General features: G+C 48.9%; 50 protein-coding genes, 1 tRNA gene, 1 rRNA gene and 3 pseudogenes (1 of these 55 running past the window's edge). 36 read left to right on the forward strand and 19 right to left on the reverse strand.

The genetic code is table 11. From position 1 onward, the window contains the following. From XI25_RS07060 to gyrA, 3 genes are all read right to left on the reverse strand, one after another. Window positions 1-199: ribosomal RNA gene (locus tag XI25_RS07060) — 16S ribosomal RNA — on the reverse strand; the annotation flags it as partial. Window positions 200-544: 345 nt separating this feature from the next. Beyond that, window positions 545-1,657 carry an HD-GYP domain-containing protein gene (locus XI25_RS07065; protein WP_046677983.1) on the reverse strand — a complete coding sequence of 371 codons (1,113 nt, stop codon included), beginning with the start codon at window positions 1,655-1,657 and terminating at the stop codon, window positions 545-547. 311 nt (window positions 1,658-1,968) lie between these two features. Next, window positions 1,969-4,449, reverse strand: coding sequence for a DNA gyrase subunit A (gene gyrA / locus XI25_RS07070; protein ID WP_046677984.1), 2,481 nt, complete (start codon window positions 4,447-4,449; stop codon window positions 1,969-1,971). 396 nt (window positions 4,450-4,845) lie between these two features. Here gyrA and XI25_RS07075 point away from each other — a divergent pair, with 396 nt between their 5' ends. Next, complete coding sequence (locus tag XI25_RS07075) at window positions 4,846-5,643, forward strand: YheC/YheD family protein (protein ID WP_046677985.1); 798 nt, start codon at window positions 4,846-4,848, stop codon at window positions 5,641-5,643. A gap of 119 nt (window positions 5,644-5,762) precedes the next feature. On the opposite strand, the gene gyrB is transcribed toward XI25_RS07075, so the two are convergent. From gyrB to gnd, 10 genes are all read right to left on the reverse strand, one after another. Beyond that, window positions 5,763-7,673 (reverse strand): DNA topoisomerase (ATP-hydrolyzing) subunit B, encoded by a 1,911-nt coding sequence (gene gyrB / locus XI25_RS07080; RefSeq protein ID WP_046677986.1) that lies wholly within the window; start codon window positions 7,671-7,673, stop codon window positions 5,763-5,765. A 27-nt stretch (window positions 7,674-7,700) separates the two neighbouring features. Continuing rightward, window positions 7,701-7,952: an extracellular matrix regulator RemB gene (remB, locus tag XI25_RS07085; protein WP_046678045.1), complete on the reverse strand. Its 252-nt coding sequence runs from the start codon at window positions 7,950-7,952 to the stop codon at window positions 7,701-7,703. Window positions 7,953-7,965: 13 nt separating this feature from the next. Further along, a complete protein-coding gene (gene recF / locus XI25_RS07090) occupies window positions 7,966-9,078 on the reverse strand; it encodes a DNA replication/repair protein RecF (protein WP_046677987.1) in 1,113 nt (370 codons plus the stop codon). Between the two features lie 57 nt (window positions 9,079-9,135). After that, window positions 9,136-9,351 (reverse strand): S4 domain-containing protein YaaA, encoded by a 216-nt coding sequence (gene yaaA / locus XI25_RS07095; protein ID WP_046678046.1) that lies wholly within the window; start codon window positions 9,349-9,351, stop codon window positions 9,136-9,138. Window positions 9,352-9,386: 35 nt separating this feature from the next. After that, window positions 9,387-10,526, reverse strand: a complete 1,140-nt coding sequence (gene dnaN, locus XI25_RS07100) for a DNA polymerase III subunit beta (protein WP_046677988.1) — start codon at window positions 10,524-10,526, stop codon at window positions 9,387-9,389. Between the two features lie 203 nt (window positions 10,527-10,729). Next, window positions 10,730-12,076: a chromosomal replication initiator protein DnaA gene (dnaA, locus tag XI25_RS07105; protein WP_046677989.1), complete on the reverse strand. Its 1,347-nt coding sequence runs from the start codon at window positions 12,074-12,076 to the stop codon at window positions 10,730-10,732. A 567-nt stretch (window positions 12,077-12,643) separates the two neighbouring features. Beyond that, window positions 12,644-14,173: a gluconokinase gene (gene gntK / locus XI25_RS07110; RefSeq protein ID WP_046678047.1), complete on the reverse strand. Its 1,530-nt coding sequence runs from the start codon at window positions 14,171-14,173 to the stop codon at window positions 12,644-12,646. Window positions 14,174-14,257: 84 nt separating this feature from the next. Beyond that, complete coding sequence (locus XI25_RS07115) at window positions 14,258-15,619, reverse strand: GntT/GntP/DsdX family permease (RefSeq protein WP_046677990.1); 1,362 nt, start codon at window positions 15,617-15,619, stop codon at window positions 14,258-14,260. Window positions 15,620-15,847: 228 nt separating this feature from the next. Next, on the reverse strand, window positions 15,848-16,525 hold the full coding sequence (locus tag XI25_RS07120; RefSeq protein WP_046677991.1) for a GntR family transcriptional regulator: 678 nt from the start codon (window positions 16,523-16,525) through the stop codon (window positions 15,848-15,850). A 140-nt stretch (window positions 16,526-16,665) separates the two neighbouring features. Continuing rightward, on the reverse strand, window positions 16,666-17,565 hold the full coding sequence (gnd, locus tag XI25_RS07125) for a phosphogluconate dehydrogenase (NAD(+)-dependent, decarboxylating) (protein WP_046677992.1): 900 nt from the start codon (window positions 17,563-17,565) through the stop codon (window positions 16,666-16,668). A gap of 408 nt (window positions 17,566-17,973) precedes the next feature. Between gnd and rpmH the strand changes: the two genes are divergently transcribed. From rpmH to XI25_RS07185, 12 genes and pseudogenes are all read left to right on the forward strand, one after another. Then, on the forward strand, window positions 17,974-18,108 hold the full coding sequence (gene rpmH, locus XI25_RS07130; RefSeq protein ID WP_046677993.1) for a 50S ribosomal protein L34: 135 nt from the start codon (window positions 17,974-17,976) through the stop codon (window positions 18,106-18,108). A gap of 218 nt (window positions 18,109-18,326) precedes the next feature. Continuing rightward, window positions 18,327-18,676: pseudogene (rnpA, locus tag XI25_RS07135) on the forward strand (ribonuclease P protein component). Between the two features lie 74 nt (window positions 18,677-18,750). Next, window positions 18,751-19,617, forward strand: coding sequence for a YidC/Oxa1 family membrane protein insertase (locus XI25_RS07140; protein ID WP_046677994.1), 867 nt, complete (start codon window positions 18,751-18,753; stop codon window positions 19,615-19,617). Further along, on the forward strand, window positions 19,614-20,393 hold the full coding sequence (gene jag, locus XI25_RS07145; protein ID WP_046677995.1) for an RNA-binding cell elongation regulator Jag/EloR: 780 nt from the start codon (window positions 19,614-19,616) through the stop codon (window positions 20,391-20,393). Before XI25_RS07140 ends, jag begins: the two co-directional genes overlap by 4 nt. Window positions 20,394-20,531: 138 nt before the next feature. After that, window positions 20,532-21,908 carry a tRNA uridine-5-carboxymethylaminomethyl(34) synthesis GTPase MnmE gene (gene mnmE / locus XI25_RS07150; protein ID WP_046677996.1) on the forward strand — a complete coding sequence of 459 codons (1,377 nt, stop codon included), beginning with the start codon at window positions 20,532-20,534 and terminating at the stop codon, window positions 21,906-21,908. Window positions 21,909-22,014: 106 nt separating this feature from the next. After that, window positions 22,015-23,905 (forward strand): annotated as a pseudogene (gene mnmG / locus XI25_RS07155) (tRNA uridine-5-carboxymethylaminomethyl(34) synthesis enzyme MnmG). Between the two features lie 3 nt (window positions 23,906-23,908). Next, window positions 23,909-24,631: a 16S rRNA (guanine(527)-N(7))-methyltransferase RsmG gene (gene rsmG / locus XI25_RS07160; RefSeq protein WP_046677997.1), complete on the forward strand. Its 723-nt coding sequence runs from the start codon at window positions 23,909-23,911 to the stop codon at window positions 24,629-24,631. Between the two features lie 1,026 nt (window positions 24,632-25,657). Further along, window positions 25,658-26,479, forward strand: coding sequence for a nucleoid occlusion protein (gene noc, locus XI25_RS07165; protein ID WP_046677998.1), 822 nt, complete (start codon window positions 25,658-25,660; stop codon window positions 26,477-26,479). A 350-nt stretch (window positions 26,480-26,829) separates the two neighbouring features. After that, window positions 26,830-27,591: a ParA family protein gene (locus tag XI25_RS07170; protein ID WP_046678048.1), complete on the forward strand. Its 762-nt coding sequence runs from the start codon at window positions 26,830-26,832 to the stop codon at window positions 27,589-27,591. Then, window positions 27,584-28,423 (forward strand): ParB/RepB/Spo0J family partition protein, encoded by an 840-nt coding sequence (locus tag XI25_RS07175; protein WP_046677999.1) that lies wholly within the window; start codon window positions 27,584-27,586, stop codon window positions 28,421-28,423. Before XI25_RS07170 ends, XI25_RS07175 begins: the two co-directional genes overlap by 8 nt. Before the next feature lie 283 nt (window positions 28,424-28,706). After that, window positions 28,707-29,855, forward strand: coding sequence for an aminotransferase class V-fold PLP-dependent enzyme (locus XI25_RS07180; protein WP_046678000.1), 1,149 nt, complete (start codon window positions 28,707-28,709; stop codon window positions 29,853-29,855). 37 nt (window positions 29,856-29,892) lie between these two features. After that, window positions 29,893-30,393, forward strand: a complete 501-nt coding sequence (locus XI25_RS07185) for a DUF4446 family protein (protein WP_046678001.1) — start codon at window positions 29,893-29,895, stop codon at window positions 30,391-30,393. On the opposite strand, the gene yyaC is transcribed toward XI25_RS07185, so the two are convergent. After that, the gene (gene yyaC / locus XI25_RS31945) at window positions 30,365-30,970 is read right to left on the reverse strand and encodes a spore protease YyaC (RefSeq protein WP_082112249.1); all 606 of its coding nucleotides are present in this window, start codon (window positions 30,968-30,970) and stop codon (window positions 30,365-30,367) included. The two genes, XI25_RS07185 and yyaC, sit on opposite strands and share 29 nt — an antisense overlap. Window positions 30,971-31,301: 331 nt before the next feature. Between yyaC and XI25_RS07195 the strand changes: the two genes are divergently transcribed. From XI25_RS07195 to XI25_RS07210, 4 genes are all read left to right on the forward strand, one after another. Further along, window positions 31,302-31,559 carry a DUF3343 domain-containing protein gene (locus XI25_RS07195; RefSeq protein ID WP_200901399.1) on the forward strand — a complete coding sequence of 86 codons (258 nt, stop codon included), beginning with the start codon at window positions 31,302-31,304 and terminating at the stop codon, window positions 31,557-31,559. Next, complete coding sequence (locus tag XI25_RS07200) at window positions 31,559-32,308, forward strand: mechanosensitive ion channel family protein (protein WP_327204740.1); 750 nt, start codon at window positions 31,559-31,561, stop codon at window positions 32,306-32,308. The genes XI25_RS07195 and XI25_RS07200 overlap by 1 nt, the downstream gene beginning before the upstream one ends. 245 nt (window positions 32,309-32,553) lie before the next feature. Continuing rightward, on the forward strand, window positions 32,554-32,772 hold the full coding sequence (locus tag XI25_RS07205) for a DUF951 domain-containing protein (protein ID WP_046678003.1): 219 nt from the start codon (window positions 32,554-32,556) through the stop codon (window positions 32,770-32,772). A 137-nt stretch (window positions 32,773-32,909) separates the two neighbouring features. After that, window positions 32,910-33,000, forward strand: a tRNA-Ser gene (locus XI25_RS07210). 422 nt (window positions 33,001-33,422) lie between these two features. Here XI25_RS07210 and XI25_RS07215 read toward each other — a convergent pair. Next, window positions 33,423-33,617, reverse strand: coding sequence for a YjzC family protein (locus tag XI25_RS07215; RefSeq protein ID WP_046678004.1), 195 nt, complete (start codon window positions 33,615-33,617; stop codon window positions 33,423-33,425). 262 nt (window positions 33,618-33,879) lie between these two features. Here XI25_RS07215 and rpsF point away from each other — a divergent pair, with 262 nt between their 5' ends. From rpsF to XI25_RS07305, 18 genes and pseudogenes are all read left to right on the forward strand, one after another. Then, entirely contained in the window at window positions 33,880-34,164 is a 285-nt protein-coding gene (rpsF, locus tag XI25_RS07220) for a 30S ribosomal protein S6 (RefSeq protein ID WP_046678005.1), read from the forward strand. A 45-nt stretch (window positions 34,165-34,209) separates the two neighbouring features. Then, window positions 34,210-34,695 carry a single-stranded DNA-binding protein gene (gene ssb / locus XI25_RS07225; RefSeq protein WP_046678006.1) on the forward strand — a complete coding sequence of 162 codons (486 nt, stop codon included), beginning with the start codon at window positions 34,210-34,212 and terminating at the stop codon, window positions 34,693-34,695. 20 nt (window positions 34,696-34,715) lie between these two features. Continuing rightward, window positions 34,716-34,988, forward strand: a complete 273-nt coding sequence (gene rpsR / locus XI25_RS07230; RefSeq protein WP_006207333.1) for a 30S ribosomal protein S18 — start codon at window positions 34,716-34,718, stop codon at window positions 34,986-34,988. A gap of 619 nt (window positions 34,989-35,607) precedes the next feature. Continuing rightward, on the forward strand, window positions 35,608-36,282 hold the full coding sequence (locus XI25_RS07235; protein WP_046678007.1) for an SOS response-associated peptidase: 675 nt from the start codon (window positions 35,608-35,610) through the stop codon (window positions 36,280-36,282). A gap of 721 nt (window positions 36,283-37,003) precedes the next feature. Next, window positions 37,004-38,767, forward strand: a complete 1,764-nt coding sequence (locus XI25_RS07240; RefSeq protein ID WP_046678008.1) for an ABC transporter substrate-binding protein — start codon at window positions 37,004-37,006, stop codon at window positions 38,765-38,767. 66 nt (window positions 38,768-38,833) lie between these two features. Then, window positions 38,834-39,796, forward strand: a complete 963-nt coding sequence (locus tag XI25_RS07245) for an ABC transporter permease (protein ID WP_046678009.1) — start codon at window positions 38,834-38,836, stop codon at window positions 39,794-39,796. A gap of 12 nt (window positions 39,797-39,808) precedes the next feature. Next, window positions 39,809-40,732: an oligopeptide ABC transporter permease gene (gene opp4C / locus XI25_RS07250; protein ID WP_046678010.1), complete on the forward strand. Its 924-nt coding sequence runs from the start codon at window positions 39,809-39,811 to the stop codon at window positions 40,730-40,732. Between the two features lie 10 nt (window positions 40,733-40,742). Continuing rightward, a pseudogene (locus tag XI25_RS07255) lies at window positions 40,743-41,719 on the forward strand (ABC transporter ATP-binding protein). Next, complete coding sequence (locus tag XI25_RS07260) at window positions 41,716-42,681, forward strand: ABC transporter ATP-binding protein (protein ID WP_046678011.1); 966 nt, start codon at window positions 41,716-41,718, stop codon at window positions 42,679-42,681. The pseudogene XI25_RS07255 and the gene XI25_RS07260 overlap by 4 nt, the downstream one beginning before the upstream one ends. 306 nt (window positions 42,682-42,987) lie before the next feature. Beyond that, window positions 42,988-43,947 (forward strand): D-alanyl-D-alanine carboxypeptidase family protein, encoded by a 960-nt coding sequence (locus XI25_RS07265; RefSeq protein WP_046678012.1) that lies wholly within the window; start codon window positions 42,988-42,990, stop codon window positions 43,945-43,947. 272 nt (window positions 43,948-44,219) lie between these two features. Beyond that, the gene (locus XI25_RS07270) at window positions 44,220-45,203 is read left to right on the forward strand and encodes an LCP family protein (RefSeq protein ID WP_046678013.1); all 984 of its coding nucleotides are present in this window, start codon (window positions 44,220-44,222) and stop codon (window positions 45,201-45,203) included. Window positions 45,204-45,472: 269 nt separating this feature from the next. After that, a complete protein-coding gene (locus tag XI25_RS07275; RefSeq protein ID WP_046678014.1) occupies window positions 45,473-45,910 on the forward strand; it encodes a CBS domain-containing protein in 438 nt (145 codons plus the stop codon). 228 nt (window positions 45,911-46,138) lie between these two features. Further along, the gene (locus XI25_RS07280) at window positions 46,139-46,441 is read left to right on the forward strand and encodes a MazG-like family protein (protein WP_200901400.1); all 303 of its coding nucleotides are present in this window, start codon (window positions 46,139-46,141) and stop codon (window positions 46,439-46,441) included. A gap of 6 nt (window positions 46,442-46,447) precedes the next feature. Continuing rightward, complete coding sequence (locus XI25_RS07285) at window positions 46,448-47,365, forward strand: DUF2232 domain-containing protein (RefSeq protein ID WP_046678016.1); 918 nt, start codon at window positions 46,448-46,450, stop codon at window positions 47,363-47,365. A gap of 11 nt (window positions 47,366-47,376) precedes the next feature. After that, window positions 47,377-49,368, forward strand: coding sequence for a DHH family phosphoesterase (locus XI25_RS07290; protein WP_046678017.1), 1,992 nt, complete (start codon window positions 47,377-47,379; stop codon window positions 49,366-49,368). Next, a complete protein-coding gene (gene rplI, locus XI25_RS07295) occupies window positions 49,365-49,808 on the forward strand; it encodes a 50S ribosomal protein L9 (RefSeq protein WP_046678018.1) in 444 nt (147 codons plus the stop codon). The genes XI25_RS07290 and rplI overlap by 4 nt, the downstream gene beginning before the upstream one ends. Window positions 49,809-49,810: 2 nt before the next feature. Continuing rightward, the gene (gene dnaB, locus XI25_RS07300; RefSeq protein WP_046678019.1) at window positions 49,811-51,175 is read left to right on the forward strand and encodes a replicative DNA helicase; all 1,365 of its coding nucleotides are present in this window, start codon (window positions 49,811-49,813) and stop codon (window positions 51,173-51,175) included. A 366-nt stretch (window positions 51,176-51,541) separates the two neighbouring features. Continuing rightward, the gene (locus XI25_RS07305; protein ID WP_046678020.1) at window positions 51,542-52,828 is read left to right on the forward strand and encodes an adenylosuccinate synthase; all 1,287 of its coding nucleotides are present in this window, start codon (window positions 51,542-51,544) and stop codon (window positions 52,826-52,828) included. A gap of 403 nt (window positions 52,829-53,231) precedes the next feature. On the opposite strand, the gene XI25_RS07310 is transcribed toward XI25_RS07305, so the two are convergent. The 4 genes from XI25_RS07310 to XI25_RS07325 form a co-directional block, all read right to left on the reverse strand. Continuing rightward, window positions 53,232-53,921, reverse strand: coding sequence for an ABC transporter ATP-binding protein (locus XI25_RS07310; RefSeq protein ID WP_046678021.1), 690 nt, complete (start codon window positions 53,919-53,921; stop codon window positions 53,232-53,234). Further along, window positions 53,921-55,021 (reverse strand): ABC transporter permease, encoded by a 1,101-nt coding sequence (locus tag XI25_RS07315; protein ID WP_046678022.1) that lies wholly within the window; start codon window positions 55,019-55,021, stop codon window positions 53,921-53,923. The genes XI25_RS07310 and XI25_RS07315 overlap by 1 nt, the downstream gene beginning before the upstream one ends. 117 nt (window positions 55,022-55,138) lie before the next feature. Beyond that, window positions 55,139-56,518: a HAMP domain-containing sensor histidine kinase gene (locus tag XI25_RS07320; protein WP_046678023.1), complete on the reverse strand. Its 1,380-nt coding sequence runs from the start codon at window positions 56,516-56,518 to the stop codon at window positions 55,139-55,141. After that, window positions 56,515-57,222: a response regulator transcription factor gene (locus XI25_RS07325; RefSeq protein ID WP_235439725.1), complete on the reverse strand. Its 708-nt coding sequence runs from the start codon at window positions 57,220-57,222 to the stop codon at window positions 56,515-56,517. Before XI25_RS07325 ends, XI25_RS07320 begins: the two co-directional genes overlap by 4 nt. A gap of 230 nt (window positions 57,223-57,452) precedes the next feature. On the opposite strand from XI25_RS07325, the gene XI25_RS07330 reads away from it, so the two are divergent. Continuing rightward, window positions 57,453-57,671: the 5' portion of a hypothetical protein gene (locus XI25_RS07330; protein ID WP_046678024.1), read on the forward strand. Its footprint extends 540 nt past the window's final position; the window shows 219 of its 759 coding nt (coding positions 1-219); its start codon is at window positions 57,453-57,455; its stop codon lies off the right edge, out of view.

Raw genomic sequence — 57,671 nt, forward strand, 5'->3', positions numbered from 1 at the left:
GGCGAAATAAATTATCCGGTATTAGCTACCGTTTCCGGTAGTTATCCCAGTCAGTCTTGGAGGGCAGGTTGCCTACGTGTTACTCACCCGTCCGCCGCTAAGCATCTGAGGTGCAAGCACCTCATCAGCTCCGCTCGACTTGCATGTATTAGGCACGCCGCCAGCGTTCGTCCTGAGCCAGGATCAAACTCTCCAATAAGGATCGGAAGGAGGGCTCATACCCGAAGGTGATGAGGTGTTCCATCCGAAGTTTGACTTGCTCATTTAGAAAAACTGACGAGAATTAAAAATTCTCATTTATGATCTTGCTTAACGCAAGATCGGTTTAACTCACTCGTTGTTCAGTTTTCAAAGATCAACTTCTTCATCGTCGCCAGCGAAACTCGTTCGCATCAGCAACTTTTTATAATATATCACATTCTCTCGAAGTTAGCAAGCATTTTTTTAAATAAGTTTTAAATAAATGCTGTGATATAAATATCCGCCTCGTGAAGCGGCAAAAAATAATATACCACAGCATTGCCAATCAGGTCAATATATTATTCTAGGAAATTACTTCCTCGATAAATAGCTGGCGCTGCAACTTCAAATTTATAATTTGACCATTCACAGAAACCATAGGGCGTGTGGGATGCGAACTATCCGTGAAGACAATTTCGCCAACTTCATTATTGCTAAGCCTTACTTTTATGCCGTTGTGAAGGGCCGTTACCTTATTGATAAACGTCTGTACAATCACCGGGTCCAGCTTCCCGAATGCTTCGAGTTGGATCTGTTCCATGACCGCATAAGGCGATTGGGCACTGCCGTAATATTTGTCCAAAGTCATCGCATGAAAAATATCGGTTACCGCAACGATCTTGGCGTAGATGTGTATTTTGGTTCCGTCCAGTTTTAAAGGATAACCGGAGCCGTCCACTTTTTCATGATGTTGAAGGGCTGCAAGCCGGACTCCCTCATTAATGGCAGCCACATTTTTAAGAATCTGATAACCATACGTCGTGTGACGTCGCATTTCTTCGCTTTCTTCCGGAGTCAGCTTGGACGGTTTATTTAACAGTATTGGATCAATCTTAGCGTTCCCAATATCATGAAGAAGTCCGGCAAAGGCCACCTGAAGCCAGTCCTTCTGGGGGAGTCCGATCCACTTGGCCAGCTTGAAGGAAGATAGGGCGCACAGTACGGCATTATGGTATCTGTAATCATGCCGGCTTGTCATGCGCGGCACAAACTTTAGGATGTGGTAATCCTTTTGATGTTCAAGCAAACTTTCCATCTGCCTGCGCACTTCATACATTCGCAGTTCTCCAGTGATTGCTGACTGGTAGCAGCTTTTGACCAGGGTGAGCATTTTATCGTATTCCTCATGCAGCGGCTGGTCTTTCCTTGTCACCGTCTCTTCTGAACCGTCGTTCAAGGAAGCATCTGAAAAAATAATGGACGGCTTCTGCCCCGTTGTTTTAATAGTCGGGATCTTGGTTAGGTCTCCTTCCGCTCCTTCAATATCCACCTGCTGTACCAAAAAAGCTTTAAGCACATCCAAATCCCTTGGAAGAAGCACCTTTCCTTTCTGAAGCAAAAGGCCGCCAAGAGGGGTATGTACATCTTGGGTCAATTTGACACCGGCTTTTAAATCACTAACGGATCTGATCGTCATGATCAACCTCTCCATCTATTCTGTCAGCTGGGATTAGCCTAGCGGCAGCCAATAATTTACTTATTTAATGATTATTATAGTACTGATTCCTTAGGCTATACAAGACTAAATGCCTGAAAACAAACATTTAATCTTTCGTTTTTGCTTTATTATGCATAGTTCTTTGTTATCATTTCCATGCATGTTTTTCCTCAAGACGTTTATAACCAATCCCTAAAACAACTTCCATGCTTTCCTATAACTAAAAAGAAAGCATGGATACTGACGCATCCATGCTCCGTCCTCACACGATTTCGGGCGACGACGGCGAATTACTCTTCGCCGCCACCCTCGCCTTCTTCGTCGTTTTCTTCAGCGTTCTCCGGTTCCTCGCTCTTATCGGCTCGGCATACGGTTGCAACCGCATCATCCTCGCGGATGTTAATCAGCTTCACCCCTTGTGCATAGCGTCCCATCGTAGAGATGCCCTCCATGCTGGTACGGATGATTGTGCCGCTGGCCGTTATGATCATCAAATCCTCCTCGGATTTAACGACCTTCAAGCTTACAACCGGCCCATTCTTTTCTGTTACATTGATCGTTTTAATCCCTTTACCGCCACGGGTTTGGGAACGGTAGTCGGCTGCAGGGGTCCGTTTGCCATAACCCTTGGATGTCACAATCAGGACATCAAGCTCAGGATCGACAACATCCATCCCGATAACGGTATCCTCTTCATCCAGCGTAATGCCTTTAACTCCGGTAGCACTCCGACCCATGGAACGCACGTCGCTTTCCGAGAAACGAATGGACATTCCGTCAGCCGTACCCATGATAATCTCTCGCTGCCCGTCCGTCAGCTTTACGTCGATCAGAGAATCGTCTTCCCGCAGATTAATGGCGATCAAGCCACCTTTGCGGATATTTACGTAATCCTCCAACGGAGTCTTCTTCACGATGCCTTGACGGGTCGCGAAGAACAGATAATTATCGCCCTCGAACTCCTCTACCGGAATGACCGCATTGACCGTTTCTCCCTGCTCGATCTGAATCAGGTTGATAATCGGGGTGCCGCGCGCGGTCCGGCTAAGCTCTGGAATTTCATAAGCTTTTAAGCGGTAGGCTTTACCTTTATCCGTGAAGAACATGAGGTAATGGTGGGAATTGGTCACGAAGAGATGCTCGACAAAGTCTTCGCTCTTCGTATCCATCCCCACTACGCCGCGTCCGCCCCGCTTCTGGCTGCGGTACGTATTGGCAGGCAGGCGCTTGACATAACCGGTATGGGTAATGGTGATAATAACTTCCTCGCGGGGAATCAAATCCTCGTCCAGGATGCTGTCTTCGCCCACGGTAATTTCCGTGCGGCGCTCATCGTTAAAGCGCTCCTTGATCTCCTGAAGCTCATCACTGATAATTTGCAGGACAAGCTGCTCATTGGCAAGAATTTCACGAAGCTCCGCGATCTTTTTCAAAAGCTCCTGGTATTCGTTCTCGATCTTCTCGCGTTCCAGGCCTGTCAAACGCTGCAGGCGCATATCAAGGATGGCTTGGGCCTGCTCATGGCTAAGGCCGAAACGTTCCATCAAACCGTCACGAGCCGCTTCTGTCGTCTGGGAAGCACGGATCAGGGCAATAACCTCATCCAGATGATCAAGCGCGACACGCAGGCCTTCGAGGATATGGGCACGAGCCTCCGCCTTTTTAAGCTCAAACTCCGTCCGTCGGCGAATAACCGTTACCTGATGATCCAAATAGTGATGCAGGACATCGCGCAAATTCAGGATCTTTGGCTCGTTATTGACGATGGCCAGCATATTGATACCAAAGTTCGACTGCATGGCCGTATGCTTGTACAAGTTATTCAGCACAACATTAGGATTCACGTCACGCCGAAGCTCAATGACAATCCGCATACCGTTACGGTCGGATTCATCGCGAAGGTCGGTAATGCCGTCGATCCGTTTATCGCGGACAAGCTCGGCAATTTTCTCAACCAGTCTCGCTTTGTTCACTTGATACGGGATTTCATGAACGACGATTCTTGCTTTATTGTTGTTCTCCTCAATCGTTGCCTTAGCCCGCATGGTTACTGAGCCGCGTCCCGTTTGATATGCCTGGCGTATTCCCGCCCGTCCGATAATATAACCAGCCGTCGGGAAATCAGGTCCCTGAATATAATCCATTAGCTCCAATGACGTTATTTCCGGATTCCGGATTAACGCTTGGACGCCGTCGATCACTTCGCCGAGATTGTGAGGCGGAATGTTGGTCGCCATACCTACCGCAATCCCGGAAACCCCGTTTACGAGCAGGTTCGGATAACGGGCCGGAAGGACAACCGGTTCCTGCTCCTCACCGTCATAGTTGGGAGCAAAATCTATGGTCTCTTTATTGATGTCACGAAGCATTTCCATCGCAAGTTTCGATAAACGGGCTTCTGTATACCGCATGGCCGCCGCCATATCGCCGTCGATGGAACCGAAGTTGCCGTGTCCGTCGACAAGCATATATCTCATGGAGAAGTCCTGCGCCATCCGTACCATGGACTCGTAAACAGCCGAATCACCGTGAGGATGGTATTTACCGATGACTTCGCCGACGATCCTTGCCGATTTCTTATACGGTTTATCCGGGGCCATTCCGAGCTCGGACATCGCAAACAAAATACGACGGTGAACCGGCTTCAATCCGTCCCGCACATCCGGCAGAGCCCGGCTGACAATGATACTCATCGCATAATCCATAAAGGATTCGCGCATCTCGGTACCAATGTCCCGATCTTTGATTTGGGAGAAATTTTCTTCCGCCATGCTGGACCTCCTTCTTTTTCCTATCAACCATGCTTCGATCTATGTGAAAAAAGCAGAATAGTAACAACGATGCAAATCCGATAATCTCAATTATATTCCTTTCACAAAAAGAGCACAATTAAACGTCGTCGAAAGACGCGCTATTAAAATGTACTTTTTGCCCGGAATTAGGGATACGCCCTGCCTTCCGCGCTCATTTTCACATACAATGCAGAGCAAAGGATTCTCGGAAATCATGATAAAGAATTTCAAATCTTCGCATCTATATATTATACCATTGTTTACGTTCCTTGTCCTATGTTTTCGGGGCACGGCGGCTTCTAACCATGATTTCAAAATTTTGGCGATCCGCTTTTTCACATTCAAACAAAATGGAACCGGAAAGGATGGAACTGGTTGACTGTACAACGCGTTTCAAGCAAATGGACGAAAACAAAGATCATTCTGAAAAACAAAGGCCTTGCCTCCTACGTGCCGGCTACGAGCCTCTATTCGTTTGATGAGCTTGAACATATGCTCGAGGCGCATACGCTCGTCTACATCAAACCGGACCGGGGTACTTACGGCAATGGCGTGATGTGTGCCGAACAGATCCATGACAAGGACGCTGACGGCAACGTCGAAAAAACCTATGTTCTCCGCTATGAAACAAAAACCGAGGATTTCACGGAGCTGGAACAGCTCCATAAAACCATAAGGAATCTTTGCCAAGGCAAAGAGTATCTGATTCAGCAGGGCATCCGAATGCTCCAGCACAACGACTGCCCCTTCGATCTGCGTGTGTTAACTCAAAGATCTCCCGCCGGCCAATGGGAGAGCACCGGTATCATCGGGCGAGTCGCCGCCAAACAAAAAATCATTACCAATCATCACAGCGGAGGAACAGTAATGCATTACAAACCGCTGATGAGTGGGCATATGACCAGCACGGAGGCGGAAAATATCCGGCAGGAATTGAAAGATCTCGGTGTCAACGTAGCAGCCCAATTGCAAAAGTATTATCCCAAGCTGAAAGAAATAGGATTAGATGTGGCCATTGACGACAGATGGAATATTTGGATCCTGGAAGTCAACACAAAGCCCGCGCTTTTTCCGTTCAAAAAATTTTTCAAGGATCCTAGCATTTACCGTAAAGTCAAAAAGTATGCCCATGCTTACGGCCGTTACCTGTCCGACAGAAATAAAGCGAACTAGCGGTTAGCGGATGCCCCTTCTTCAACAAAAAAAGCGTGCAGGTCATTTGCACGCTTTTTTTAAAATCAATCGAACAAGAAAGCCCTAGCTTCCCGATCGCTTGAAATCTTCGCCAAAAGTTACACATCCAGATTCCGTACGGTCTTGGCATGCTCTTGGATAAAGTCACGCCGCGGCTCCACGTTGTCGCCCATCAACGTATCGAAAATGCTGTCCGCAAGAATCGCATCCTCGATGGTCACCTGCAGCATCGTACGGCTTTCCGGATCCATGGTGGTTTCCCAGAGCTGCTCGGCGTTCATCTCGCCCAGGCCTTTATAGCGCTGAACGTTGATTTTTGCATTCTCGCCGAATTCTTTAATAATTTCATCGCGTTCTTTTTCGGAACCGGCGTACCGGACTACCTTGTTGCGCTCGATTTTGAAAAGCGGCGGCTGTGCGATGTAAATATATCCCGCTTCGACAATCTTGCGCATATACCGGTAGAAGAACGTAAGCAGCAGCGTCCGGATATGGGCACCGTCAACGTCGGCATCGGTCATGATGATAACCTTGTGATACCGTGCCTTGCCGAGGTCGAAATCCTCGCCAATCCCCGTACCGAGCGCGGTGATGATCGCCCGGATTTCCGCGTTGGACAGGATGCGGTCGAGCCGAGCCTTTTCCACGTTCAGGATTTTACCGCGCAGCGGCAAAATGGCTTGGAAATGGCGGTCGCGGCCTTGCTTCGCTGAACCGCCGGCAGAGTCGCCTTCGACGATGTACAGCTCGCTGATCGAAGCATCCTTGGAGGAGCAGTCTGCCAGCTTGCCCGGCAGTGCGCTGACCTCAAGCGCGCTCTTGCGGCGGGTCATTTCCCGCGCCTTGCGAGCGGCCTCGCGGGCACGCGAAGCCTGGAGCGCTTTTTCCAAAATGCGCCGGGAAACGGAAGGATTCTCTTGCAGGAACTCCTGCAGCTTCTCGGCAAACAGGGATTCCACGATTCCCCGGGCTTCGCTGTTGCCCAGCTTGGTCTTCGTTTGGCCCTCGAACTGCGGCTCCGGAATTTTGACCGAAATGATGGCAGTCAAGCCTTCGCGGACGTCATCGCCCGTCAGATTGGAGCTGTTGTCCTTGATCATCCCGGTCTTGCGGGCATAGTCATTAATAATGCGGGTCAGCGCGCTCTTGAAGCCGGACTCGTGCGTCCCGCCCTCGTGGGTGTTGATGTTGTTGGCAAAGGAATAGATGTTCTCCGTATAGCTGTCGTTATACTGGAGCGAAACTTCTACCTGGATATTTTCTCGGGAGCCTTCCACGTAAATCGGCTGCTCGTGGAGCACTTCTTTCTTTTCGTTCAAATACTTGACGTATTCAATGATGCCGCCTTCGTATTTGAAATAGTTGGTGGCTCCCGTGCGCTCATCCGTCAGCGTAAGCGCGATTCCTTTATTCAGGAAGGCGAGCTCCCGGATCCGGGTAAGCAGCGTATTGTAGTCATATTCCGTCGTTTCCGTGAAAATCTCCGGATCCGGCAGAAAGGTCACCGTCGTTCCATGCTCATCGGTATCACCGATCACTTTAATATCGTACTGGGGTACGCCCCGATGGTATTCCTGCTGGTAGATATGGCCGTCCCGTTTTACCTGAACGACAACTTTGGTAGACAAGGCGTTAACGACAGACACACCCACACCGTGAAGGCCGCCGGACACCTTGTATCCGCCGCCGCCAAACTTACCGCCTGCATGGAGGACGGTCATAACCACTTCCAGCGTCGATTTTTTCAGCTTCGCGTTTTCACCGACCGGGATCCCCCGGCCGTTGTCAACAACGGTGATGCTGTTATCCTTATGGACAATGACTTCGATATGGTCGCATATTCCCGCCATCGCTTCGTCAATACTATTGTCCACCACTTCCCATACCAAATGATGCAAGCCTTTGGCACTGGTGGATCCGATGTACATCCCGGGACGTTTCCGGACCGCTTCCAATCCTTCCAGTACCTGAATCTGGTTCTCATCATAAGCTGGTTGATTCATAGACATGCCTTCACCTACTTCTACAGATTCTGTTTATGCGTAAGCAACAAATATGTTGGCCCGTTTTTTGAGAGTAGCGGAAGAAATCGGAGAATAATAAACGATCCCTTTGGTCACAACGATCGATTTGGGATCCTCTTCGCCAATATATTCAACCACCTTATGCTGCTGAGCATGCGTGATGAACTGCTTGGAGATTTTTGAGGATTTCTCAATGGAAACATCAAAGATCCCAACCAGTTCCGATGAACGGATAATCTTTTCGCCACCCAAATGAATATATATGGAAATCCACTCCTTAAGAGTCCACCTGCCCGCTATGGACATGAAAAATGCTGGCACCCTTCAATTTATCGGTATTTAAGCTTTCAATGCCGGTGGCCGTGATGAAAGTCTGCACCTTGCTCTGAAATGTTTCAATCAGCTGCGTCTGGCGATAGGGGTCGAGTTCCGAAAGCACGTCGTCGAGGAGCAAGACGGGATATTCTCCGATCTCCTCCTGGATCAGCTCGATTTCAGCCAGTTTGAGAGACAGCGCCGTGGTCCGCTGCTGGCCTTGAGATCCGTAAGTTTGGACTTCCTTGCCGTTAATATAAAAAGCGAGATCGTCACGATGAGGACCTGCCAGAGTCATGCCACGCCGTATTTCCTGCTCTTTTATTTGTGATAATTTTATCATAAATGACTCAAATAAGACAGCTTCATCTTCTTCCTCCCCGTCTGCAAACGACGGAAGATACTCCAAACGAAGGTCTTCAATCCCGTTCGTAATCCCCTGATGAATCGTTTCAGCCCATTTTTGCAGTTTTTTTATAAATTGTTTCCTCTTCTTGACGATTTTAACACCATGCTCGACCAGCTGTACATTCCACACATCCAGCATCGCCTGCTGCGATGCCTCTTTTCCCCATAGCGTTTTCAGAAGATTGTTCCGCTGCAGAAGCACCTTCTGATATTGCTGGAGGTGAAACAGATAGCTCGGCGTTACCTGACCGATTTCCATGTCAAGAAACCGGCGGCGAACCCCCGGCGTTCCTTTGACGATTTCCAGATCCTCGGGCGCAAACATGACGACATTGAGCGATCCAACAAAGTCACTGAGCTTGCGCTGCTCGAGCCCGTTGATTTTGGCCTTCTTCCCCTGCGGCGAAAGCGACAGCTCCAGCTTCAGGGTTCCGTATTTTTTCTCCACCTCTGCGGATATATGCGCGCCGGCTGCTTCGAAAGCAATGAGTTCCTTGTCTTTGGACGTGCGGTGGCTTTTCGTCAGCGCAAGAACGAACAGGGCCTCCACCAAATTGGTTTTGCCCTGCGCGTTTTGTCCGATGATGAGATTCACGTCCCCGAAGGAGTCAAGCTGCAGCGTTTCGTAGTTGCGGTAGTGATGCAGACTGATGTTATTTACGAACAATGCTAATCCTCTCCCTCGTCTTCCGCTTATTTAAGCCAAGCGGCTGCGGGAGGCCTCTTACTCTGCGGCCACCTGAAAGGTTCCAGAGCCCTCCACCTGGATGGTATCGCCCGGGTACAATTTGCGACCGCGCCGTTCTTCCTTTTCGCCGTTGACCTGTACCGCACCTTCCTGCAGCAGCGCCTTTGCCATGCCGCCTGTGGATACGCAATCCGCCAGCTTCAAAAAGGTATCCAGCTTAATGTATTCACTGTGGATAAATATTTGTTTCATCGCCGATCCTTTCATCCCCTTGCCTGGGGATAACTTTAGTTGGTCGTCCGGTAAGGCAAAATGATGTACATGCTGCGGCTGTCATCCAGCGGCTTCAGGATGATCGGGCTCATGACGCCGGTAAAAGCAATCATCAGCTGTTCGCTTTCAATGACCTTGAGCACGTCGAGCATGTATTTGGAGTTAAACGAGATGCGCAGCGATTCCCCCTTGAAATCGATAAGCTCGAGTTCCTCGCGCACTTTACCGAGCTCGGATGAGCTGGAGGAAATTTCAATGCCCCCGCTTTCCATCGTTTGCATCCGCACAATATTTGTTTTTTCCTCTTTGGACAGCAAATAAGCACGGTCGATCGATTCGCTTAATTTTTTTGTGTCCAAAATCAGTTCTGTTTTATGCGAGGTCGGAATAATTCTAGAAGTATCGGGATAAATGCCGTCCAAAATCCGGGAATAGAACAATACCCGGTCTATTTTGAACAGGACCTGATTGTCGGCCACAACGATATCTACAAGCGTATTTTGATCCGGAATGATCTTGCTGAGTTCGTTTAGCGTTTTGCCGGCAATAACGATATTACTGAATTTAACATCCGTCCCTTCCAAGGCGGCGGAGCGGGTGGCCAAACGATGGCGGTCCGTTGCCGTAAACTTCAATTCGTTGTCCGCCAAATTCCAGAGCACGCCTGTCAAAATCGGTGTGGTCTCATGGGTTGAAATGGAGAATACCGTTTGCTTGATCATGTTTTTGAGCAGGTCTCCGGGAACGGAGATCGTTTGGCTGTCATCAATGCTCGGGAGCACCGGGAACTCTTCCGGATCCAGTCCGACCATTTGAATTTCGGTGGCGCCGGCGGAAATAAAGGTATGAAAGTTTTCTTTAACCTCCATCTGTATTTCCTGGGAAGGCAGCTTTTTGATGATTTCCACAAAAAACTTGGCGGGAAGCACAACGCTTCCGGGCTGATCCACCTGAACGATCGTTTGCTTCTCATCTTCCGCCGGAATAAAGGATTGAATCGAAATATCGGTATCGCTGGCGGTTAATGTTACCCCCTGATGATTTACGTCCAGCTTGATGCCGCTCAAAATCGGAATCGTCGTACGGCTGGAGATCGCTTTGGAGACATGCTGGATGGATTCGTTTAAAACGTTTTTTAATATGCTGATTTTCATCAATTTCACTCCTTGCGGATAAATGCGAGGGGTTTGAACATGCCGGCAATGCCGGATATTCTCCGCCTTCTTTATGGATAATTATTTATTAATTATTAATAGTATCAGTAGTAGGGACACTGAATATGTGGATAAGCCATGGAAAGGGCATAAAATTAAGCCTATCCACATGTGTATAGATTGTGCATAGGCTTTGAACTTGTTCAGGTTGGATTTTTGATTTTCTCCGTGAGATTGTTGATGACTTTATAGAGTTCCTGGTCGTTTTTCAGCGACTGGGTAATTTTCTCGTGGGCATGAATGACCGTTGTATGGTCGCGGCCGCCAAATGCCTCGCCGATTTTGGGCAGGGAGTAGTCCGTTAGCTCGCGGGACAAATACATGGCGATCTGCCTTGGGAACGCGACGGCTTTCGTTCTTTTTCGAGCTTTAAAATCCTCGAGGCGGAGATTATAGTACTCTCCGACTTTTTGTTGGATGTCCTGGATCGTGATCATTCGCGGCCGGCTGGACGGAATAATGTCCTTGAGCGCCTCGGCGGCAAGATGGGTGGTCACGTCCTGGTTCGTCAAAGAGGAATAGGCAACGACGCGAATAAGCGCGCCTTCCAGCTCGCGGATGTTCGTATCGATTTGATTGGCGATGTACATCATCGCTTCATTCGGGATGTCGAGGTTCTCGGCTTTCGCTTTTTTGCGCAAAATGGCGATTCTCGTCTCCAGGTCCGGCGGTTGAATATCGGTGATCAGGCCCCACTCGAACCGGGAACGAAGCCGTTCTTCCAGCGTCGGAATTTCCTTGGGCGGACGGTCGCTGGAGATAATGATCTGCTTCCGTTCCTCATGCAGCGCATTGAATGTATGGAAAAATTCCTCCTGCGTCGATTCCTTGCCGGCCAAAAACTGAATATCGTCAATGAGCAGAATATCCACGTTCCGGTACTTGTTGCGGAAGCTTTCCGCACGGTTGTCGCGGATGGAGTTAATGAATTCGTTGGTGAACTTCTCGGAAGAGATGTAAACCACTTTGCTGCTCGGATTGTGCTCCAGAATATAGTGTCCGATCGCATGCATCAGGTGTGTTTTGCCAAGTCCTACGCCTCCATAGAGAAACAAGGGGTTATAGGCTTTAGCGGGGGCTTCGGCCACGGCCAATGAGGCAGCATGGGCAAACCGGTTGCCCGAGCCGATGACAAAGGTGTCGAACGTGTACTTCGGGTTAAGCATATGAGACTGAATTTCGTCACTCGACACATGAAGAGGCGGTGCCGGCTGCTGCGGCGCGGGTTCTGCCGATTTTGTCTCCTCGATGACAAAACGGACGTCAACCTGCTTTCCCAGCACTTCGTACACCGTCGAGCTGACCAGCTTGGTATATCTGCTTTCCAGCCACTCCACGGCAAACGTGGTCGGCGCGGAAATGACAACGGAGTGATCGTTCAGCGTCAATGCTTTGGTGGCTTTAAACCAAGTGTCAAAGCTAGGTTTGCTCAGCTTGGTTTGTATGATCGATAATATTTGCTGCCATAATTCGGAAGTATGGCTTTCCAAAACTGTCACTCCTTTAAATCTTCCAAATGTGGCTACAGCCATGAGTGGAAATGTCGAAAGAAAATGAATGATGTAGATTTATCCCCAAAGCTAGACTCTTGTAAAAACAAAAAAATATGGATAAATTGAAATTGTTCACAACTTTATCCACAGCCTGTTGATAATATAGAGGGTTCATTCACATATTCACATCCAAAAGTAATATCATCATAGCAAAAGAAGGCCTTATTTTCAATGCGTGAGCGTATTTTATCCACAAATTCAAGACGTTGTGCATAATTTTTATTCACACCACTATATATTGTTTATAAGCTGTTTGGGTTTCGACATCCTTATCAGCAACGCGAAAAAAATTATGCACAGGTTGTCCGCTATGGGAAACGGCTGCTCTTCCTCTTGCGATCTTGTGGATTTGAAACGGAGGAAAGCGAGGCTGTGGGTAACCGTTTGGAAGCATGAACCGGGTCTAATCAAGTCAGGGGTTAGACTAATTCCATGACGCCTAAAATTCCAAAAAAAGGACCGCTCCTTCCGGAGCGGTCCTTTGACTTTAAAAGAAAGAAACGGTTATTCCGTCTCCATTTTACGCTGGAACTCGGCGATGGCCTTGTAGTCCTCCTCGAGTTTGCGGGAGATTCGGATGTAAATCGGCAGCAGTTGTTTGTATATGGCCGCGTTCTCCCCGACCGGACGATGGTCATGCGTATGCCCGACCATGTCTTTGACGATATCGAGGGATTTCGCCCTCCCGGTAGCATAAAGGCCGAGAACAACCGCCCCGAGGCAGGAACTCTCATAGCTTTCCGGCACAATGACCTGTTGGTCAAAAATATCAGCCATCATCTGGCGCCAGATCGGAGAGCGGGCAAAACCGCCCGTCGCGTGAATTTTGGACGGCCGCCCGATTTGTTCTTCCATGGCCAGGAGAACGGTGTACATATTAAAGAGGACGCCCTCCAGCACGGAACGGATCATATGCTCCTTTTGGTGGTTCAGCGTGAGGCCAAAGAAGGAGCCGCGAGCGTTCGGATCCCAGAGCGGAGCCCGTTCGCCGGTCAAGTAAGGGTGGAAGAGCAGGCCGCCCGATCCCGGACGGACCCGATCCGCTATTTTGGTCAAGACATCATACGGATTGATGCCGAGCCGTTTTGCGGTTTCTACCTCCGATGCCGCAAGCTGGTCGCGGACCCAGCGGAAAATCATGCCGCCGTTGTTGACCGGTCCGCCGATGACCCATTTGTCCTCCGTTAGGGCGTAACAGAAGATGCGCCCCTTCGGATCGGTCATCGGTTTATCCACAACCGTGCGGATTGCACCGCTTGTGCCGATCGTTGCCGCGACGACGCCCGGTTTAATGGCATTGACCCCCAGGTTGGAAAGTACCCCGTCGCTGGCTCCCAGCACAAACGGAGTGGAGGGGGACAGGCCCATCGCCTCAGCATAGCCTGGATGCAAACCGGTCATGATGTGGGTGGTCGGCACAAGCTTAGACAAGCGGTCTTCGGTAATGCCGGCAACGACAAGCGCTTCTTTGTCCCAGGCGAGCGTATTCAGGTTCATAAGCCCGGTGCTTGATGCGATGGAATGATCCACGATATATTTCCCAAACAATTTAAAATATACATATTCTTTGATCGAAATGAATTTGGCTGCTTGATAGAACAAGGATTCCTGCTCATGGCGGAGCCACATCAGCTTCGTAAGCGGAGACATCGGATGAATCGGCGTTCCGGTTCTGAGATAAAGCTCATGCCCTCCCATATCTTTCTTGAGCCTGGCAGACCATTCGGCGCTGCGATTGTCGGCCCAGGTGATGCAGCGCGTCAGCGGGGTACCGTCCTTATCTACCGCAATAACACTATGCATGGCTGAACTGAAGGAAACAAACAGCACCTGACCGGGATGAATCCCGCTCTCGGACATGACCCCTTGAACCGAGGAAAGCACGGTTTGAAAAATTTGCTCCGGATCCTGTTCCGCCACGGATGGGGAAGGGGTATGGAGCGGGTATTCACCGCCCGCTTTCGCTGCGATTTCTCCGTTTTCCTTGAACAGCACGGCTTTTGTGCTGGTTGTTCCGATATCCACACCGATCATGTAGTTCAGCGTATCCAAAAGACATACCCTCTTTCACAATAAGGTCTTCCTATCCAAATAAAAATCTTATCTGTTTTATTCCCATTATATAATTACGTTCAATGTAAGAGCCAATACCAGCCCGATCACCGACAGAATCGTTTCCATAACCGTCCAGGATTTCAGCGTTTGCGGAACGGTCATGTTGAAAAACTCCTTGACCATCCAAAAGCCGGCGTCGTTTACGTGCGAAAGGACAATCGACCCGGCACCTGTTGCCAGAACGACCAGTTCCACGTTTGCTCCAGGCGTCATAGCCAATACCGGAGCGACTATGCCGGCGGCCGTCGTCATCGCTACGGTAGCGGAACCTGTTGCAATACGGATCAATGCCGCCACGAGCCAGGCAAAAAGAATGACGTTTAGGTTTGCGCCGGTGGCAATTTCGGCGATGGCCGTACCGACACCGCTGTTGATCAGCACTTGCTTGAAAGCACCGCCGGCACCGATAATCAGAACGATGGTGGCTATGGGAGCAAGACATTCGCTCGTAAAGCGTGAGATTTCGTGCTTGTTGAATCCCCGTGCAAATCCGAGGGAGAAGAAGGAGAAAACGGCTGCAATCAACAGCGCGATCACTTCATGACCGATAAATTCACAGAAAAGGGTAAAGCTGCTCGTTGCTTCCGGGTCGATAATATCGGCAATGGAGCCGATAAGCATCAGAATAACCGGAAGAAGGATCGTAAACAAGGTAATCCCGAAGCCCGGAAGCTTACGGTCCGCTTTATTGGAGAACTGCTCGGCAAGTTCTGCAGGCGGTTCGGTTTGAATGCGTTTACCGATGAATTTGCCAAAGACGGGACCGGCGATAATCGCTGCCGGAATGCCTATAATGAAGGAATACAAGATCGTGCGGCCAAGGTCGGCCTGATAAGCATCGATCGCAATCATGGGCGCGGGATGCGGCGGAACCAGTCCGTGCACGGTAGACAGACCGGCCAAAATCGGTATGCCGATTTGCAGCAGCGGCATTTTGGTTTTACGTGCTACCGTGAAAACGATCGGAATCAACAAAATCACGCCGACTTCGAAGAAAACGGGAATGCCGACGATGAAACCGACAATCATCATGGCCCAGTGTACCCGTTTTTCCCCGAAGCGGTCCACAAGGGTGTTGGCGATTTGCTCCGCGCCGCCCGATTCGGCCATCATTTTACCGAGCATGGTGCCAAGAGCGATAACGATCGCGATCGTTCCAAGCGTCCCGCCAAGGCCGCCGGTGATGGATGTGATGACATCCGCAGGCTTCATGCCGGTGAGAAGGCCGAGCAGAAGGGCGGAAATAAGCAGGGTCACAAACGGATTCCATTTATATTTTGAAATCAGCACGATGAGGAAAACGATCGTTAGCAAAGTCCAGAACATTAACGTTGCATTATGGCTTAAACCGAAAAGTGAACTCATGTTGTACTTCCTCCTAATATATTACCCAAATTTCCAGGGTGCATTTTATTGAAGGGTTATCAGCGAAGCGGACCCACCCATTCTTGAATCGCAAGAAAAAAGAACTTCCTGCTCTGTCTGCTTCGATGAATGCACCTCCGTTTAGTTAGATTCTAGGTAGTATGCCCAAGTTCATCATGTATACTTGTCGACAAGTTAAAGCGGCAGAGGGCGACTTGGAAGTGTCCCTCATCCCTTGGGGAAGCTATGATGCAGCGTCGTGCGGGAGTCTTCAAAATAATGATCTACCGCAGCCTGGATCCGTGCCGGTTCCAAGGATCCCATCTCTTGCAGAAGTTTAATATGCTTATCGAGCACGTATTTGATTTTGTTGTCTCCGCCGCTGAATACCTGTTCTGTCGTGATAAGCATGACGGTGATCACAATCGGGCGGATGCTCTTCCACAAATGGAGAATGCGCTTATGTCTGGCTTCCATGATGATTCTTTCGTGGAAGGCTAAATCCTGAAAGGAAAATTCAACAGGATCGTGATGTTTTGCCGCAAGCTCCATCCGGTCGATGATCTGCTGCAAATTCCGGAGCAAATCGGGATGCGGCTCGGCAAACACATGGCTTTGCACAAAGCTTTCAATCAGATATCGGACGTCATAAAGCTCCTCCACGTCTTTTAAAGACAATCCGAGAACGACGGCACCCATCCGCTCCAGTCGGATCAACCCTTCATTAGACAGCGTTTTCATGGCTTCCCTGACGGGAGAGCGGCTTGTCCCGAAATCGCTTGCAATCCGGTTTTCGGACAGGATCTCACCCGGTTTGATGGTACCGTTTATAATTTGCAGACGCAGCTCGCTGGAAATGCTCTCCCCGAGGGAGACTCCCTGAAGCCAAGATGTCGGATATTGCATATCAATAATCTCCATTCCGAGTTTATTCTCTAAATCTTCATGACACTGATTGTACCATACCCGGAGCTGCCCGTTCCATGACCGAAAGGGCAGAAGATCATATTGAACCTCAGGGAAGAGAGGGTAAAACGAGAAGACGGTTACTCCGACTTTTCAACGGCATGTCCGCCGAATTCATTGCGCAGTGCCGCAACCACTTTACCGTGAAAAGTATCGTTTTCGAGGGAGCGGTAGCGCATGAACAGGGACATGGCGATGACGGGGGCACTTGCCTGAAGGTCGAGCGCCGTTTCGACGGTCCATTTGCCTTCGCCGGACGATTTCATCACGCCTTTGATGCCGTCCAGTTTCGGATCCTTTGAAAAAGCGTTCTGGGTGAGCTCCATGAGCCAGCTGCGGATAACCGAGCCATTGGACCAGACGCGGGCCACATCTTCGTAATTGTAATCGAACTCGCTTTTTTCCAAAATTTCAAACCCTTCGGCAATGGCCTGCATCATCCCGTATTCGATGCCGTTATGAACCATCTTCAAAAAGTGGCCGCTGCCATGGTTTCCGGCATACAGATAACCGTTTTCGACGGCCATATCCTTAAACAAAGGCTCAATAACCGGAAAAATCTCGCGATTGCCGCCGATCATGAAGCAGCCTCCGTTATGGGCGCCCTCCATGCCGCCGGACGTGCCGGCATCAAAGAAATGAATGCCATGCTCCGCCAGTTCCATGGCATGGGAGATGGATTCCTTGTAATGTGAATTGCCGCCGTCGATCAGAATATCGCCGGGCGCAAGCAGCGGGGCGATGGAATGGATGACGGATTGCGTGATGGAGCCGGCCGGAACCATTAACCACACGATTCTAGGGGCTGGCAACTTGGCGATAAGCTCTTCCATGGACGCAGCCGGCACTGCGCCGTGATCCGCCGACTTTTGAACAAGCTCGTTGTTTACATCATAAGCAACGACCTCATGATGATGCCCGACTAGGTTCAACGTGAGATTAAACCCCATTTTTCCTAAGCCGATCAAGCCGATTCTCATATATTATGCAGCTCCTTCCTTTAAATGTATACTTGTATACAACTTTAATTTCTTAATCATATTACTCCTTTAATGGTTATCTGTAAACTATTTTTGTAAGCGTCATCAGACGTTAGGGGATATTTACAATATATTACCCATTCCCTAGGAAAAATAATTTATCCCCATGTGGATAAATGGAACAGATGAATTAAAATGAGGGAGGGCTGTGGAAAACTTTTCAGGAATGAAAGTGGAAGTTTCTGTTTGACTTATGGGCCTGATTGTGATTAAATATATAAAGGCATTTTCTGTGATATGATGATGTATTGGTTATGGTTGCAACATTGCTTTCGTATTTAAACGGGTGATCCCGTAACTACTTGTTATAAGGTAGGTTCAGATTCCTGTAAGGGGGTGCAAGAGATCATGAAACAGACTTTCAAACCGAATGTGAGCAAACGCAAAAAGGTCCATGGATTCCGTAAAAGAATGAGCACGAAGAACGGACGTAAAGTACTGGCAGCCCGCCGTCAAAAGGGCAGAAAAGTATTGAGCGCTTAATTTTTTGTGCCACGAAGACCACCGAGGTGGTCTTTTTTTCATAATATCTGTTTTTTGTTTCGAAGTTGGCGTTTTATGCGCTTTTCCTTGGCGGAGCACGGATCGATCCGGTGTCGTTTATCGCCGCTGCGGTATGGCTATATTGTTATAATAGGTAGAAATGCCGCGATCGCTGAGGGCGAAAGATCAACAAAACGATGACAGGCAGGGGGAAACTGGTGCATAAAAAACTGCGTTTACGGAACCGTGCGGACTTCAGCCGCGTATATCGTCATGGAAAGTCTTTTGCCAATCATCAGTTTGTGGTGTATTGGTCCCGTAAAAAGAGGTAGAGCAATTTCGCGTTGGCGTGTCGGTCAGCAAAAAGGTGGGCAATGCGGTTGTCCGCAACCGGATGAGAAGACTGGTTAAAGAGATCGTCCGCCATCATCAGCATGAAATTGTCGAACATATGGACCTTATTTTTATTGTCAGAAAAGGCGCGCTCGACAAATCGTATCAGGAGCTGGAGAAAAGCGTGCTGCATGTGCTGCGCAAATCATCTCTTTTGAAGGCAAAGAAGGGATGAGCTTGTGTTTATTTGTCCATATAAATATGTTATGATTTACCGTGGAATGGAATGGTTAAGAGAGGGGTTTTGAAGTGTCGCTAACGAAGACAAGACGAGGAAAATGGTTCCTCCTCACAGCTTTGCTGGTGCTGGCAATGGCTGTGTTATCGGGGTGTGCGCCGCAGGCCGACCAAATGCGTACCATCGATGACCTGAAAAACGGGGGCTTTTGGCAGAGCAATGTCGTATTGTATTTTACATTGGCTCTGGACACTTTTGCTAAATGGTTCAACGGTGAATACGGTCTGGCGGTCCTGGTTATGGTGTTGATCGTCCGGACTTTGATCCTGCCTCTGACCATGAAGCAGGTACGAAGCTCGAAAGCCATGCAGGCGATTCAACCGGAAATCGCGAAGATTCGCGAAAAATACAAAGAAGATCCTCAAAAAGTGCAGATGGAGACTATGAAGCTGTTCCAGGAGCACAAGGTTAACCCGATGGCGGGTTGTTTGCCGCTCTTGGTCCAAATGCCGATCTTTATCGCGCTTTATCAATCCATTTATTTTAACGGTCCGCTGCGCGAGCATGAATTTTTGTGGCTGCAGCTCGGTGAGCCGGACAAGCTGTTTATTCTGCCGGTCCTGGCAGCGTTCACGACTTATTTCCAGACAAGAATGATGTTAAAAATGAACCCGTCGCCTCAACAGGGGATGATGCAGTTCATGATGTTCGTTTATCCGGTTCTGATCTTCGTCATGTCGTTCCAGTTCCCGGCCGCGCTTCCGCTGTACTGGTTCTTCAGCAACTTGTACACGATCGTGCAAAACTACTTCTTGTATCGCAACAATGACAAAAATGCGGTTGTGGCTAACGTAAAATCAGCCGGCGCTGACAACGGTCAGAGCAAAGGTCCCAAAAATGGGAAAAAAGGCAAAAAAGGAGCCAAGAAGTCGAGATGAGTAAAATCGTCGCTACAGGAAAAACCGTTGAGGATGCTGTCAATCAAGGGCTAACCCGATTGGGTGTAAGTCGGGACCATGTATCGGTTCAAATTTTGAGTCAGCCGTCAAAAGGATTCCTGGGGCTGTTCGGCGTGAAGGAGGCGAAGGTCGAACTTACGCTTCTGCCCGGCGGTGCCATCGGCGACAGACTTGATCAAGACAATTCCTCCGCCCAACAGGCTACGCCTTCAATAGAAACAAAAACGGCGGTATCCGAGCCGGTTGCGGCCGTGAATAACCAGCCCGACGAAAGTTCGGCTCCCGCCCGGGCACAGGACGGGCCCGATCCTTATCAGGAAGCGGTCCGTTTTCTGGAAGAGACCGGCCGTGCCATGGGGCTTGACGTCACGGTTGAGGTGGAGCATGGAAAGGAATTTTCGACGCTTCACCTTTCGGGTGCAGGCTTAGGGCTGATGATCGGCCGGAGGGGGCAGACGCTGGACGCGCTGCAGTACTTGGCCAACATCGTGGCTAACCGCTATTCCGAAAGTTATCTTCGGATCGTGCTGGATGCGGAGAATTTCCGCGAACGCCGGAAGAAAACGCTGGAGGACCTGGCCGACAGGCTGGCTGCCCGGGCAGTAAAGACTCGCAAGGAGATTGTGCTCGAACCGATGCCTGCTTCGGAACGCAAGGTGATTCATTCCAGATTGCAAAACCATGCTCAAGTAAAGACGTACAGCAAAGGCGACGATCCGAACCGCCGTATCGTAATTACGATGAAGCAGCAGTAAAGTTTATATGGACGAAAATGACTCCTGGGCAGTAAAAGGGGTCATTGTTTTTTTAAAAGATAAGAAAAGTATGAGTATTTAATATAGAGGAACTAAGAGCGGGCAGAACTTAATCAACATTAAAGGAAGGTGAACATCATGCTTAGTGATACGATTGCTGCCATTTCCACGGCGGTAGGTGAAGGCGGTATTGCCATCATCCGCGTCAGCGGACCCGATTCGGTGGTTGAGGTAGAGAAAATTTTCAAAAGCAAAACCAAGCTATCGGAAGCCGCATCCCATACGGTGCACTATGGTCATATTATGGATCCGGCAACCCGTGATAATTTGGAGGAAGTACTTGTAACCGTTATGAGAGCACCTCGCTCTTTTACGACAGAGGATGTAGTGGAGATCAGTGCCCACGGTGGCGTCATTGCCGTGAAACGGGTCATGGATTTGCTGCTGCAGCAAAACATCCGTCTCGCGGAACCGGGGGAATTTACGAAACGGGCCTTCCTAAATGGACGGATCGATCTTTCCCAGGCCGAAGCCGTCATTGATTTGATCCGCTCGAAATCCGACCGGGCGTTCTCGGTAGCGCTGAAACAGGTGGAAGGAAACCTGTCCCGCCGCATTAAGGAATTGCGTCATACCTTGGTGGAGACGCTGGCTCATATCGAGGTCAATATCGACTATCCCGAGCATGATGTTGAATCGCTTACCTCGGAATTCATTAAGGAAAAAAGCCGGCTGGTCATGAATGAGATCGACAAGCTGCTGAAAACGGCGGAAGAAGGCAAGATTTTGAGGGAGGGCATCACCACCGCGATCGTGGGCCGCCCGAACGTCGGAAAATCATCGCTGCTCAATACGCTGGCACATGAAAATAAGGCCATTGTTACCGATATTCCGGGCACGACACGCGATGTGATCGAGGAGTTCGTTACCATTAATAACATTCCGCTCAAGCTGCTTGATACCGCAGGAATTCGGGAAACGATGGACGTGGTCGAGAAGATCGGTGTTGAGCGCTCCAAGCATGCCGTAAGCGAGGCGGATCTGATTTTGCTGGTGCTGAACGCCAGCGAGCCGCTGCATGAAGATGAATTGGAATTGATGGAACAAATACGCGGTAGACAATGCATTGTGATTATGAATAAAATGGACTTACCGCAGCAGCTTGATATGGACATCGTGCGCCGTTATTATCCCGATGAGCTGATCGTTCCGATGTCGGTTAAAGCCCAAGAGGGTATTGACCGTTTGGAAGAAGCGATTTCCGGGTTGTTCTTTAGCGGCAAAATCGAGGGCGGGGATTTGACGTATGTCAGCAATGTACGTCATATCGCTCTTCTGAAAAAAGCGAAAAAGTCCCTGATGGATGCTTACGAGGCCGCCGAGCAGTACATTCCGATTGATATGATTCAGATCGATGTACGGCTGGCCTGGGAGCAGCTTGGCGAGATTTTGGGCGAGGCGGTTGGCGATTCGCTGATCGATCAGATTTTTTCCCAGTTTTGTCTCGGAAAATAAGCTTCAATCTTATAAGCTTCACTGTTACCGAAGATTAGCTTCATGTCCGCATGAGGCTTTAGATATACCGTTAAATTATAAAATAATTAAATTAGGAGGGTTTGCCATGAGTTATGCAGGAGGCACTTACGATGTTATTGTCGTCGGTGCAGGCCATGCCGGCTGTGAAGCCGCGCTGGCTTCTGCCCGTATGGGTGCGGAAACGTTGATGGTTACCATCAACCTGGATATGGTTGCTTTTATGCTGCAACCCGTCCATTGGCGGACCAGCCAAAGGACATGTTGTGCGGGAAATCGATGCCTTGGGCGGCGAAATGGGCCGCAATATCGATAAAACGTTCATTCAAATGCGGATGTTGAACACAGGAAAAGGACCGGCCGTTCACGCGCTGCGTGCCCAAGCCGATAAGTTTTCCTATCAACATACGATGAAAGAAACGCTGGAGAAGGAAGAGAAACTGACGCTCCGCCAAGGAATGGTGGACCGTCTTATCGTGGAAAACGGAGAATGCGTCGGTATCGTAACCCAAACGGGAACCGAATACCGTGCAAAAGCGGTCGTTCTGACGACCGGTACCTATCTGCGCGGTAAAATCATTATGGGCGAACTGATGTACGAAAGCGGACCGAATAACCAACAGCCGTCCGTTAAATTGGCCCAAAATCTGCGGGAGCTTGGCTTTGATCTTGTCCGCTTCAAAACAGGTACGCCGCCCCGGGTTCATAAGGACACGATTGATTTCTCCAAAACGGAAATTCAACCGGGGGATGAAAAACCTAAGTTTTTCTCCTACGAAACAAAATCGTCGGACAACGAACAGCTTCCTTGTTGGCTCACTTATACCTCGGTGGAGACTCACAAGATCATTAACGACAACCTACATCGGGCCCCGATGTTCTCGGGTGTCATTGAAGGTACGGGGCCTCGTTACTGCCCATCGATCGAGGATAAAATCGTCCGTTTTGCCGACAAGTCCAAGCATCAGATTTTCCTTGAACCGGAAGGCAAGAACACCAAAGAGTACTATGTTCAAGGTTTGTCTACCAGCATGCCGGAGGATGTACAGCTCGCCGTACTCCGTTCCATACCCGGGTTGGAAAAAGTAGAAATGATGCGAAACGGTTATGCTATTGAGTATGACGCCATGGTTCCTACGCAGCTGTGGCCGTCTTTGGAAACCAAGCTTTTGCCGGGTCTGTTTACGGCTGGACAAATTAACGGAACCTCGGGTTATGAGGAAGCTGCAGGTCAAGGCATTATGGCCGGCATTAACGCTGCCCGCAAAGTCCAAGGCAAGGAAGCGGTCGTGCTGGATCGATCCCAAGGCTACATTGGGGTGCTGATTGACGATCTTGTCACCAAAGGCACGAATGAACCTTACCGATTGTTGACTTCCCGCGCCGAATATCGTCTGCTGCTGCGGCATGACAATGCCGATCTGCGTTTGACCGAAATCGGTTATGAGATCGGGCTGATCTCCGAAGAACGTTACGCCCGGTTCCTTCGCAAGAAAGAGCTTGTGGAACAAGAAATCGAGCGATTGAGACAAACGAAGGTGAGACCGGTGGAAGTCAATGCCATGCTGGAAGCAGCCGGTTCTGCACCGATTCAGGACGGAAGCAACATGCTGACCATTTTGCGCCGTCCGGAAATCACGTTTGAAATGATTGAATCCTTGTCTCCTTCTCCTTTGGAACTCGACGAGGAAATGAAGGAACAAGTTGAAATTCAAATCAAATATGCCGGTTACATTGAAAAGCAATTGGGTCATGTGGAACGATTGCAAAAGATGGAGAAAAAACGGATTCCGGATGATATTGTCTATGACGATATTCACGGACTTGCGATGGAAGCCAGACAAAAGCTTAACAAGATCCGTCCGATATCCATCGGTCAAGCCTCACGGATCGGCGGTGTCACACCGGCGGATATTTCGATACTTCTCGTCTACCTGGAACACTACAACCGGGTGACGGCGGCGAAAGGATCAGCTTAAAACATGGATGTTATTCAAGAGGCGTTTGCTCACCGGCTCCAGGAGTACGGAATTACACTTAATGAGAAGCAGCTTCAGCAGTTTGAAACCTACTACGAGGTGCTGGTGGAGTGGAACGAAAAAATGAACCTGACCGGTATTACGGAAAGGGAACAGGTGTATATGAAACACTTTTACGATTCGGTCAGCCTTGCTTTTTATGTGGATATGAGCACAGTCGAATCACTGGCCGATATCGGATCGGGTGCCGGATTTCCCGGCATTCCGCTTAAAATTTGTTTTCCGCATCTTCGCTTAACGATTGTTGATTCTCTTAATAAGAGAATTACCTTTTTAAAGCATGTTGCGGGTGAGCTGGGGTTGGAGCAGGTAGAGATGCTTCATGGCAGAGCAGAGGAGGTTGCCCGCAAGCACCCGTACCGTGATGGATTTGATCTTGTCACGGCCCGTGCGGTGGCCAGACTGGCGATTCTGAATGAATTTTGCCTTCCTTTTGTAAAGGTGGGCGGCCAATTTGCAGCGATGAAGGGCAGCGACCCATCGGAAGAGATTCTGGAGGCGGGCCGCAGCCTCAAAGAACTGAGGGGCGTCTTGCACAAAGTACACTCCTTCTCTTTACCGGTTGATGAATCGGCACGCCACATTGCCGTCATCAAAAAGACAGGGGCCACACCGGCAAAATACCCGAGAAAGCCGGGAACAGCCGTTAAAACGCCGCTCATATAACCGGCAATCTATATTAATCTTAAAGAGAATGTTTCACGTGAAACATTCTCTTTTTTTTGAAGATATAAGAAAGTATAAGTTTCGGAGACGCGGCTTCCTTAGATCGCAAGAAAAACATCCGCTAAATGCGGTCTGTCTTCTGAGAATGTACGTCGAAAGACGTTTTTCTTATATATAAGGAGTTAATCTTGTAAGGACAGAAACATAGCCTTGATTTTCCAAGAAGGGCCCATTATCGATGTTCAAAATTTCTTTTATGTAGGCAGATCTATGAAAAAATCATAAGAGTTGATACTAGATCAGAGCGGTCGAAGACCGCATTAAAGTTTTGGAGGCAATATAGAATGAAATTGTAGATCATCCGGAATCGGTTTATCATGCTGATTGCAAGTACAACAGCATTCTTAATCCCAGTTTATTGTTCTATACATAATCGACAGGAACAGACAACTACAGGCAGAAACAGGTACGTATGTCGCCGCGTTAAAGGTAAATTCGTTTCTAGTAGGGTTGATATGTTAAGACGGTCGGATGCAGGCGAGTACAATCCTCTTTTATCACGGGAGTGCTTTCAATGGAATCGCCGGAAAAGTTAGCCGTAGGGTTGGATTAACGTTTTGAGGATCGATCAGTGCCTGCAAAAATCGGACAGAACAGGTCGATTCAACCCAGAAATACAAGCCATTCTCCGCATGCTTTTGTATAAATACACCAAAAATGCAGGAAAAAAAGGTGAGTTTGTAGAATAGGATTATAGGACAAAAAGTGGTAGAATAGAATCGTAGTACCAGTCTTATGGAGGTCGGACATTTACCGGCCCTTTTGCTGATGTCATGAAGAAAGTAATGCTTTTTGCAGGGAAATGCCTGGCTTGCATGTGAGATTGAGCCGAGAAAGCGCTTGAGATGACTTTTTCATGGCGAAATGGCTTCTTGTGCTCTCCATGCTGGCTGCCGACGAGCGAATGGTTGGCAGAAAGCAGTGGCGTCGTCCATGCTATCATGAAATTAGGTGGTAATATACGGAATGAAAGAACAATTTTCGAAGTTGTTTGGCTTAACGGCGGAAAAAACAACACCCGGGGATGAAGTGAAGCAGATTCCGGTGAATGAGGTTGTAAGCAGCCCATACCAGCCGCGAACGATTTTTGATGACGAGAAGATCGACGAACTGCTTCAGACGATTCGAACCCATGGCGTTATTCAACCTATCGTCGTACGTGTCCGTAACGGCGTGTATGAAATTATTGCCGGAGAGCGTCGTTGGCGTGCTGTCAAGAAGCTGGGTCTTGAAACCATCCCTGCCATTATACGGGATTTCAATGATTCCCAGGCTGCTTCTATTGCTTTGATTGAAAACCTGCAGCGTGAAGGCCTGACATCCATTGAAGAGGCGGTTGCTTATCAGAAGCTGATTGATCTTCATCAACTGACTCAGGAAAGCCTCGCTCAGCGCCTTGGTAAAAGCCAATCCACTATTGCCAACAAAATCCGGCTGCTTCAACTTCCGGACGAAGTGAAGACGGCTCTTATGGAGCGAAAGATTACAGAACGCCATGCACGGGCATTACTCTCATTGGATAATGAGGAGACCCAGTTGAAAGTATTGGGCGAAATCATTGCCAAGGAATTGAATGTTAAACAAACAGAGGCTCGTGTAGCTTTTTATAAAGAAGTAACCACGATCAAAAAATCCAAACGGATTTCTTACAGTAAAGATGTACGGTTGGCTTTGAATACCATTCGTCAATCGATTGATATGGTTTCAGGATCGGGAATGGCGATCAAGACTACCGAGAATGACCACGAAGATCATTATGAGATTGTCATTAAAATCCCGAAACGATAAAGCTACCTTTAAAATGAGATAAAGACATGAAAGCGTGAAGGCGGTATTCATCGTGCCGCTTTTTCTGTTGACCTAAGAAGAAACTAGTCACAGTACCTCCTAGGAAGACAGATCGCATTTTTTGGAGCTGTATTTTAGCGTGATGAGGAAGAAATCAATCCGGACTTGTTGCACTTATATCTTCAAAAAATGGTTTCGTGTCCGAACCCAGCGGATTGCGTTTAACCGTTCCGGTGCCGCCTTTCATTGAGCGGTCTAATTCCAAATGTCCACTATACGGCAAAAGGAGAATGCTGTATATCATCTTTTGCACCCTACTAGAAGAGTCTTCCTACATTGAGGTGAAAATAGTGTCAAAAACAATTGCCATAGCAAATCAAAAGGGCGGTGTCGGGAAAACAACGACTTCCGTCAATCTGGGCGCTGGACTGGCTTCGCTTGGCAAACGGGTGCTGTTGGTGGATATCGATCCCCAAGGCAATACGACAAGTGGCGTCGGTATTAACAAAGCAGATGTTGAAAACTGCATTTACGATATTATCATCAATGATGTTCATCCGAAGGATGCCATTAGTTCGACGAACATAGAAGGTTTGGACATTATTCCGGCTACGATTCAGTTGGCGGGTGCGGAAATCGAGTTGGTACCTACGATATCCCGTGAGGTGAGGCTGAAAAAGTCGCTTGCCCTCGTAAAACCGATGTATGATTACATCCTGATCGATTGTCCTCCGTCATTGGGGATTTTGACTATTAATTCGTTGACGGCTGCAGATTCCGTCATTATTCCGATCCAGTGTGAGTATTACGCATTGGAAGGTTTGAGCCAATTGCTGAATACGGTACGGTTGGTCCAGAAGCATCTGAACACTTCTTTAAAAATAGAAGGCGTATTGCTTACCATGTTGGATGCTCGTACAAATCTGGGCATTCAGGTTATCGAAGAAGTCAAAAAGTATTTTCAAGAAAAAGTCTATAAGACCATCATTCCACGGAATATACGATTGAGTGAGGCGCCTTCCCATGGGCAATCGATCATAACTTACGACCCCCGTTCCAAAGGCGCGGAGGTATACTTGGAATTGGCAAAGGAAGTGATCTCTTATGAGTAAACGTTTAGGAAAAGGGCTGGATGCGCTTATTCCTTCCTTGTCTATAAACGAGGACGATAAGGTCGTAGAGATACCATTGAGCCAACTGCGGGCTAACCCTTATCAGCCTCGCAAAACGTTCAATGATGAAGCGATTCAGGAGCTGGCCGAGTCGATTCGTCAGCATGGCGTTATTCAACCCATCATTGTTCGAAGTGTGCTTAAGGGCTATGAAATCATCGCTGGCGAACGGCGGTTCAGAGCTTCCCAATACTGCGGTAAAGCTACTATCCCTGCAGTAGTTCGATCCTTCAGCGATCAGCAGGTTATGGAAATTGCCCTCATAGAGAATTTGCAGCGCGAAAATCTCAATGCAATGGAGATTGCGGTTGCGTATCAAGGCCTGATGGAACAATTTTCCTTGACGCAGGAAGAGCTTTCTTTAAAGGTGGGTAAGTCTCGTTCCCATATTGCCAACTTTTTAAGATTGTTGTCTTTGCCGGAAGAAGTAAAAGAAAATGTTTCACGTGGAACATTATCTATGGGACATGCGCGAGCTATCGTTGGCTTGAAAGATCCCGTTCTGGTTAAACAGCTGGCGAAGCAGTGCGTGGAACAAGAGTGGAGCGTCCGCGAGCTGGAAGAAGCGGTTAAAAACTTGGATCGCAAGTCCGAAGAGAAGGATAAAGTAAAAGTGAAAAAGCGCGATCCGTACATTGACCATTTAGAGGAAAACCTGCGGGAGCACTTCAAAACAACGGTGAAAATTAAACATAATAAAGATAAAGGCAAAATTGAAATCAATTATTACAGTAAACAGGATTTGGAGAGGTTGCTGGAATTGCTGCAATAAAAACTTTAAAGCAGTCGCTTGATCTTTGAATGAAAAAAAGGTGGGGCAACGGCCTGGAACGTTGCCTTTGTTCTGGTCGGAAGTTTCAAAGGCGCAGCACTGGTCGAAGTTGTGAGAATCATTTGCTGAATTAGTAGAGTGTTTAGATGGAATGATAAGTATACGCTCTGCGGATTGGATGCGATTTTTTGGGCGTTGGGTTTCGTACAAAAAAATCCCGGTTTTCATGGGAGTGAAAGAGGTAGTTTCCTTACGTGCAGGTTGAGGAGGATGTGAATTCAACATGAAATCGGTTGTATATCTTGATCATGCGGCTACTTCTTGGCCTAAGCCCCCTGAAGTGTTTGAGGCTATGTTGCAGGCGATGGAGGACGCCGGGGCAAATCCCGGACGAGGAAGCCACCGCATGGCGGTGAATGCTTCAAGAGTGCTGTATAATGCTCGTAAAACGGTGGCGGGTTTGTTTGGGGTGGGGAATCCTAATGATATCGTCTTAACTTCCAATACAACCGAGGCGCTCAATCTTGCCATAAAGGGGTTTCTAAAACCGGGTGATCATGTCATTGCCTCCATGATTGAACACAATTCCGTAAGACGGCCGCTTGAGTTTTTAAGACGGACTCAAGGGGTGATGGTGGATTATGTGCCTGTAGACGCTGAAGGGAATATCGACTTGAAAGAGGTTGAGGCAGCATTTTGCGCGAACACCCGCTTGGTGGTATGCAGTCATAGCTCTAATCTGCTTGGTTCCATACTGCCGATTGGCGAGATTGGCGAAATGGCGGTGAAGCGTGGTGCCGTACTGCTGGTGGATGCTGCTCAAAGCGCTGGAATGCTCGCCATTGACGTAAAGGAAATGAACATCGGCATGCTTGCTTTTCCTGGCCATAAAGGATTGCTTGGACCGCAAGGAACAGGAGGACTCTATGTATCTCCGGAAATTGACTTGGAGCCTTTGCTCCATGGCGGAACAGGCGGACAATCCGAAGCGGTGGATCAGCCATCCGTGAGACCTGATCGGTATGAAGCCGGCACTCCTAATACCATAGGGTTTGCTGGTCTTCAGGCAGGAACGGCCATCGTGATTGACCGAACGCCAGAGCAAATCTATAGGCATGAGTGGGAGTTGACTCAGGCTTTAATGGAGGTTCTGGGTTCATTAAAAGGTGTTAGGCTGCTTGGTCCGGAGCTTGGCAAACCAAGAACGGGCATGATATCTTTTGTGGTGGAAAAAATGGAATCCGCCATGTTGGCATTTAAGTTGGATAGGGAATACGGAATAGCTGTGCGCGCAGGATTGCACTGCACGCCGCTAGCCCATAATGCCTCGGGCACGGAAAAAACTGGCGCGGTTAGGGCCAGCGTGGGGATGAAGACAAGTAAAGAGGATATAGACATCATGGTAAATGCCATGGCCGAAATATTGGCTTGATCGGCAGATCGAGATTGAGGAGAAGGAATGAACAAGTATGTCTGAATTGAATGGATTGATTCTGGAACAGCTTCATTGGTTTGTCGTCGGCATGGTTTTTATCATCCTGCTTTTGTGGATCATTGTGATGGTGCAGGGATTCAAATTGCGTAAAATGAGACGTAAATATGATACGATGATGTCCGGCAGCGGGGTGGAAGATCTTGAAACACTGCTCCTCAATCTTAAAGTTGAAATGGATGCCATTGGAGAAGAACAAGAAAATCATCGATCACAGCTTGAACGTATTGGTCAAACCCTGAAGGGGATCAAAACCAAGACGGGAATTGTGCGTTACAACGCTTTTGGTGAACGGGGCAATGACTTGAGCTTCTCGATCGCCCTAGTGAGCGAAAAAGGGGATGGGTTAGTTTTGACCGGGCTTTATAACCGGGAGAGCTCTTTCGTATACGCCAAGCCATTAACTAACCGTGAATCCCAGCATCCGCTATCTCCAGAGGAAAAGGAAGCTATACATCTTGCGCTGCAAGAAAATTAGAACGATGCCATTCTTTCATGGCACAGAAAAGACAGTTTGCGATGATGTCCGATAGTCTCATGACAAGACTGAGACGAGTGTTCTGCAATACGAAGTATTCCATAAAGCCGCCGACATTGACGATGCCCGTAACATGGATATCGCCGACCGGCGGCAGTTCTTTATGTACGCCGGCACCAGGGCGGAGAGGGCCCTCTGACACTTGTATGGAGCCTACGCTGGAAGATTGGCCGAGACAGGCGTCTATACCGATGATATAAGGGTTGTCGTAGGTTTCATGAATGGACGTGAGCGTTTCTTTCAAGTTCATGGCGTGAACGGGCTCGTCCAAAGTGCCATAGAGATGGAACATGGAGCTGTTATATCGGGCCAGGGATGTACCTACCAGAGGACCCAGGCAGTCTCCGGTAGAACGGTCTGTGCCGATGCAGACAACGATAATCGGACGGCGTTGGACCCCCGCGGAGAGATGGTAGAGCAGACGATGTATAATAGCGGAATGGATTTCGGGATCGGTATGTGGTATTTTTAAGCTTGAAAACTCCTGAAGAGACGGGTTATTCGCTAAACGTTTCATAGAATCTTCCTTTCGTCTGCGGATAGTAGTAACAGTATATGGATGAAAGAATGTTTTTATACTTGTTGAGACCTTTCGAAAAGATATCTTTTTGAAAATGGGGGGATCAGGAGATAAATAGGATAGCAATGGGATTAACCCTATTTTTAGTGCGAACCGGGTTTGGCTACATCGCATAGTTTCCTAAGCTCTGATTAATGCGCCTATGGTTTATCACGCCTTCTTAGTAGTGAAAATCGATTTTTTGGAATAAGAAAGGTGATTCTATTCATAAACGATGGCAACCTATATGAAATAGAGATAGGGGAAGGAGGGGCAAGTGGACGGGATCATGCTGATCGCTTTTGATTCCACGCAGCAAGCGCTGCGGGCCGAAATGCTGCTGGATTACGCTGACATTGAAATAGATTTGTTTCCAACGCCAAAAGAGATAACCGCCGGCTGCGCGTTATCCATTCAGTTTCCCGAATTGGCACTGCAAGAGGTTCAAAGGATCATTACGGAAGAAAGGGTGGAGATCAGAGGGGTTTTTGCCCGAAATCATCTGGGGAACTACATAAACATCTTAGAAAAGCAGGAGGGAGATTGATGATGAACGTTTTTCTGGCTGAAGAAGAAACGAACATCGGCCAAGGTATAGAGGGGGCCGTCAATATGGGCGAGAAGTTTTGGAAGTGGGTAACGGATATGGATATGTGGATGTCCGTGCTTTTTGCTTCTATTAGAATATTTGTCATATTTCTGCTGACGCGTATAGTAATCCGGGTTGTTTACCGAATGATCGACCGGTTTTTGGAAAGGCAGCAAAAAAGCCGGATCAGCGTGAATCCGCGCCGGTTTGTCACCGTTGGCGAACTGCTCAAAAATGTAACCTCCGTCGTATGTAATTTCGTTATGATTCTGATTATTCTGTCCGAGTTCAACTTTGAGCTGGGGCCGCTGCTGGCCGGTGCCGGCGTGCTCGGTCTGGCGATCGGTTTTGGCGCGCAAAGTTTGGTCAAGGATGTAATAACGGGCTTTTTTATTATCTTCGAGGATCAGTTTGCCGTAGGAGATGTTATTAAAAGCGGAGAGTTCAGAGGCACGGTAGAAGTGATAGGCCTACGGACAACGCGGATAAAAGGGCTCAATGGGGAAACCTATATTATTCCGAACGGGTTGATAACGAGCGTTACAAACTACTCTTTGTCCAATTCACTTGCCGTGGTAGACTTGCCGGTTAAAAACGAAAAGCGCGTGGATGAAACGATATCGCTAATCCGGCGTGCGCTTCAGGGAATCGGGGAGCGTAGCTCCAATTGGCTCAAGATCCGGAAGTACTCGGTATCCAGTCTCTGACGACCTCCGAATACGTTGTCCGGATTGCGGCCGAATGCAATCCGAATTCTAGGGAAATCGTAGAGAGGGAGATTTTTAAGGAAATCAAACATGCGTTGGAAGAAGAGGAACTTCGGCAATCCTCTCAAGGATAATGGTAGAGAAAGATCATCGTTTTAGGATGAGGGAGAGAGCATACCTTAACTATATGAAGATTCGAAACTATAATTGGCTCATAAGTTTTGAGCGGGAAAGGGGCGAGGAACATGGAACGAAAGGTATTTCAACTGGGGGACATCGTTCAGATGAAAAAGCCTCATCCGTGTGGAAACAACGAAATGGAAATCATACGCATGGGGATGGATATACGGATCAAATGCACGAAATGTCAGCATAGCGTGCTTATCCCACGGGCCAAGTTCGAGAAAAACATGAAAAAAGTACTTCGGTCAGCGGCAGAAAATGAAGGAAATGCCGAGGAATAACGATATGTGGTTGACTGCCATCATGCGACGCCAAGCACGAGCGGGCGCTGGGAGCTTCGCTCGGTACAAAATAAAGTTATTTACCTGCTGAAAGTATTGACCTAATCGCAAGAACATGTTATAATCAATCGTGCTGCGGAAAGGTACCCAAGAGGCCCAAGGGGGCTGACTCGAAATCAGCTAGGCGTCGCAAGGCGTGCGTGGGTTCGAATCCCACCCTTTCCGCCACCTTCATCATTGAATAAAATAATCAGTGAACCTCCTGTCCAATGGGCAGGAGGCTTTTGGTTTCTGATATCAGACGATGATAAACCGACAACGCTATCGGGTCTGGATCCACAAGTGTTAATGGAAGTTGAGATATAAAATACAGGGACGTGAAAGAAGGACCCTAATGGGTCCTTCCACTGGTTAGGCGGTGCGCTGTGAAATATGAATCTTTAACCAAACACGTTCGCAATACCTTGGTCAACAGCCTTTCACTTGTCCTAACGGTCAAGCTTCCTGCTAATTCCCTCCGCATGCTACCTGTGCAGAGTCAGATCCTATGCGCAATTCAGCTGCGTTGTCCAACGGAACCACACCTCTCTCATTGCACCGCCTGATGATATTGTGTGCATTTATCAAACCGTTATGCATGAAAAATAAATTTATTTCGGCTGCACCCGTCTTTTGTTCATCCAGACACGATCGCTATTCGTGTTATCCGGAAACTTTTCGCCCCGTTTCAATTTAACTTGCTGGGGGTCCTCGATCCCCATAATGTGGTCGTTTAGACCCACTTCGATGTAAACGCCGTTATTGGGCGCTTTTTCACCGCCATGGAATTCACTCCGCTCACCCATCGTGAAACCTCCTTTTATAAATGTAATGAACTGCTTTCTTAGGTTGTACCTTGTTCCCGTGAAACATGGCAGGGAATGAGCGGAAGGAGGAAACATGGGTCTGGGGATGATAGGTGAATGAAACGGAAGGCTAAAGGATGAATGGCTTGAAAAGAAACTTGCATCCGATCATCCGTTCTGATATAGTATTATGGTGCGAGTTTACGCTCGCTCCTTGCTCCCAACTGGATTGGGGGCCGAAGTCCATAAGGAGGTGAAAGTTATGCGCAAATATGAAGTGATGTACATTATTCGTCCTGACATTGAGCAAGAAGCTGTTCAAGCTGCAGTCGAAAAATTCCAAGGCATCATCTCCAACGGCGGAGAAATTACAAAACACGACGTAATGGGTAAACGCCGTCTTGCGTATGAGATCAAGAAATTCCGTGATGGCGTGTATGTTCTGGTAAACTTCAACGCAACACCTGAAGTTGTAACCGAGCTTGAGCGTATCATGAAAATTTCCGACGAAGTTATTCGTTATCTCATCACGAACGACGTAGCCTAAGACCGAGGGATTTTGTAATGAATTCGTTCTAAGGAGGGGATTGGATTGTTGAACCGTGTCATTTTGATCGGCCGGCTGACCCGTGATCCGGAGCTGCGTTATACGCCAGCAGGAGTAGCGGTTACACAGTTTACGCTTGCCGTTGATCGTCCGTTTACCGGACAAGGCGGGGAACGCGAAGCGGATTTTATTCCGGTCGTTACCTGGAGACAGCTTGCTGAAACGTGTGCCAACTATCTGCGTAAAGGCCGTCTGACGGCTGTGGAAGGGCGCATTCAAGTGCGGAATTACGAAAATAACGAAGGTAAGCGTGTATACGTCACCGAAGTCATTGCCGATAATGTCCGTTTCTTGGAATCGAACCGTGATAACAGCGGAGGCGGCGGAAATCGTGAGGAATCACCGTTTAACGGGGGAAGCGGCACCAGCGGCGGAAACCGTGGAAACAGCAATTACTCGCGCAACAATCAGGATCCTTTTTCCGATGAAGGAAAACCGATCGATATTTCGGATGATGATTTGCCATTTTAATAAGGAAGGACTGACAAAGCATGGCTTTTAAGCAAAGAGAAGGCGGAGACAACGACAAAAGACCGGCACGCCGCGGCGGCCGCAACAAGCGTCGTAAAGTGTGTTTCTTCACTGTGAATAAAATTACTCACATTGACTATAAAGATACAGACTTGCTCAAAAAGTTCATCAGCGAACGCGGCAAAATTTTGCCACGTCGCGTGACTGGAACAAGCGCAAAATATCAGCGTGCTCTGACGATTGCGATCAAACGCTCCCGTCAAATCGCATTGCTTCCATACACTACAGAGTAAGGTTCTCTGTGAAGGAAAGCGGCTCAGCCAATTGGTTGGGCTGTTTTTTTTGGAGAGTAATGCACATTGGTGTCTGCTTTCTGTTCAATCCAAGAAGGTGGATCGGTCCCATGCGTTTAATTAAGATAGTTGTTGTCCTTTCTGAAAGGACAAGCGTACATATAAAGTAACTTATAGATCATTTCTATCATAGGTTAATAATATTTTAATCGAGTCGTTTTGTTCTTCTCCAGTGGACATCGTCTTTCTTCCGAATACATAAATTAAAATTAAACTAATAATTAAATGATCATGAACCAAATAAGGCGGAATAATCCGCCCGCTCTTTTGTGTAATATTCAAACCTTTTAAAATAAAGACAATTCGAGTTTCTTCTATATAAATAGTGCACAAACTGAACATTCAAATATCAACCGCATCCACACCGGCTTCAAAGATAAATTCATACCCTAATTGTCTTCTTCCATAGGACATATATATAGAAGAAAAGCAATGATGATTAGGTTGACGCAGAATAGTCACTCTAGGAACATAAACATTTGTCTATTCACAGTGGACACGAAAACCATGCATATTATTCCTCTTTTATCCAAACGATAAGGAAAAGGAGGAGTGGGACATGTGCAGACGGTTTTCGATGTCGGCGGACCTTGAAGAAGTGAGCAAGCATTTTGGAATCAACCGGGTGATGTATTACTACAAGAACCGGTATAACATCAGTCCGACTCAAACGATGCCCGTAATTATTCGGGATCAGGGAGAACGCGTATTGGATGAATTTCGTTGGGGGCTTGTCCCGTATTGGGGAAAAGATGCGGTAAATGCCGATTTGCATGCGGTTCATCAAAACCCGACATATCGAAAGACATTGGACACAAGACGCTGCGTCATTCCGTGCAATGGCTTATATTACTGGAGAACGGTCGGAAAGAAGAGTTATGCCGTACGCGTGGTTTTGCCGAATAACGAATTGTTTGGCGTGGCGGGTCTATATGAGACCTGGCGGAATGCAAAGGGCGAGGATACCAGAACCTGTACCATGTTGATGTCTCGAGCGAACGAGTCGATTCGAGAATTTGAGGACCGGATGCCGGCTATTTTATCCACGGAAGATATGGAGGCATGGCTTCATCCGGAAACGGAAAACGTGTATCAGATGGAAAGGCTGCTCAAAACATATCATGGACCCATGAGAATTTACCCGGTAACTCCTCTCGTAGCTAACGACAACCATGATGATCGACAGTGCATTGAGGAGATGGACATAAAAACGGCTTGGGTAAAAAGTGTTTAGTGATGTATCCTTAAGGAATGCATGAGAAAAACCAAAAGCCTGTTGTTCCGTATGTCTTGATTGAGCTTTCGTAAGCGATCTATAACTTCAAGTGAGAATATAAGACCTTAAAAACAGCCCGATATGTATTGTCGGGTTGTTTGTCGTCTAAGAAATGTAAAATCAGTATTAAATATGACACGTAAATACCAGATTGAAGACGGGATAGGGACGTTTGGGTTAGGCTTTATGCCCTTAACATGACCCAGATTTAAAATGCATCACCCGAATCGACAAAATTCATCAGCATTAGAGATTTACGCGTCACATAATATGACATCAAAATCAAAAAAAATAGAGATAGTTTGAAATAAAATGAAAATATTATAAACAAAACAAGTAAATTTCCATATTTTCTGAAAATTTATTTTATTTAAATTCGAAATACAAACCCTTTTTATAAACCAAATCGCGCGGCAGAAAACATTTTTTTTTAGAAAAAATTCGAAAAAGTAATTGACGTCACCTATTTTTACACGTATCATAACATTAATTTTACAGAGAAGAAAATATTGTTAGAGACTTTGGAACTAATTGACCATTGGTATATTTTCTGGTATTTCGACATGCTCACATTATATGGCTGACATTCTGTACTCATAACTTTCTGTAATTATTTAAGGGTGATTTCCAAATTGCCCTGATAATTTATAAGCAACATATTTTTAGAAGGAGGATTAGCATGAAAAAGAGAATGTCGCTATTGCTGGTTATCATGTTGCTAGCCATCTCTGTGTTGGCAGCATGCTCCGGCAGCAAGACTGAAGAGCCGAAACAGGGGGAAAAAGTTGCACAAGAAACGCCTAAAACCGAAGAGGGGCAAAAAGAAGAAAGCCCTCCGGCAGAAGGTGGAGATGACAGCGAGGGTTATTTTAAAGCTGAAGATCCTTCAGCCAACCCAGAAACAGCTCTCAATCGCAAAGATACGTTGATTATTGGTATGACCTCTCCTAAAGGGGTATTCAGTCCATTCTTCTGGCAAACTGCCTATGACAAGTTTGTTGTTCAAACGATTTTTGATACTTTCCTGGAAGTTACCAATGACGGTACGTATACCGAAAGACTTGCCGAGAGTGTTGATGTTTCCGAGGATGGCTTGAAATATACATTCAAATTGAAGCCTGGCGTAAAATACAGCGATGGTTCGCCTGTAACTGTAAAAGATTATGTATTTGCAATGAAGGTTCTGCACGATCCAAGCTATGACGGTGAAACCGACATGCTTTCCTATAAGATTAAAGGCGGCGAAGAATATAAAAATGGTAAGGCAGATGAAATCTCAGGGATTAAAGTCATTGATGATAACACGGTTGAGATTACGGTAACTGAGGCCACTGCACTTACGCGTGACGTCTTGGGAGATGTCGCTTTTGTTCCTGAGCATTACTACGGCAAAAACTTCAAGAAGGGCAATATGGATTCCCTGAAAGCCCTTAATGACAAACCACTTGGTAGCGGACCCTACATCTTGAAAAAGTTCTCTCCGGGACAAGAAGTTGTATTCGAAGCAAACCCGAACTATTTCAAAGGCGCTCCGAAAATCAAAAACCTGGTTTACAAATCCACTACCGCTGAAACCAGGCTTTCGATGCTGCAATCCGGTGAAGTTGATGTAGACATGATTACAGTTAGTGATGATAGCGTGGAAGAAGTTAAGGCCATGGGTTTCCTTGACTTGAACCTCTTTAAAACAAATGGATATGGTTATATTGCATTTAACCACAACCTTGACAAGTTTAAAGATCAGAAAGTGCGTCAAGCGTTGATGTATGGTTTGAACCGAGCAGATATCGTTGAAGGTATCTTCGGTAAATATGCTAACCCGATCAATCTTCCTCAGTCGGACGTATCATGGTCTTATACGGATGAGAATATCGATCCATACGAGTTTGACCCTGAAAAAGCGAAGCAGCTTCTTGACGAAGCTGGCTGGAAAGCTGGCGCTGACGGCATCCGTGAAAAAGACGGAAAGAAATTTACGATTGATTTCTCTGCCACAGCAGACAGTGAAGTAATAGAGGCACTTCTTCCGATTATGACTCAAAACTATCAAGACTTGGGCATTGAAATCAAAGCGGAGACGCTAGACTTCAACGCCATTATGGATAAGAAAGATAAAGGCGAGTTTGACATGTTCTTCGCAGCCTGGGGCTTGACTCCAGACCCGGATAATACGGTGTATATTACTGGCGGATCTCAGAATGATATTGGCTACTCAAACAAAAAGGTCGACGAGCTCATGAAAAAAGGTAAGCACACCCTCGATCTTGAAGAGCGTAAAAAGATTTATAAAGAAATGTACCAGGAATTGAACAAGGACCTTCCCAACCTGTTCATTTACCAAAGACGGGATGGCTGGGTAATCAACAGCCGCGTTACAGGTCTGGACATTACCGCTTTCAAAGATTTCACATACAGTGTGCATCAAGCAGAACTTCAACAATAACATCAGGAAAGATATGCTCAGCTCACTCGAGCTGGGCATATCCACTTATATGCCGGGAGGAATAATATGAAGCAGTACATTGTCCGGAGGCTGCTGCAGATGATCCCGACGCTGATCGGGATTTCCATACTTGTCTTTGCCATATCCGCTATGGTGCCAGGCGACTATATCACTGCCAAGAACAGTCCGACTATGACGGCCGAGAAAAAAGCCGAGCTTCGGGCTATTTACGGTTTAGACAAGCCGCCCGTGGAACGGTATTTCACATGGGCTGGGAATATGCTAACAGGTAACATGGGGGATTCTCTCCAGCACAAACAGCCGGTTACGAAAGTTATAGGCAATTATGTATGGAACTCATTCATCATTGCTTTTTTCAGTTTAATGCTAAGTTGGATCATAGCCGTTTTTGCCGGGGTATTCTCGGCCAAATTTCAGTATTCATTCTTTGACAAGATGGTAACGTTAATCGTATTTCTGTGTATGTCTCTACCTTCATTCTTTATCGGTCTCTTGCTCATCAAAGTATTCTCGCTTGAACTCGGGTGGTTCCCTGTCGGCGGCATGACAACAGCCGGCTCGAATGCAACAGGCTGGTCTCATATGATGGATATTGCCGAACATGCCTTCCTGCCTACGCTTGTCCTAACCATGCTCAGCACAGGAAGCTTAACCCGTTATTTCCGTACAAGTATGCTTGAGGTTATTCGCCAGGATTACATCAGAACCGCACGGGCAAAAGGATTGAAAGAGCGCACGGTTATTTTCAAGCATGCGCTTCGCAATGCGTTATTGCCTGCAATCACCTTGATGGGCTTTGAACTGCCGGCTTTGTTCGGCGGTGCGATTATTCTGGAAAAAGTGTTTGTATGGCCTGGTATCGGTCAGGTTTATCTAGAATCGATCAGTATGCGCGACTATCCGTTTATGCTAGGTTTTACGATTTTCCTGGCTGTTCTGACACTGATCGGAAACCTGATTTCCGACGTACTGTATGGAACCGCAGATCCAAGAATCCGTTTAAAGTAGGAGGAGATTACTTTGTCCCTGGAGGCTGCACCTCTTGACACGAAAATCCAAGTCCCCGCAAAGCAGCCGGACTCTCCGTGGAGGGTGGCGATTCGACGTTTTACCCGAAACAGGCTGGCGCTGATTGGACTTTTCATATTGATTATCATGATTTTAATTTGTGTTTTCGGGCCGATGTTTTCGCCTTATAATATGTTGGAAACGAACATTAGGAATAAAAACCTGCCGCCGAGCGCCGAGCATTGGCTTGGTACGGACAAGCTGGGACGGGATGTTTTGCTCCGTCTGATGCTGGCCGGCCGGATTTCCCTTACCGTCGGACTGGTAGCGACGGGAATTTCTGTTGCCATCGGAGCCACTTTAGGAGCTTTGGCCGGTTTCTACCGCAAAGGTGTGGATACCGTCATCATGCGTACGGCGGATATTTTCATGGCCCTGCCATCCCTTCCGATTATGATCATTATGGGCGCGATCCTGTCCGACTTGAAGGTTGACCCTGCGGACCGGATTTACTTCCTGATGCTCATTCTCGGTATCCTTGCCTGGAGCGGACTGGCGCGCCTTGTCCGAGGCCAAATCCTGACCCTGCGCGAGCAGGAATTCATGCAGGCTACGGAGGCGCTTGGCCTTCGCGACCGACGTAAAATTTTCCGTCACCTGCTGCCGAACACCATTCCGATCATCATCGTATCGGCAACGCTCGGCGTGGCATCCGCTATCATATCGGAATCCGCTCTAAGCTTCCTTGGCATTGGCGTCGTACCTCCGACACCATCATGGGGGAACATGATTTCCGCTGCCAACAACTTGATCGATTTCCGAAAGAGACCTTGGCTTTGGATTCCGCCGGGCATGTGTATCCTGATCACGGTCGTTGCGATCAACCTGATCGGTGACGGACTCCGCGACGCTCTGGATCCAAAAATGAAGAAGTAGGAGATGCGACATGGCAAAAGATTTAGTTGAATTCCGAAATTTAAAAACGCATTTTCATACATCTGCAGGCATCATTAAAGCCGTTGATGATGTCAGCTTTAAGATACGAGAAGGCGAGACGGTATGCGTGGTCGGTGAATCCGGCTGCGGCAAGAGTGTAACGGCCATGTCACTCATGCGGTTGATCGATACGCCTCCTACGGGGGGAGAAATCCTGTTTGAAGGCAATGACCTGTTGAAATTGGACAAACGGGATATGAGCCGGATCCGCGGTAATGATATCGCGATGATCTTTCAGGAGCCGATGACCTCACTAAACCCGGTATTAACGATCGGCGAGCAAATTATCGAGCCGATTATGCTTCACCAGCTTGTAAATAAAAAGGAAGCGCGCAATCGGGCGATTGAGCTTATTAACTTGGTCGGCATTCCACGTGCGGAGAAGATTTACGAGTCCTATCCCCACGAGCTCAGTGGCGGCATGCGTCAGCGGATCATGATCGCTATCGCGCTGAGCTGCAATCCGAAGCTGTTGATTGCGGATGAGCCGACAACGGCGCTGGACGTTACCATTCAAGCCAGATTCTCGACCTGATGCGCGGCATTAAAGAGAAATTCAACACCTCCATCATGCTGATTACGCACGATCTGGGCGTCGTTGCGGAAATGGCGGATTATGTTGTCGTTATGTATGCCGGCAAAGTGATCGAGCAAGCGCCGGTCATCGAACTGTTCCAAAATCCGAAGCATCCTTACACCAAAGGTTTGCTAAAGGCGAAGCCGGTCATCAACCAGAGAAAGGAACGCCTGTATTCCATTCCGGGTCAGGTTCCGAACCCGATCGAGCTTGGAGACAACTGTCACTTCCACGACAGATGCGAGTTTTGCATGAATATTTGCGTTGAAAAAGAGCCTCCGCTCGGTACGGATCCGAACGGGCATAAAGTAGCCTGCTGGCTGTATGAAGAGGAGGGGAAAGCACAATGAGCCAAGCTCTGATAGAAGTGGATCATCTTAAAAAGTACTTTCCCATCACAGGGGGTATCTTTCAGCGCACAGTCGGCAACGTAAAGGCTGTTGACGATGTCAGCTTCACCATCAACAAAGGCGAATCTTTTGGCCTTGTAGGCGAATCGGGCTGCGGTAAAAGCACGATCGGCCGGACGCTGCTCCGCTTGCTTGAGAAAACGGAAGGAAAAGTTATCTTTAACGGTCAGGATATCCATCAGCTGCCCAAGGAAAAAATGCGTGCGCTGCGACCTAGAATGCAGATCGTCTTCCAGGATCCGTTCAGCTCGCTGAATCCGAGGATCAAAGTCGGCGATGCAATCGGCGAAGCTCTCTTGGATCACGGAATGATCAGTCGGAAAGAACTGAAACAGCGCGTCATTGAGACATTGGAAATTTGCGGGCTTTCCGGATACCACTATGATCGATATCCGCATGAGTTCTCGGGCGGTCAGCGCCAGCGGATCGGCATTGCCCGCGCCCTGATCATGAATCCGGAATTTATCGTAGCCGATGAGCCGGTATCCGCGCTTGACGTATCGATTCAAGCCCAGATCATCAACTTGCTCAGCGACCTGCAAAAGGAAAAACAGCTGACGTACCTGTTTATTTCTCACGATCTCAGCGTGGTTGAGCATCTCTGCGACCGCATCGGGGTTATGTATCTGGGATCGATGGTGGAAATGGCGAGCAAGGAAGAATTGTTCCGCAATCCGCTTCATCCTTACACCAAAGCGCTTCTGTCCGCGATTCCGGTTCCGGATCCGACGCTGAAGCGGGAGAGAATCGTTTTGAAAGGCGATATTCCTAGCCCGGCGAATCCTCCATCAGGCTGCAAATTCCATACCCGGTGTCCGCTTGCGTCCGATATATGCAAGCAGCAGGCGCCGGAATACCGCAATATGGGCGATAACCATTTTGTCGCCTGCCATTTTGCTTAATCTTGGAATGATGCCTTTATCATGATTCATAAACAGCGCCAGGGAAACCTGAGCGCTGTTTTAGCGTACGCCAGGCATGGCGTCATCTGTACGGTGAAAGTCTATCGGGCTCGCAAGTACGGGTGGAAAGATGACGTTTCTTAGGTGGGGAGACCTGTGGGAAGATATAGTCGTTTTACTGCCGGGATACGATGCGCCAATTTTTCATAAGCCCAATGTTTATTCATCTAAAAAAATAATTATTTTTTTGAAAAAATGCAGACCAAAAGGGCCTTTAAACCGTCTAATAGTATGGAGGGCTTTCATATGAAAAAACGGTGGTTATGGTTTGTTATAGTTATCCTTATAATGATCCCTGTAGGGCTTGTTTTTTCAGCGAATACAGAACGAATCGGCATCAAACCGAATGTAGAAGCCAAGGCGGTTGTCTTGATGGACCTGAATACGGGACGCATCTTATTCAGCCGCAACGGCGATACTCCTTTGCCTCCCGCAAGCATGTCCAAATTGATGACCGAGCTTATCATACTGGATGAGATCAGATCAGGGGCCCATACATGGGACGAGAAGGTGACCGTGAGCCGCTATGCGAGCGGCGTCGGCGGGGAAGGCCTATCCCTGAACGAAGGAGACATATTGACCGTCGGCGAGCTGTTTCAAAGCATGGCGGTTTATTCGGCCAACGATGCGGCTGTAGCTTTGGCGGAGCATTTTGCCGGCTCCGAGGCTAAATTTGTGAAGATCATGAACCGGAAGGCAGAGGATCTCGGGCTGTCCACCCGGACGAATTTTATGAATGCAACAGGCATGGAGATGGGAAGCCGCTCTTCGAGTGAACCGCGCGATCCCGCGAAAGAGACCCGCATGACGGCGCACGATACGGCAAAGCTTGCAGCGCACCTCATTCATCAACATCCTGAAATTCTTAATACATCGAGCAAGACGCAAATGAAGCTGACGGGACGCGAGTTGTATTTAAGCAACACAAACTGGATGCTTCCCTCCCTAGCCGGTCCTTATTCATATGAAGGCACGGACGGATTGAAAACGGGCTATACCGAAAAAGCCGGATATTGCTTTACGGGCACGGCCGAAAAGGGAGGAAGCCGTCTGATTGCCGTGGTCCTCGGCACCAAAAGCAAGGAAGCGCGGTTTGAAGAAACACGAAAGCTGTTTGACTATGGCTTTTCCAAAACTCTTACCCTGAAAGAGCGGCTGAATGATTGGTTCCAGGTTATGGGGCCCAGAGCGGCTCTTTTTCATTAATATACCGAGAAGAATTCTTTGAACAAAAATGGTAGAATTATGGAACTGCTGCCTTACACTTCACAGAAAGTACCGATGTGGTTTACAATAGAGCATGTGCTGCTCAAGCCTGTACCCTAAAAAACAGGTCTTAGGTCGTGCGTCAGAAGAACGCATAACCGTTTAATAGGAAGGGAGGCGAGCCAAAGAGAGCAGTTGCTTCCGGTATCCTTGGTTTAATTCACTCCATCATTTTATTTAATATATTTTATAAAAAAGAAGGAATCTAACTCATGAAAAGGAAAGTAATATATATCACGCTTGCGGCAGTTGTGCTCGTTGGCGGTTTGGGCTATCTGTTCCGCACGCAATTGGCCATACTGGCGTTTGATCTGTTTATGGCGGATAAAGTGGAAAGCTCGCTGCAAAAATCGTACAAACCGCTGAAGAGCGAGCAGGCCCCCGAGCCTGTGGTGCTCCAAAGCGAACCTTTTAATGTCATGCTGCTGGGCAGCGACCAGCGGAAGGATGAGCCTGCCCGTTCGGATACGATGATTTTGGCGGTCGTTCGCCCAAAGGAATCCAACGTGTTGTTGGTTTCCATTCCCCGCGATACCTATGTCGATATCGTTGGCAAGGGAAAGAAGGACAAAATAACGCATGCTTATGCTTTCGGCGGCCATCAGATGGCCAAGGACACCATGGAAGCTTTCCTGGATGAAAAAATCGAATATTACGCATCGGTCAATTTCCAGGGGTTAAAGGATGTTGTTGATGCCATGGGCGGCGTGGAGCTGCCAATCGGCAAGGATATCGTGAACAAAGGGAAAGACCACGAGAAGTTTACCGTTAAAGCCAATCAGCCGATTTATATGGGTGAAGACGCCCTGAATTACGTGCGCTACCGGGAAGACAGCGATTTTAACCGCACCAAGCGCCAGCAGGTTTTCCTGGATGCGGCAGCCAAACGGCTGATGCAAATCGACCAAATCGGAAAAGTGCCGGAACTGATCGAAATTATGGGCGACAATTTCCAAACGGACATGCAGCCCAAATTTATCATCGACCTCGCCAAACAGCTCCTGTCCGGCGGAAAACCGGAGATCGCAAGCTTTACGATTATGGGCGAAGGCATGCGGATCAATGGCATTTATTATAATCAGGCTAACGAACAAGACGTTCGGCAGGCGCGAGAGATGATTGACAATTGGATGAACCCCGATACACCAGAAGCTCAGCTGATGAAACCGGAAAAATCCGAGGAGTCGGTCAAGTAAGGAAGCAAGACGCAGAGATAAACAGACTCCGGCATTCCGGATCGATATAGCGTGTAATCCTATTTCAATCAGCAGTCCGGATTGCCTGGCTGCTGATTTTCTGTCCTTCTTGGAACCGTATCCGCCGAATTACGCAAGAAAAAATAAAGCGCTTGCAATTAACGCTCAATATGTACGAGGCATATAGCATAGCTATCTAATGGCACCCTTTATCCTTGTCGCATTACTGACTTGTCACACGCTAAGGCTCATAAGGAGGATTCGAAATTATGAATATCGCGTTTTTTTTGCTGCCTAAACAGGAAGTCATCTGCTTGACGTTAGACTCCACGCTTCGGCAGACGCTGGAGCGAATGGAATATCACCGCTACACGGCTGTGCCCATCTTGGATAAGGACGGCCAGTATGCGGGAACCGTGACAGAGGGCGACCTTCTGTGGCACATGAAAAACTCGGATGGAAAAATTACATTTGAGAATGCATCCAAATTTTTGCTGAAAGACGTTCCGCTTTGCATGAAAATCAAGCCGGTGTCGATCGAAGCGAATATGGAAGATCTGATTAATCTGGCCAAGGTTCAGAACTTCGTGCCGGTAGTTGACGATATGAACCGGTTCATCGGCATTGTGAGGCGGAGCCAGATCATTGAATACTGCGAAAAATTTGTATCGAGAGAGGAAACGATGGAATCCCACGGGGCATCCTGACAGTGGCGGCAATCACATAAACCGGCAGCCCTGATCAGCATGCAGCAGGAATACGTTTCAAAGGCATAATCAACACGCATTTTTACATAGGCCTGCCGTCATTGTTTTATGGTGATGCGGGCCTGTGCTGTAGATAAAGAGGCCTCCATGGGGCTTTGTGTGGGCATCGGTCTTTTGTGCTATAATGGAGAATAAAGCTTTTTCAGGGAGAGATGGGACTTGCCAAACATGCCGAAGGATTTGGATGTGGCTAAACGTGCCAAAGTAATTGAGTGGCTCAAGACCGAATTGGTCGATAATGTATCCCGATTGTTTAAAGCGCTATGGGAAGGAAGCACGACGAAGGTGGGCGATAGTCTGGCCAGCCTGATGATGAGTTCCTACATACTTGGCCGCAGACTCGGAATGTCCTATCGCGATTTGGATGATCTCTTGATTGAAAAATTGAAAAAGCATAAGCAGGAAGGGCATCAGTTAGAGGATTGGTATCAGGATATTTCCACGCTTGAAGAACATTTGCGTAAGAGGTGAACATATTTGAAACAGCGTTGGACTACGGCGGCATGGAGTGTGATTTATCTGCTTCTGCTGCTCTCGCTACTCACACCATTTTCGATTGTAACCGCCTTTCTTCTCGTATTGCCGGTTGCAATCCTGTTCGCGGCACTTAATGTAAAATCCTTCATATTCCATGTAGCGCCTGTCTGGCTGGCGGTGGCTTTGATTCACCCGGTCTACGTCCTGATGGCCGCTTATTTCCTTATTCCCGGTCTGATGATGGGGTATGGATACCGTAAACGGGCACCCGCCATGCGCGTGCTGAAATTCGGGATGGCTACGATGCTGATTGAGCTGCTGCTTCTACTAATGATCGGAACTGCCTTTTTCCAGTTGAATCTGGGCCAATACGTGGATGAAATTGTGCAAGTGACGACAGCCCCTCTGAAAGAGATGGGGGTAAACGGCGGTTTGGCCGGGAAAATGACCTGGACTCAGGAACAGACGGACGTTTTGAGCGCAATGACGATGAGAATGGTTCCTTTCGCCATGATTATCAGCGCATTTTTGATGACGGTGATCACCCATGCATTGGCCCGTCCTATATTAAACAGTATGGGTTTCTCGGTGCCTGCCATGAAGAAGGCCCGCGAGTGGAAGCTGCCGCGTTCTTTGATCTGGTATTACCTGATCATTGTCATTCTGGATTTCGCAAGCCGGGGAACGGACAACGGATTCCTTCAAATGATCGTGGCCAATGCGACGCCGCTTTTGCAGATTTGCTTTATGATCCAGGCGCTCGGGTTTTTCTTTTATCTCACGCATCTGCGCAAATGGCATCCGATCGTTCCGTTTCTCGTAGCCGTTCCGATCGTGCTGTTCCCGCCGATGATCATTATCGGGATTATGGATCTGGCGTTCCCGCTTCGGCAGGCTTTTGATAAAAACAATAGATAGGGAGATAAGTCATGCCTAAATTTCTGCAGAAACGCTGGCACGGCTATCATACCGTCTGGGCGTTCGCGCTGGTGCTGCTGCTTGTTATATTTGTGTCTTTATATAACACTTGGCTCGGATTGGTGGGTCTGCTGCTTGCGCTCCTGAGCGGATACGCCATGCTGAAAGCGGAGATGAAATTCCGCAGCGATCTGGTGGAATACATCGGCGATCTATCTTTCCGGATCCGAAGAGTCGAGGGCGAGGCGGTTAGCGTTCTCCCATTCGGCATTGTGCTGTACAGCGAGGATAAAACGGTGGAATGGCATAACCAGTTCGTGGTGAATATGTTCCCGCATCAAACGCTGGTGGGCATGTCCCTGAACGAGCTGTTTCCCCAGCTGACGGATGCCCTGCGCGACAAAAAGGAATCCAAGGAAGGTTATCCGAAGGAGTTGCGGCTGGAGCTCAGCCATGATCAAAAGTATTACGGTGCTACCGTGATCCCCGAAGAGCGGCTTATTTATCTGGATGAAATAACGGAGCTGGCCGTTCTCCGTCAGCGTTATGAAGAGGAACGGCTGGCGCTTGGCATCATGCTGATGGACAACGTGGACGAAGCCGCCCAGGGGATGGACGATCAACAGCGGACGGCGCTTCTTGCCAAGGTCAGCAGTGAATTGACGGATTGGGCCCGGGAGTTCAACGTATATTTGCGGAGGCTTTCTTCGGAGCGGTTCTTGATGATGCTGAACAAAAGATCCCTGGACGCGCTGGAGAACAGCCGGTTCGTTATTCTGGACGAGGTTCGCGAGATGACTGCCGATCTAAAGGTGCCGCTGACTTTAAGCGTGGGTCTGGCATTCGGAACGGAAGATGTAACGGAGCTTGGCCAGCTGGCGCAATCCAGCTTGGATATGGCGCTTGGACGGGGGGGCGACCAAGCGGCCGTGAAGGCCGGGCAGCGGCTTTCCTTCTACGGCGGGAAATCCAATGCCGTCGAGAAGCGGACGCGGGTCCGTGCCCGCGTCATCTCCCATGCGCTGCGCGATCTGATGCAGGAAAGCGACCGCGTACTGATTATGGGCCACAAGATGCCGGACATGGACGTCATCGGTGCCTCGATCGGCGTGCTGAAGGCTGCGCAGTTGTACAAAGTGGAAGCCCATATCGTGCTTGAAGGCTTAAATCCGTCCGTGCAGCGCATTATGGACGAAGTACGCAAGGACGAGAGTTTGGCCAGCCGGTTTATATCGACGGAACAAGCCCTTCAGATGCTGACCGGGCATACCCTCCTTGTCGTCGTGGATACGCACAAAGCGTCCATGACGATGGAGCCGAGGCTCGTGAAACAGGCGGGCCGGGTTGTCGTGATCGATCACCACCGGCGCGGCGAGGAATTCATCAACGATGCCGTACTTGTGTATCTGGAGCCGTATGCTTCCTCCGCGTGCGAGCTGGTGACCGAGGTGCTCCAGTACATTCACGACCGGGTGTCTTTGTCGCCGCTTGAGGCGACGGCGCTTCTGGCGGGTATCACGGTGGATACGAAGCATTTTGCGCTCCATACCGGTTCCCGGACATTTGAGGCGGCCGGCTTCTTGAGACGCCACGGAGCGGATACGGTGATGATACAGCGGGTGTTAAAAGAAGACCTGACAGAATTTATCGCTAAGGCAGAGATCATAAAACATGCTAGAATGGTATATGGGCATATCGCGCTGGCGGTGACGCATCCGGGGCAGCAAATTCCCCAACTGCTTATTGCGCAGGCGGCGGATATGCTGCTGAATATGACGGACGTCCAGGCTTCCTTTGTCATCAGCGAGCGGACGGACGGGCAAATCGGCATCAGCGCAAGGTCGATGGGCCGGATGAACGTGCAGGTGGTCATGGAAAGGCTTGGAGGCGGCGGTCACTTGACCAATGCGGCCGTGCAGCTCGAAATGACGCTGGAAGAGGCGGAAGCCGCATTGCTGGAAGTGCTGGAAGACATTGAAGCGAAAGAGGGGTTATTCGAATGAAAGTCATTTTTATTAAAGATATGAAGGGTCAAGGCAAGAAAGGCGAAGTGAAAGAGGTATCGGAAGGTTACGCTACAAATTTCCTGTTCCCGCGCGGGGTAGCGCGTCCGGCGACGGAAGGCAACATGAAAACGCTGGAACAGCAAAACGCATCGGAACAGAAACGCAAGCAGCAGGAGAAGGAAGATGCCGTCGCGCTAGGTAAACAGCTCGAAGAAATGACGGTTACGCTGAAAGCGAAGTCCGGCGAGGGCGGCCGTCTGTTCGGCGCCATCACGAGCAAGCAAATTGCCGAAGCGCTGGCCGCTCAAAAAATCAAAATCGACAAACGCAAAATTGAACTGAGCGAGCCGATCCGCCACCTGGGCGTAACCCAGGTGCCTGTAAAGCTTCACCCTGACGTCAAGGCGACGCTCAAGGTTCAAATCACGGAGGAATAAGAATGGGCGGAGAACTCTATTTCGATCGGATCCCTCCCCAGAACCTCGAAGCGGAGCAGGCGGTGCTCGGTGCCGTCCTGCTGCAGAGCGAGGCGCTAATTACGGCGATGGAGCGGGTGCAGAGCGAGGATTTCTACGATAAGTCGCACCAGATGATTTATGAGGCCATGGTGCAGCTTGGAGAAGAGAGCCAGCCGATCGATCTGGTGACTCTCACTTCCCGCCTTCAGGATAAAGGCCAGTTGGAAGAGGTCGGCGGCGTCAGCTATTTGGCGAAGCTTGCCCACGGGGTTCCAACGGCGGCTAACGTAGATTATTACGCTCAGATCATTGAGGAAAAATCGATGCTCCGGCGTCTGATCCGCACGGCAACCCAGATCGTAAGCGAAGGATATACCGGCGGCGAAGACGTGTCCGGCATGCTTAGCGAAGCGGAGCGCCGGATCCTGGAAATCTCCAACCGCAGAACAGGCAGCGGCTTTATCGCGATACGCGACGTGCTGATGGAAGTGTTCGAGAAGGTGGAGGTTCTGCATCAGAACCGGGGAAGCACGACGGGGATTCCCTCAGGTTTCGTTGACCTGGACAAAATGACGAGCGGATTCCAGCGAAGCGACCTCATCATCGTGGCAGCCCGTCCGTCGGTAGGCAAGACGGCGTTTGCCCTTAACATTGCCCAAAATGTAGCCATTCGCGCCAAAGAAACGGTAGCCATCTTCAGTCTGGAGATGTCGGCGCCGCAGCTGGTCCAGCGGATGATCTGCGCGGAGGCCAACCTCGACGCGGGCGTGATGCGGAACGGCGACTTTAAGGGAGACGAGGATTGGGCCAAGCTTACGATGGGCATCGCGGCCTTGTCGGAGGCCGAAATCTACATCGATGATACTCCCGGCGTAACGGTTGCGGATATTCGCGCCAAATGCCGCCGTTTAAAGAAAGAGAAGGGGCTCGGCATGATCCTGATCGACTATCTTCAGCTGATCCACGGGCGCGGCAAGGCCGGAGAAAACCGTCAGCAGGAAGTTTCCGAGATCTCCCGTACGCTGAAGCAGATTGCCCGTGAGCTTGAGGTGCCTGTCATTGCGCTGTCACAGCTCAGCCGGGGCGTAGAGCAGCGTCAGGACAAGCGTCCGATGATGAGTGACCTGCGGGAATCCGGGTCGATCGAGCAGGATGCGGATATCGTAGCCTTTCTGTACCGGGATGACTATTACAATCAGGAAACGGAAAAGAAAAATATTATCGAAATTATTATCGCCAAGCAGCGTAACGGCCCGGTAGGAACGGTCGAGCTGGTGTTCTTGAAAAATTTCAATAAGTTTGTCAACTACGAGCGTACGCACGCCGATGCATTTGCCGCCGGTTAGCCTAACGGGACTCCATTCATTTTTTGGATAACAAAATATATAAAATATAAGCCAAGCATAAGCTCTTTATTTATGCTTGGCTTTATTGTTTCTATCAGACCTTCTTCGTCTTATGAGAGGAACGATGGACGTTTCTACTTCATTTTGGTAGCTTACCCAGGACGAATCTGCTGGTATATCTTCTAAATCCCGAACAATCGCACACACCCATGTGCAATTGTTCGTTTTTTATTTGACTTTAAAAAAGCGGACTGTTACACTAATATTGCTGCCTTGACAGTGGCAGTGACGACAGTAAACGTAGTATGTCCATGAAACGAATGCGAAATAATACAAGGTGGCCAATCACCGGGCGGAGGAATGAATATGTCAACGGTAGTCGTTGTGGGAACACAATGGGGAGACGAAGGAAAAGGGAAGATCACGGATTATCTGGCGGAGAGCGCTGACGTGGTAGCCCGCTACCAGGGCGGTAATAACGCCGGCCATACCATTCTGATTGACGGCAAAAAGTTTAAACTCAGCTTGATTCCATCCGGCGTATTTTATAAAGATAAAACCTGCGTAATCGGCAACGGCATGGTCGTGAATCCGGCTGCGCTGCTTGAAGAGATCAAATACATTCACGATAATGGCTTCAGCACCGACAATCTCGTGATCAGCGATCGTGCGCATGTCATCATGCCTTACCACATGGTGCTCGACGCGCTTGAGGAAGACCGCAAAGGACCGAATAAGATCGGTACGACGCGCAAAGGAATCGGTCCTTGTTATATGGATAAAGCGGCACGGAACGGGATTCGCATCGCCGATTTGATGGATGCGGAGGAGTTCGAGCTCAAGCTTCGTCATCTGATGAAAGAGAAGAACCAGGTGATTTCCCAGGTATACGGCGGCGAGGAACTCGATGTTGAAGAGGTTCTGAAGCAGTACCTGGAATATGCGGAACGAATCAGACCTTACGTGCGCGATACCTCCGTTGTTCTGAACGATGCGATTGATACCGACAAGAAGGTGTTGTTCGAAGGGGCGCAGGGCGTCATGCTGGACATCGACCAGGGCACCTATCCTTTCGTAACGTCTTCAAACCCATCCGCCGGCGGCGTATGTATCGGCTCCGGCGTGGGACCATCGAAGATTCAGCAGGTGATCGGGGTGGCTAAATCATACACGACCCGTGTCGGCGACGGACCTTTCCCAACCGAGCTGAACAATGAAATCGGCGAGTACATTCGCGAAAAAGGTCACGAGTACGGAACCGTAACCGGACGCGCCCGCCGCGTGGGCTGGTTCGACAGCGTCGTGGTTCGGCATGCCCGCCGCGTTAGCGGGATTACCGGCCTGTCCCTGAACTCGCTTGACGTGTTGTGCGGATTGGAAACCGTTAAAATCTGCACGGCTTACAAATACCGTGGCGAAGAAATTACCCATTATCCGGCAAGCTTGAAGATGCTGGCGGAATGCGAAGCGGTATATGAAGAGCTTCCCGGCTGGAGCGAGGACATCTCCGGCGCGAAAACGCTCGAGGATCTGCCTGAGAATACCCGTCGTTATGTGCAGCGGGTGTCGGAGCTAACCGGTATCCCGATTGCCATCTTCTCGGTCGGACGCAACCGGGAGCAGACGAACCAGGTACTGCCGATTTATTTGTAAAACCTCAAAGCTGTAGGAAAAAGCCTGCCGTTAGATCGAGGTCCTTGAAGACCTCGCTCGAATCGGCGGGCTTTTTTTACAATCCTATATAGAAGAAACGTCTAACGTATTAGAGGAATTTATCCTGTGATTGGAAATATATATCCCTTAAATCGTTGGCGCCAGACCCTATAATGTCAGTATAAACAACCTGCACGAATGTGCAGGGCAGACGTTGTCAAGCGGTCAGTTACAATGTTTTACGATGGATTTGGGGATCCCGCGGAAAGCCGCTTGCAGCGCGAACAGCATGACAAATAAAAAGATCGGCCCTTTCATCTATAGAGGGCCGATCTTTTTTTGCTTAAAGCAACTCGCGCTTCGTCGTTTTTAAGAAGGAAGACGAATTCGTCTCCCGCTTGTTTCAGGCCATCATCGGCCGCTCAGAGAGCTTGCCGTCTTCGATGTATACGATACGGTCGCACAAATCGAGCATTCGCTGGTCATGGGTAACCATAACCGCCGCCTTTTGCCGCAGTTTCACTTCATCCGCGAGCATTTGGACCACCGTGCGTCCCCGCTCCGAATCCAGGCTTGCCGTCGGTTCATCGGCCAAAATGAGCTCGGGGTCGTTCATCCACGCCCGCGCAATCGCAACCCGCTGCCGCTCACCGCCCGACAGGCTTTCCGGGTAATGGTTCATGCGGTGTGACAGCCCCAGCCGATTCAGCAGATCGTCCGCCAGCTTATCGCTATCCCGCTTGGATTTGCCGGCCAGCTTCGAAATAAGCAGCAGCTGGTCGCGAACGGTCAGATAAGGAATGAGATTGGACGATTGAAAAATAAAACCGATGTTGTCCAGCCGCACTTCGTTCATTTTCTTGGCGGATAACTTGTCCACTTCCCTGCCGCCGATCATAACGCGGCCGCTGGACGGCGACAGCAAGGCACCGGCAATCGAGAGGAACGTGGACTTGCCGGATCCGGAAGGACCGACGACGGCAACAAATTCCCCGGCCTTTACCGTGAGCGATACCTCATCCAGCACTTTAACCGAGACGTCTCCATCCCCAAATTCTTTGCTGACATGGTCGAATACCAATTTGTCATTCATTATGCAGCCCTCCCGATGGCTTCGATAGCATCAATTTTGACGACACGGTAGAGTGACAACAGGGAACCCGCGAGCGACACGAGCAGGAACAATCCGGCCGAGACCAGAACCAGCGACGGGGGCAGGTCAAACGGAATGCGGTTCCCGATTGCGGCGGCTGCTCCATAAGTCAGTCCGATGCTGACAAGCAGGCTCACGACCGACAGAAGCAGGACCTGCATGATCAGGTTTCGCGCCAAATAACCGGATTGTGCCCCGATGGCCTTCAGAACGCCAAACTGGTTCATTTTCTGAATCGTGATGACATAAAAGAATACGGCCAAGACAAACGCGGCAATGACAAACAGGAAAGCAATCATCATGATGAGCGATCCCTGCTCTTCCTTGTACCCCGGTATTCCCTTCAGGGCCTGGTCTTTGCTGATGACGTCAATGCCTTCAACCTTCTTGACAAGGGCGTCCGCCTTGTTTGGATCGGCATGGATCGCAACCGCGTTAAAGAACACGCCGCGCTTGGAATCCGACGGATGTATCGAGGCCCAGCCTTCATCATTCATATGAAGGACGGGCGCGTGGCTGAAGGATTGTCCCTCCGTAAAGCCGACGATGGTGAACGTTTGGCCGGATGCCTGGTCGATGACCTGATCGCCGAGCTTGAAATCCTCTTCTTTCAATGAGACGTCAGCCAGCACCTCATCGGCTTTGGTTTTGGCGATCATTTTGCCTTCCACAACCTTCGGAGCTAGCATATGGTCCGTATCGATCGCAAAAAAGGCGGCATCCACCTTGGCGGGCGAGTTTCCTCGGGTCAGCGTCGTCATTTGAATGCCGAGCGGAGTAGCTGACGACTCGCCAATGGCTTGACGGATGTCCTTCCAGTTATCCTCGGTCAGGATGGATCGGCTTAAGCGCTGATCCGATTCTTTTTCCAGGACAAGGTAGTCCGCTTTCATATTTTTGATGGAAGAGGCATTATCGGAAGCCAGTCCCTGGGCCAGTCCCGTTACAAAAAGCACCAGCCAGGCGATCAGCACCATAATGAACCCGATTAACAAATAACGCAGCTTTGCATGTTTGAGTTCGCGCAGGGCAAGAAACATACCATTTCATCTCCATTCCTTTATGTACTGTAAGCAGGTGATCCCTTCTTGTCTCGACCTTGATATCAGTATAAAAAGGTTATATGAACGGAAAATGAACGGGGGATGAGCCGAATCTTAAACGGCAGGAAGGCGTACCCGAAACGTCGTTCCTTCCCCGGGACGGCTTTTCACCTCGATATGTCCGTGATGAAGATCGATGATTTTCTTGGTAATGGAGAGGCCGAGTCCGGTGCTGTTCTCTTTCCGGTCCCGGGCGGTGTCCGCTTTATAGAACCGGTTAAAAATATGGGGGAGGTCGCTCTCCGAAATTCCAATTCCCGTATCCGAAATTTCGACGCTGCACAGGTTATTCTGCCGCGACAGGCGGATCGTAATGGTACCGCCCTCTTCCGTAAATTTGATGCTGTTGGTCAAGAGGTTGGTCCATACCTGATGCAGCAGCTGCGGATCCCCATGAACGTAGAGGGAGGGGAGCTCCAGGTCCATGGCCAGGTCCTTGCTGCGCCAGCTCCATTCCGTCACGGTCAGTACCTGTCTGATTTGGTCTGCCAAATCAAACGGGGTTTTGTCTATCAGGTTGTCTTCCTTATCGAGCGAGGCCAGCATTAACAGCTGTTTGCTCAAATGGGACATACGCCGGCTTTCCTCCTCGATAATGGATAAATAGCGCTGCTGCTGTTCCGCGGACAGGTTCTGGGATTGCAGCGTCTGCGAGAAGCCCTGAATCGAAGCGAGCGGAGACTGAATCTCGTGGGACACGTTCGAGACAAATTCCTGGCGCATCTGCTCCAGCTGTTCCAGACCTTTGGCCATGCGGGAAAAATGATCGGCCAGCTTGCCGATTTCATCCTGCCGCTTGACGTCCAGCTTCAAATCGTATTTGCCCTGGGAAATGTGTTGGGTCGCCTCCGTCAGTTTCACGATGGGCTTTACAATATGCCGCGTAACAATGCCGACAAGCAGAATGCAGAGCAGGATGGAAATCAGCAAGATGATGGAGAAAAAGATGCGCATCTCGCCGAACTGCACCGTGACGTCGGGGCGCAGAAAAAGAGCATGGGTCGCTCCGCCGATCTCAATCGGAACGCCGATGGAGTTATTCAGGTCATTGTCAAAAAAACCGGTAATAAACAGCCCGGATGGAAAGTTGCGGATGCCATGATACGTCTCCCCTCCGAGGACTTGCCGAATGATCTCCGGCGCAAGCTCCGTATTTCTGAATTCCCCGCCGTAATACTCGCCCTTGCCATGTTCGTCAACCAGATAAATCTGATAGCCCAGCTTGCCGACATGCTCCAGATAGTCCCGGGCTTGGACGTCCGGGTAACGGGTATAGAAGCGTTCGATATCATGAGCCATGGACGTGATTTTTCGGTCGTTAAATCCTTTCAGATTGTACTGGTAATACAAATTGGACAGGATGAACGCCGTAAAGCTGCTTAAGAGCAGAATGCCTATGGTCGTTAAGACGATTCGGGAGTAAAGTGTCTTCACTTTGCCTTGACCTCCAGCTTGTATCCGACGCCCCGGACCGTCCGAATCGTAAAGTCTTCGCTCCGGTCCGCAAAACGTTCCCGCAGACGCTTGATATGCACGTCCACCGTCCGGTCGTCTCCGTCGAAATCGGAGCCCCATATCAGCCGGATCAGCTCGTCCCGGGTAAAGGTCCGGTCCGGGTAGCTTGCCAGCTGGGAGAGCAGCTCAAACTCCTTCATCGGGAGCATCAGCACTTTGCCGTGTCCGTAAATTTCGTAGCTCTTGCGGTCAATCACGGTATCATGAATCTGGATCTTGTCGGCGCTGACCATCTGATAACGCCGAAGCAGCGCCTTAATTCGAAACAGCAGCTCTTTTGGCTCGAACGGCTTGGTGACATAATCGTCGGTACCGACGGCAAAACCTCTTTCTTTGTCGATCAGTTGGTCTTTGGCGGTAAGCAGAATAACGGGAAAATCATAGTCTCTCCGAATCTCTTCGCACAGCTGGTAGCCGTTCTTATTGGGCATCATGATATCGACGACGGCCAGGTGAATCTGCTCCCGCTCGAGGCAGGCGGAAGCCTCTTCTCCGTCGGCCGCTTCAAACACGGCATAGCCTTCAAGCTGAAGGTGGTATCTCAATAACTCCCGGATGTGGGAATCGTCATCTGCAACTAAAATATGAATAACCATAACGGAAATATCCTCCTTGATCGTCATATATGATCCTGCATGGCTGAATTCATAGATATCATAGCACGACCCTGGTTTTACCCAAAATAAGATAAGGCATAGCGGCGAAAGGCCGCATGGCAAGCAAAAATGAATATTAAAAAATATAAAAACCGGCACTTTAAGAGGTTGAACCATCTTCATGCCGTCCATACTGGATAAAGAAAGCAATGATCATTAAGGTCATTTCGGACTTGCTAGAAGAAGGAGGCAGGCATATGAAGCTGCTGAAATGGCTGCTAAAAATCAGTCTTACGGCCGTACTTGTCAGTACATTGACCATCCTCACGACGGGAATAGTGGTGAATGCCTACATCCAATCGGTGCTGGCCAGTTTTAATATCCAGCTGGAAGGCCAGCCGATGGGGATTGGCGGCATCATGAAGAATGTATTCGGCATGAACAGCTCCAAGGCAAAGGATACGGAAAAAAACGTA

This window comes from Paenibacillus sp. DMB20 (assembly GCF_000987955.1).
In the GTDB taxonomy this organism is placed as follows: domain Bacteria; phylum Bacillota; class Bacilli; order Paenibacillales; family Paenibacillaceae; genus Paenibacillus_AQ.

Excerpts from the sequence above, each read along its gene's own strand:
- gyrA (WP_046677984.1), bottom strand. The coding sequence starts at position 4,449 with ATGGCGGAAGAAAATTTCTCCCAAATCAAAGATCGGGACATTGGTACC.
- gntK (WP_046678047.1), bottom strand. The coding sequence starts at position 14,173 with ATGATCGGTGTGGATATCGGAACAACCAGCACAAAAGCCGTGCTGTTC.
- XI25_RS07280 (WP_200901400.1), top strand. The coding sequence starts at position 46,139 with ATGCCGAAGGATTTGGATGTGGCTAAACGTGCCAAAGTAATTGAGTGG.
- XI25_RS07240 (WP_046678008.1), top strand. The coding sequence starts at position 37,004 with ATGAAAAAGAGAATGTCGCTATTGCTGGTTATCATGTTGCTAGCCATC.
- rsmG (WP_046677997.1), top strand. The coding sequence starts at position 23,909 with ATGGATGTTATTCAAGAGGCGTTTGCTCACCGGCTCCAGGAGTACGGA.
- gnd (WP_046677992.1), bottom strand. The coding sequence starts at position 17,565 with ATGAGAATCGGCTTGATCGGCTTAGGAAAAATGGGGTTTAATCTCACG.
- rpsF (WP_046678005.1), top strand. The coding sequence starts at position 33,880 with ATGCGCAAATATGAAGTGATGTACATTATTCGTCCTGACATTGAGCAA.
- XI25_RS07205 (WP_046678003.1), top strand. The coding sequence starts at position 32,554 with ATGGAACGAAAGGTATTTCAACTGGGGGACATCGTTCAGATGAAAAAG.
- XI25_RS07195 (WP_200901399.1), top strand. The coding sequence starts at position 31,302 with ATGCTGATCGCTTTTGATTCCACGCAGCAAGCGCTGCGGGCCGAAATG.
- XI25_RS07185 (WP_046678001.1), top strand. The coding sequence starts at position 29,893 with ATGTCTGAATTGAATGGATTGATTCTGGAACAGCTTCATTGGTTTGTC.
- yyaC (WP_082112249.1), bottom strand. The coding sequence starts at position 30,970 with ATGAAACGTTTAGCGAATAACCCGTCTCTTCAGGAGTTTTCAAGCTTA.
- dnaN (WP_046677988.1), bottom strand. The coding sequence starts at position 10,526 with ATGAAAATCAGCATATTAAAAAACGTTTTAAACGAATCCATCCAGCAT.
- XI25_RS07115 (WP_046677990.1), bottom strand. The coding sequence starts at position 15,619 with ATGAGTTCACTTTTCGGTTTAAGCCATAATGCAACGTTAATGTTCTGG.
- XI25_RS07260 (WP_046678011.1), top strand. The coding sequence starts at position 41,716 with ATGAGCCAAGCTCTGATAGAAGTGGATCATCTTAAAAAGTACTTTCCC.
- XI25_RS07290 (WP_046678017.1), top strand. The coding sequence starts at position 47,377 with ATGCCTAAATTTCTGCAGAAACGCTGGCACGGCTATCATACCGTCTGG.
- dnaB (WP_046678019.1), top strand. The coding sequence starts at position 49,811 with ATGGGCGGAGAACTCTATTTCGATCGGATCCCTCCCCAGAACCTCGAA.
- XI25_RS07180 (WP_046678000.1), top strand. The coding sequence starts at position 28,707 with ATGAAATCGGTTGTATATCTTGATCATGCGGCTACTTCTTGGCCTAAG.
- XI25_RS07235 (WP_046678007.1), top strand. The coding sequence starts at position 35,608 with ATGTGCAGACGGTTTTCGATGTCGGCGGACCTTGAAGAAGTGAGCAAG.
- XI25_RS07120 (WP_046677991.1), bottom strand. The coding sequence starts at position 16,525 with ATGCAATATCCGACATCTTGGCTTCAGGGAGTCTCCCTCGGGGAGAGC.
- XI25_RS07265 (WP_046678012.1), top strand. The coding sequence starts at position 42,988 with ATGAAAAAACGGTGGTTATGGTTTGTTATAGTTATCCTTATAATGATC.
- XI25_RS07310 (WP_046678021.1), bottom strand. The coding sequence starts at position 53,921 with ATGAATGACAAATTGGTATTCGACCATGTCAGCAAAGAATTTGGGGAT.
- rpsR (WP_006207333.1), top strand. The coding sequence starts at position 34,716 with ATGGCTTTTAAGCAAAGAGAAGGCGGAGACAACGACAAAAGACCGGCA.
- XI25_RS07065 (WP_046677983.1), bottom strand. The coding sequence starts at position 1,657 with ATGACGATCAGATCCGTTAGTGATTTAAAAGCCGGTGTCAAATTGACC.
- rpmH (WP_046677993.1), top strand. The coding sequence starts at position 17,974 with ATGAAACAGACTTTCAAACCGAATGTGAGCAAACGCAAAAAGGTCCAT.
- gyrB (WP_046677986.1), bottom strand. The coding sequence starts at position 7,673 with ATGTCTATGAATCAACCAGCTTATGATGAGAACCAGATTCAGGTACTG.
- mnmE (WP_046677996.1), top strand. The coding sequence starts at position 20,532 with ATGCTTAGTGATACGATTGCTGCCATTTCCACGGCGGTAGGTGAAGGC.
- XI25_RS07325 (WP_235439725.1), bottom strand. The coding sequence starts at position 57,222 with ATGACGATCAAGGAGGATATTTCCGTTATGGTTATTCATATTTTAGTT.
- XI25_RS07275 (WP_046678014.1), top strand. The coding sequence starts at position 45,473 with ATGAATATCGCGTTTTTTTTGCTGCCTAAACAGGAAGTCATCTGCTTG.
- jag (WP_046677995.1), top strand. The coding sequence starts at position 19,614 with ATGAGTAAAATCGTCGCTACAGGAAAAACCGTTGAGGATGCTGTCAAT.
- XI25_RS07270 (WP_046678013.1), top strand. The coding sequence starts at position 44,220 with ATGAAAAGGAAAGTAATATATATCACGCTTGCGGCAGTTGTGCTCGTT.
- rplI (WP_046678018.1), top strand. The coding sequence starts at position 49,365 with ATGAAAGTCATTTTTATTAAAGATATGAAGGGTCAAGGCAAGAAAGGC.
- XI25_RS07200 (WP_327204740.1), top strand. The coding sequence starts at position 31,559 with ATGATGAACGTTTTTCTGGCTGAAGAAGAAACGAACATCGGCCAAGGT.
- XI25_RS07245 (WP_046678009.1), top strand. The coding sequence starts at position 38,834 with ATGAAGCAGTACATTGTCCGGAGGCTGCTGCAGATGATCCCGACGCTG.
- XI25_RS07215 (WP_046678004.1), bottom strand. The coding sequence starts at position 33,617 with ATGGGTGAGCGGAGTGAATTCCATGGCGGTGAAAAAGCGCCCAATAAC.
- noc (WP_046677998.1), top strand. The coding sequence starts at position 25,658 with ATGAAAGAACAATTTTCGAAGTTGTTTGGCTTAACGGCGGAAAAAACA.
- XI25_RS07175 (WP_046677999.1), top strand. The coding sequence starts at position 27,584 with ATGAGTAAACGTTTAGGAAAAGGGCTGGATGCGCTTATTCCTTCCTTG.
- yaaA (WP_046678046.1), bottom strand. The coding sequence starts at position 9,351 with ATGAAACAAATATTTATCCACAGTGAATACATTAAGCTGGATACCTTT.
- XI25_RS07315 (WP_046678022.1), bottom strand. The coding sequence starts at position 55,021 with ATGTTTCTTGCCCTGCGCGAACTCAAACATGCAAAGCTGCGTTATTTG.
- XI25_RS07305 (WP_046678020.1), top strand. The coding sequence starts at position 51,542 with ATGTCAACGGTAGTCGTTGTGGGAACACAATGGGGAGACGAAGGAAAA.